Annotated in this window: 49 protein-coding genes, 1 tRNA gene and 1 pseudogene (2 of these 51 only partly in view); 18 read left to right on the forward strand and 33 right to left on the reverse strand. The window is 65.1% G+C overall.

The features are described from left to right. The 3 genes from QX126_RS00290 to QX126_RS00300 form a co-directional block, all read right to left on the reverse strand. Positions 1-24, reverse strand: the 5' end (the start) of a protein-coding gene (locus tag QX126_RS00290; protein WP_315736974.1) for an ABC transporter permease. The gene continues 858 nt to the left of window position 1, outside the view; 24 of the gene's 882 nt are visible here — the first part of the coding sequence; the start codon lies at positions 22-24; its stop codon lies beyond the left edge, outside the window. Beyond that, the gene (locus QX126_RS00295) at positions 21-1,064 is read right to left on the reverse strand and encodes an ABC transporter ATP-binding protein (RefSeq protein ID WP_315736973.1); all 1,044 of its coding nucleotides are present in this window, start codon (positions 1,062-1,064) and stop codon (positions 21-23) included. Before QX126_RS00295 ends, QX126_RS00290 begins: the two co-directional genes overlap by 4 nt. Before the next feature lie 192 nt (positions 1,065-1,256). Beyond that, entirely contained in the window at positions 1,257-2,288 is a 1,032-nt protein-coding gene (locus QX126_RS00300; RefSeq protein WP_315778612.1) for an ABC transporter substrate-binding protein, read from the reverse strand. Between the two features lie 220 nt (positions 2,289-2,508). Here QX126_RS00300 and QX126_RS00305 point away from each other — a divergent pair, with 220 nt between their 5' ends. After that, positions 2,509-3,474: a LysR substrate-binding domain-containing protein gene (locus QX126_RS00305; RefSeq protein WP_315778613.1), complete on the forward strand. Its 966-nt coding sequence runs from the start codon at positions 2,509-2,511 to the stop codon at positions 3,472-3,474. Positions 3,475-3,522: 48 nt separating this feature from the next. Here the strand turns inward: QX126_RS00305 and QX126_RS00310 are convergent, their stop codons facing one another. The 7 genes from QX126_RS00310 to QX126_RS00340 all read right to left on the reverse strand — a co-directional run bounded on the left by QX126_RS00310 (position 3,523) and on the right by QX126_RS00340 (position 12,956). Beyond that, a complete protein-coding gene (locus QX126_RS00310) occupies positions 3,523-5,145 on the reverse strand; it encodes a PEP/pyruvate-binding domain-containing protein (RefSeq protein ID WP_315778615.1) in 1,623 nt (540 codons plus the stop codon). A gap of 11 nt (positions 5,146-5,156) precedes the next feature. After that, positions 5,157-7,082 carry a hypothetical protein gene (locus QX126_RS00315; RefSeq protein ID WP_315778617.1) on the reverse strand — a complete coding sequence of 642 codons (1,926 nt, stop codon included), beginning with the start codon at positions 7,080-7,082 and terminating at the stop codon, positions 5,157-5,159. A 273-nt stretch (positions 7,083-7,355) separates the two neighbouring features. Beyond that, entirely contained in the window at positions 7,356-8,393 is a 1,038-nt protein-coding gene (locus tag QX126_RS00320) for a zinc-dependent alcohol dehydrogenase family protein (protein ID WP_315737083.1), read from the reverse strand. A 204-nt stretch (positions 8,394-8,597) separates the two neighbouring features. Further along, positions 8,598-9,602 (reverse strand): FAD:protein FMN transferase, encoded by a 1,005-nt coding sequence (locus QX126_RS00325; RefSeq protein ID WP_409999061.1) that lies wholly within the window; start codon positions 9,600-9,602, stop codon positions 8,598-8,600. Continuing rightward, the gene (locus QX126_RS00330; protein ID WP_315778620.1) at positions 9,583-11,787 is read right to left on the reverse strand and encodes a PepSY domain-containing protein; all 2,205 of its coding nucleotides are present in this window, start codon (positions 11,785-11,787) and stop codon (positions 9,583-9,585) included. Before QX126_RS00330 ends, QX126_RS00325 begins: the two co-directional genes overlap by 20 nt. A gap of 23 nt (positions 11,788-11,810) precedes the next feature. Beyond that, positions 11,811-12,281 carry a DUF2271 domain-containing protein gene (locus QX126_RS00335; protein WP_315736963.1) on the reverse strand — a complete coding sequence of 157 codons (471 nt, stop codon included), beginning with the start codon at positions 12,279-12,281 and terminating at the stop codon, positions 11,811-11,813. A 252-nt stretch (positions 12,282-12,533) separates the two neighbouring features. Continuing rightward, complete coding sequence (locus QX126_RS00340) at positions 12,534-12,956, reverse strand: PepSY domain-containing protein (RefSeq protein ID WP_315771633.1); 423 nt, start codon at positions 12,954-12,956, stop codon at positions 12,534-12,536. A gap of 159 nt (positions 12,957-13,115) precedes the next feature. Here QX126_RS00340 and QX126_RS00345 point away from each other — a divergent pair, with 159 nt between their 5' ends. The 3 genes and pseudogenes from QX126_RS00345 to QX126_RS00355 form a co-directional block, all read left to right on the forward strand. Beyond that, on the forward strand, positions 13,116-13,778 hold the full coding sequence (locus QX126_RS00345; protein WP_315778622.1) for a response regulator transcription factor: 663 nt from the start codon (positions 13,116-13,118) through the stop codon (positions 13,776-13,778). Then, positions 13,775-15,175 (forward strand): ATP-binding protein, encoded by a 1,401-nt coding sequence (locus tag QX126_RS00350; protein WP_315778623.1) that lies wholly within the window; start codon positions 13,775-13,777, stop codon positions 15,173-15,175. Before QX126_RS00345 ends, QX126_RS00350 begins: the two co-directional genes overlap by 4 nt. Positions 15,176-15,271: 96 nt before the next feature. Next, positions 15,272-15,453, forward strand: a pseudogene (locus QX126_RS00355) (transposase); the annotation flags it as partial. Between the two features lie 134 nt (positions 15,454-15,587). Here the strand turns inward: QX126_RS00355 and QX126_RS00360 are convergent. From QX126_RS00360 to QX126_RS00395, 8 genes are all read right to left on the reverse strand, one after another. After that, a tRNA-Lys gene (locus QX126_RS00360) sits at positions 15,588-15,663 on the reverse strand. Between the two features lie 165 nt (positions 15,664-15,828). Continuing rightward, entirely contained in the window at positions 15,829-16,434 is a 606-nt protein-coding gene (locus QX126_RS00365) for a Spy/CpxP family protein refolding chaperone (protein WP_315778625.1), read from the reverse strand. Positions 16,435-16,583: 149 nt separating this feature from the next. Beyond that, on the reverse strand, positions 16,584-17,909 hold the full coding sequence (locus tag QX126_RS00370; protein WP_315771638.1) for a TRAP transporter large permease subunit: 1,326 nt from the start codon (positions 17,907-17,909) through the stop codon (positions 16,584-16,586). Then, positions 17,906-18,472, reverse strand: a complete 567-nt coding sequence (locus QX126_RS00375) for a TRAP transporter small permease (RefSeq protein ID WP_315778627.1) — start codon at positions 18,470-18,472, stop codon at positions 17,906-17,908. Before QX126_RS00375 ends, QX126_RS00370 begins: the two co-directional genes overlap by 4 nt. Positions 18,473-18,594: 122 nt before the next feature. Beyond that, a complete protein-coding gene (locus QX126_RS00380) occupies positions 18,595-19,611 on the reverse strand; it encodes a TRAP transporter substrate-binding protein (RefSeq protein WP_315736952.1) in 1,017 nt (338 codons plus the stop codon). A gap of 299 nt (positions 19,612-19,910) precedes the next feature. After that, entirely contained in the window at positions 19,911-21,488 is a 1,578-nt protein-coding gene (locus QX126_RS00385) for a 2-isopropylmalate synthase (protein WP_315736950.1), read from the reverse strand. Positions 21,489-21,600: 112 nt separating this feature from the next. Continuing rightward, a complete protein-coding gene (locus QX126_RS00390) occupies positions 21,601-21,726 on the reverse strand; it encodes a hypothetical protein (RefSeq protein ID WP_284423887.1) in 126 nt (41 codons plus the stop codon). A gap of 297 nt (positions 21,727-22,023) precedes the next feature. Continuing rightward, a complete protein-coding gene (locus QX126_RS00395) occupies positions 22,024-22,269 on the reverse strand; it encodes a hypothetical protein (RefSeq protein ID WP_315778629.1) in 246 nt (81 codons plus the stop codon). A gap of 334 nt (positions 22,270-22,603) precedes the next feature. On the opposite strand from QX126_RS00395, the gene QX126_RS00400 reads away from it, so the two are divergent. From QX126_RS00400 to QX126_RS00420, 5 genes are all read left to right on the forward strand, one after another. Further along, positions 22,604-23,350, forward strand: coding sequence for an alpha/beta fold hydrolase (locus QX126_RS00400; protein ID WP_315778631.1), 747 nt, complete (start codon positions 22,604-22,606; stop codon positions 23,348-23,350). Between the two features lie 315 nt (positions 23,351-23,665). Beyond that, positions 23,666-25,225 (forward strand): serine hydrolase, encoded by a 1,560-nt coding sequence (locus tag QX126_RS00405; RefSeq protein ID WP_315778633.1) that lies wholly within the window; start codon positions 23,666-23,668, stop codon positions 25,223-25,225. 249 nt (positions 25,226-25,474) lie between these two features. Next, complete coding sequence (locus QX126_RS00410) at positions 25,475-26,926, forward strand: HAMP domain-containing sensor histidine kinase (RefSeq protein WP_315778634.1); 1,452 nt, start codon at positions 25,475-25,477, stop codon at positions 26,924-26,926. A gap of 385 nt (positions 26,927-27,311) precedes the next feature. Then, positions 27,312-29,603 carry a TonB-dependent siderophore receptor gene (locus QX126_RS00415; protein WP_409999062.1) on the forward strand — a complete coding sequence of 764 codons (2,292 nt, stop codon included), beginning with the start codon at positions 27,312-27,314 and terminating at the stop codon, positions 29,601-29,603. Positions 29,604-29,618: 15 nt separating this feature from the next. After that, positions 29,619-30,797 (forward strand): PepSY-associated TM helix domain-containing protein, encoded by a 1,179-nt coding sequence (locus QX126_RS00420; RefSeq protein WP_315778636.1) that lies wholly within the window; start codon positions 29,619-29,621, stop codon positions 30,795-30,797. Between the two features lie 279 nt (positions 30,798-31,076). Here the strand turns inward: QX126_RS00420 and QX126_RS00425 are convergent, their stop codons facing one another. Next, positions 31,077-31,367 carry a hypothetical protein gene (locus QX126_RS00425; RefSeq protein WP_315756329.1) on the reverse strand — a complete coding sequence of 97 codons (291 nt, stop codon included), beginning with the start codon at positions 31,365-31,367 and terminating at the stop codon, positions 31,077-31,079. A 181-nt stretch (positions 31,368-31,548) separates the two neighbouring features. Here QX126_RS00425 and QX126_RS00430 point away from each other — a divergent pair, with 181 nt between their 5' ends. Beyond that, positions 31,549-32,160 carry a TetR/AcrR family transcriptional regulator gene (locus QX126_RS00430; protein WP_315778638.1) on the forward strand — a complete coding sequence of 204 codons (612 nt, stop codon included), beginning with the start codon at positions 31,549-31,551 and terminating at the stop codon, positions 32,158-32,160. Positions 32,161-32,515: 355 nt separating this feature from the next. Continuing rightward, complete coding sequence (locus QX126_RS00435; protein WP_315778640.1) at positions 32,516-33,241, forward strand: Crp/Fnr family transcriptional regulator; 726 nt, start codon at positions 32,516-32,518, stop codon at positions 33,239-33,241. Positions 33,242-33,435: 194 nt separating this feature from the next. Here the strand turns inward: QX126_RS00435 and QX126_RS00440 are convergent, their stop codons facing one another. From QX126_RS00440 to QX126_RS00470, 7 genes are all read right to left on the reverse strand, one after another. Continuing rightward, positions 33,436-33,789 (reverse strand): hypothetical protein, encoded by a 354-nt coding sequence (locus QX126_RS00440; protein ID WP_315778641.1) that lies wholly within the window; start codon positions 33,787-33,789, stop codon positions 33,436-33,438. 169 nt (positions 33,790-33,958) lie between these two features. Beyond that, complete coding sequence (locus tag QX126_RS00445; RefSeq protein WP_315778643.1) at positions 33,959-34,591, reverse strand: CAP domain-containing protein; 633 nt, start codon at positions 34,589-34,591, stop codon at positions 33,959-33,961. Positions 34,592-34,742: 151 nt separating this feature from the next. Beyond that, positions 34,743-35,771, reverse strand: coding sequence for a transporter (locus QX126_RS00450; protein ID WP_315779365.1), 1,029 nt, complete (start codon positions 35,769-35,771; stop codon positions 34,743-34,745). A gap of 101 nt (positions 35,772-35,872) precedes the next feature. Next, positions 35,873-36,661, reverse strand: a complete 789-nt coding sequence (locus QX126_RS00455; protein ID WP_315736930.1) for a hypothetical protein — start codon at positions 36,659-36,661, stop codon at positions 35,873-35,875. A 53-nt stretch (positions 36,662-36,714) separates the two neighbouring features. Then, on the reverse strand, positions 36,715-39,273 hold the full coding sequence (locus QX126_RS00460) for an arylsulfatase (RefSeq protein WP_315778645.1): 2,559 nt from the start codon (positions 39,271-39,273) through the stop codon (positions 36,715-36,717). A gap of 15 nt (positions 39,274-39,288) precedes the next feature. Continuing rightward, positions 39,289-39,531 carry a hypothetical protein gene (locus tag QX126_RS00465; RefSeq protein WP_315736927.1) on the reverse strand — a complete coding sequence of 81 codons (243 nt, stop codon included), beginning with the start codon at positions 39,529-39,531 and terminating at the stop codon, positions 39,289-39,291. A gap of 63 nt (positions 39,532-39,594) precedes the next feature. Next, positions 39,595-39,861, reverse strand: a complete 267-nt coding sequence (locus QX126_RS00470; protein WP_315736926.1) for a hypothetical protein — start codon at positions 39,859-39,861, stop codon at positions 39,595-39,597. Between QX126_RS00470 and QX126_RS00475 the strand changes: the two genes are divergently transcribed. Continuing rightward, positions 39,860-42,154 carry a tetratricopeptide repeat protein gene (locus tag QX126_RS00475; protein ID WP_315778646.1) on the forward strand — a complete coding sequence of 765 codons (2,295 nt, stop codon included), beginning with the start codon at positions 39,860-39,862 and terminating at the stop codon, positions 42,152-42,154. The two genes, QX126_RS00470 and QX126_RS00475, sit on opposite strands and share 2 nt — an antisense overlap. 120 nt (positions 42,155-42,274) lie before the next feature. Here the strand turns inward: QX126_RS00475 and QX126_RS00480 are convergent, their stop codons facing one another. Next, entirely contained in the window at positions 42,275-42,616 is a 342-nt protein-coding gene (locus QX126_RS00480) for a YqfO family protein (protein WP_315778648.1), read from the reverse strand. 207 nt (positions 42,617-42,823) lie between these two features. Here QX126_RS00480 and QX126_RS00485 point away from each other — a divergent pair, with 207 nt between their 5' ends. Together QX126_RS00485 and QX126_RS00490 are read left to right on the forward strand one after the other, a co-directional pair. Next, positions 42,824-44,071, forward strand: a complete 1,248-nt coding sequence (locus QX126_RS00485) for a multidrug effflux MFS transporter (RefSeq protein ID WP_315778650.1) — start codon at positions 42,824-42,826, stop codon at positions 44,069-44,071. A gap of 271 nt (positions 44,072-44,342) precedes the next feature. Continuing rightward, positions 44,343-45,125: a sulfite exporter TauE/SafE family protein gene (locus QX126_RS00490; RefSeq protein ID WP_315778652.1), complete on the forward strand. Its 783-nt coding sequence runs from the start codon at positions 44,343-44,345 to the stop codon at positions 45,123-45,125. Positions 45,126-45,398: 273 nt separating this feature from the next. Here QX126_RS00490 and QX126_RS00495 read toward each other — a convergent pair whose 3' ends face one another. Then, a complete protein-coding gene (locus QX126_RS00495; protein WP_315778654.1) occupies positions 45,399-47,198 on the reverse strand; it encodes a ShlB/FhaC/HecB family hemolysin secretion/activation protein in 1,800 nt (599 codons plus the stop codon). Positions 47,199-47,325: 127 nt separating this feature from the next. On the opposite strand from QX126_RS00495, the gene QX126_RS00500 reads away from it, so the two are divergent. Both QX126_RS00500 and QX126_RS00505 read left to right on the forward strand, forming a co-directional pair. Then, complete coding sequence (locus tag QX126_RS00500) at positions 47,326-48,594, forward strand: FecR family protein (RefSeq protein ID WP_315778655.1); 1,269 nt, start codon at positions 47,326-47,328, stop codon at positions 48,592-48,594. Between the two features lie 148 nt (positions 48,595-48,742). Further along, the gene (locus QX126_RS00505) at positions 48,743-51,511 is read left to right on the forward strand and encodes an EAL domain-containing protein (protein ID WP_315778657.1); all 2,769 of its coding nucleotides are present in this window, start codon (positions 48,743-48,745) and stop codon (positions 51,509-51,511) included. A gap of 36 nt (positions 51,512-51,547) precedes the next feature. Here the strand turns inward: QX126_RS00505 and QX126_RS00510 are convergent, their stop codons facing one another. From QX126_RS00510 to QX126_RS00530, 5 genes are all read right to left on the reverse strand, one after another. Further along, a complete protein-coding gene (locus QX126_RS00510) occupies positions 51,548-52,474 on the reverse strand; it encodes a polyphosphate kinase 2 family protein (RefSeq protein ID WP_315736918.1) in 927 nt (308 codons plus the stop codon). Then, positions 52,471-53,187 carry an NUDIX hydrolase gene (locus tag QX126_RS00515; protein ID WP_315771662.1) on the reverse strand — a complete coding sequence of 239 codons (717 nt, stop codon included), beginning with the start codon at positions 53,185-53,187 and terminating at the stop codon, positions 52,471-52,473. The genes QX126_RS00510 and QX126_RS00515 overlap by 4 nt, the downstream gene beginning before the upstream one ends. A 4-nt stretch (positions 53,188-53,191) precedes the next feature. Continuing rightward, a complete protein-coding gene (locus tag QX126_RS00520; protein ID WP_315778658.1) occupies positions 53,192-54,205 on the reverse strand; it encodes an ABC transporter substrate-binding protein in 1,014 nt (337 codons plus the stop codon). 223 nt (positions 54,206-54,428) lie between these two features. Next, positions 54,429-55,214: an ABC transporter permease gene (locus tag QX126_RS00525; RefSeq protein ID WP_315756344.1), complete on the reverse strand. Its 786-nt coding sequence runs from the start codon at positions 55,212-55,214 to the stop codon at positions 54,429-54,431. A gap of 217 nt (positions 55,215-55,431) precedes the next feature. After that, on the reverse strand, positions 55,432-56,238 hold the full coding sequence (locus QX126_RS00530) for an ABC transporter ATP-binding protein (protein WP_315737078.1): 807 nt from the start codon (positions 56,236-56,238) through the stop codon (positions 55,432-55,434). Positions 56,239-56,367: 129 nt separating this feature from the next. Between QX126_RS00530 and QX126_RS00535 the strand changes: the two genes are divergently transcribed. Both QX126_RS00535 and QX126_RS00540 read left to right on the forward strand, forming a co-directional pair. Continuing rightward, positions 56,368-57,162, forward strand: coding sequence for an ATP-binding cassette domain-containing protein (locus QX126_RS00535; protein ID WP_315771665.1), 795 nt, complete (start codon positions 56,368-56,370; stop codon positions 57,160-57,162). Next, positions 57,159-57,671: the 5' portion of a glycine betaine ABC transporter substrate-binding protein gene (locus QX126_RS00540; RefSeq protein ID WP_315778660.1), read on the forward strand. The gene runs 1,044 nt beyond the window's last position; only the first 513 of its 1,557 coding nucleotides appear in the window; it begins with the start codon at positions 57,159-57,161; its stop codon lies beyond the right edge, outside the window. The genes QX126_RS00535 and QX126_RS00540 overlap by 4 nt, the downstream gene beginning before the upstream one ends.

Below are 57,671 nucleotides of genomic sequence, written 5' to 3' on the forward strand. Positions count from 1 at the left end.
GTTGGACGCGATGGTCGCGCTCATGCTGCAGCCTTCGCGGCGCGCAGGCTCATGTCCGAGACCTGCCAGACGAGATGCACCGCTGCGCCCTGCTCAGGCTGCGGTTGGCCGTCATTCTGCCGGATCACGATGGCGGGCCCGCATTCGGTGTCGCATTGGAACAGCCAGTGATTGCCCTGGAAGATGCGGCTTGTGATGCGCCCTGCAAGACCGGCGTCACCGAAGTTGATGCGCTCGGGCCGAACACTGACGGCGACGGAGCCGGCCACGCCGGCCGGCGCCGGCGCGCTCCAAGATCCCGCCACCAGTCTGGCCTGCCCCCCGGTGCGGTCCACGGTCGCAGCAAACTCGTTGGTCTTGCCGAGAAATTGCGCGACGAAGGCGGAGGCCGGCTGCTCGTACACCTGCTGCGGCGTGCCGATCTGCTCGATCCTCCCCTTGCTCATCACGACGATGCGGTCGGATAGCGACATCGCCTCGATCTGATCATGGGTGACGAGGATGGTCGTGGTGCCGAGATTGCGCTGGATCTGGCGCAGCTCGATCTGCATGTCCTCGCGCAGGCGCGCATCGAGATTGGACAGGGGCTCATCGAGCAGCAGCACGCTCGGGCGGATCACCAGCGCGCGCGCCAGCGCGACGCGCTGCTGCTGGCCGCCGGACATGCGGCGCGGATGACGGTCCTCATAGCCGGCGAGGCCGACCAGCGCGAGCGCCGCGCGCACGCGCTCCTCACGATCCTTGCGCGCGACCTTGCGCATCTCCAGGCCGAAGGCGACGTTCTCGGCCGCCGTCATGTGCGGAAACAGCGCGTAGCTCTGGAACACGATGCCGAGCCCGCGCTTCGCCGGCGGCATCGCGACCAGATCCCTGCCCTCGAGCCGGATCGCGCCGTGCGACGGGTCGAGGAAGCCCGCGATCATCTGCAAGGTTGTCGTCTTGCCGCAGCCGGACGGCCCCAGGAACGAGATGAACTCGCCCTTGGCGACGCCGAGACTAAACTCCTCGACCGCCGTGTTGGGGCCGAAGGACTTGCCGACGCGATCAAGCTCGAGGAAGGACATGCTTTGGATCCAGATGGGCGAGGAATGCTGGCGCCGCGCGCACGGTGCACTCCCCTCCCCCTTGCGGGGAGGGGCCGGGGGTGGGAGGCGGCCCGAAGACCATTGGTGTGGTCCCTCCCTCCCCGACCCTCCCCCACAAGGGGGGAGGGAGAAGACCGCCGTCGACGAGAGAGGCTCGCAACAAACGACTAGTCAGCGCTCGACTTCGCGATTCCAGCGCTTGGTCCATTCCTCGCGCTTCTCGTTGACCACGCTCCAATCGGGCGCATAGACCTTGGCGGCACGCTCGCCGATCGGCGCCATCGCGCCGACGCCCTCGGGCACGACCACGGACTTCACCACCGGGCCGTAGCCATATTCCTTCAGCATCGTGAGCTGGATCTTCGGATCGAGCAGCAGCTTGATAAAGCTCGAGGCCAGCGGCGAGACCCACGGCTTGGCGATCGGACACGCCGTCGTCAGCAGGCTCACGGCACCTTCCTTCGGATAGACGAAATCGACCGGGAAGCCGGTGTTGGCGAAGCTCTGCACACGGCCGCTGCCCCACACGGCGATGACGGCCTGGCCCGATTGGAAGAGCTCGGTCATCTTGCCCGGCGACGGCTCGTAGGCCAGCACGTTCGGATTGATGTCGGTCTTGAAGATCTTGAAGCCAGCATCGACGTTCGCTTCGCTGCCGCCGTTCATCTTGGCCAGCATCAGCAGGACGTTGAGGCCGTAGGTGTTGTTGATCGGCGGAATGACGAGCAGCTGCTTGTATTTCGGATCCTTGAGATCATTCCACGACGTCGGCGTGGCCCAGCCTTTCTCGGCGAACACCTTTTTGTTGTACATCAGGCCGGTGGCGACGAGACCGATCGCGACCGCCTTGTCGTCCTTGAAGCGCGCGACATCGAGGAGATCGCCAGGCAACCCGGTGACCTTGTCGCAGAAGCCGAGCTGGATCGCCTGGTACATCGGACCGTCATCGACGATGGCGACGTCGATCTGCTGATTGCCCTTCTGCGCCTGCAGCTTGGCGAGTGTGTCGGTGGAGTTGCCGGCGACGTATTCGACCTTGACGCCGTTGGCCTGCTCGAACGGCGGGATCACTTCCTCGCGGATGGTCTTCTCGAACGAGCCGCCGTAGCCGGCGACATAGAGCGTCTTCTGCTGAGCCCAGACCTGTGAGGCTGAAGCCAGGACGGCGACGCTGACCGCCATCAGGAGTTTAGGGTGCTTCATCGGACCGATCTCCATCATCTTGGATATGAGACGGTATTAAATAACCGCCCCAGGGAGATCGGGCTTGGCCGATGCATCCGCAGTCCAGAAAACCCGGAGCTGACGAGCCTAAAAAACGAGCCACCCCTCACCCTGCCAAAAAAGATCGCAGCAGAGGCTTTGATCGTCCAATGAATAATGGCACCCTGTTCATACGCAAATGTTATGGACTGGAGGACTGATGGCGCGGATCAACTCGCGGCAGGTCGAAGCCTTCCGGGCGATGATGCTGAGCGGCAGTGTGACCGAAGCCGCCAAGCTGATGGCGGTGACGCAGCCGGCGGTCAGCCGGCTGCTGCGCGACCTTCAGGCGCTGCTCAAGATGGAGCTGTTCGAACGGCGCGGCACCGGGCTGGTGCCGACCGCCGCGGCAACGGCGCTCTACATGGAGGTGGAACGCTCCTTCGTCGGGCTCGATCGCATCACTGCAGCAGCCGAGGAAATTCGCGGCCGGCGCACCGGCACGCTGCGCATCGCCGCCCTGCCCGCTCTTGCCAATGGCTATCTGCCGCGGCTGGCGGGCGGCTTCCTGCAGGAGCGGCCCAATCTCAATCTCGCTTTTTTCGGCGTGATCTCGCCGATCGTGATCGACTGGGTGCTGAACGCGCAATGCGACGTCGGCTTTGCCGAGGTGCCGATCGCCCATGCCGGCCTGCCGAGCATCAAGCTGCCGGCGCTGGCGCGCGTCGCCGTCCTCCCGGCAGGCCATCGGCTTTGTGCGAAGACAATCTTGGTGCCGCGCGACTTCGAGGGGGAGACCTTCATCTCGCTCTCGTCAGGCTCCACCAGTCGGCATCTGATCGATCAGATCTTCCATCGCGAGGATGTCAGGCGCGTGCTGCGGGTCGAGACGACGCTGTCGGAAATCATGTGCGGGATGGTGTCGTCGGGACTGGGCGTCTCGATTTGCGATCCGTTCACCGCGCGCGAATTCGACGGCCGCGGCGTGGTGATGCGGCCATTCACGCCGCGCATCGATTTCGAATTCGCCGCGGTGTTTCCGCCGCAGCGCAGCCCCTCGCCGGTGGCGCTGGACCTCGTCGAGTCGGTGCGACGGGCCCTGGAAGAGCTCGGCCGGGCATCAAGCGCTGGAGAAGCCGGGGAAGGCTTGGTGGGGGGCCTGGTGGGCGCACCTACGACCTGCTGATTGAGCGGCGTATGATCCGGTCCTTCGCCTAGACCAGGGTTCAACTGGTCAGGCCGCGGGCGCTTCAGCGATTGCGCCCCCAGGGCCGGTATCGCGCGGAAAGCGCCATGTCGACAGCTCCGCAAGCTCAGCTTCGGGCCGTTGCGCGACGATTTCGCCGCGTCCCAGGTAGAGACGGCCCGTATTGCCGTCGACGGTGATCCAGTCGCCGAGGGACACGACCGCTGCGCCGATACGTGCCTGCTGCGCTTCACCATCGACCCGGATCGCGGCGCAACCGACCACGCAGGGCTTGCCCATCTGACGGGCGACGAGAGAGGCATGCGCGGTGCGGGCGCCAACGGCCGTGACGATCCCGGAGGCCGCGGCGAAGCCGGCGATGTCCGCGGTGCTGGTGTCGTGACGGATCAGAATGACCGGATCACCTGCCGCCGCGAGGCGTTCCGCGGACGCGCTGTCGAAGGCCGCCCGACCCGTTGCGACACCGCCGGAAGCCGCAACTCCGACGGCTGCGGGCTGGCCGGCCGAAACGAGCGACGTCTCCGTGAGTGCCTCGACATCGATGCCTTCAAGTCTTCCCAGGGCCTCTTCCCGCGTGATCGATCCTTCGTGCACGAGGTCGACCGCGATGCGGAGCGCGGCGCGCGGGGTGCGCTTGGCGGCTCGTGTCTGCAGGATCCACAATCGGCCTTCCTCGATGGTGAATTCGATGTCCTGCACATCGCGAAATTCACTTTCCAGCCGCTTCAGAGTTGCACGCAGCCCTAGCGCCACATCCGGCAGCGCCCGTGACAGGGCCCTCTCGGTTTCCGGCGTCCTTCGGCCGGAGACGACGTCCTCGCCCTGCGAATCGAACATGACGTCGATGACCGGCTCGTCCGCTCCCGTCGAGGGATCGCGCGAGAATGCGACGCCCGCACCGGACGACATGCCGCCATTGCCAAACACCATGGCCTGCACCGTGACCGCCGTGCCCTTGAGCTGCTCGAGGCCCTCGAGCCGGCGATAGGTCCGCGCCCGTTCACTGGTCCAGGATCGATAGACGGCCCGCGCCGAGCGTTCCAGCTGCACCGCGGCATCTTCGAGCCATCCGTCATCATCGGCCTCTTCCAGGAGCTTGTGTTGGTCGCAAACCAGCCGCTCGAGCGCCTCGCTGTCCAGCTCACGCTCGCTGCTGACGCCTTCAGCGGCAATCATCTGGCTCAATCGCTCGGCGAGCGGGGCGGGATCGATCCCGATGACCGTTTCGGCGTAGCTCTCGAGCAGGCGCCGCCGGCAGTCCCAGGCCAGCCGCGGCCGCCCCGTTGCACGCACCAGACCGCGCACGGCGCGCGATGTGCAGCCGACATTGAGAACGGTATCCAGCATGCCCGGCATCGACCGCGCCGCACCGGACCTGACGGACACGAGCAGCGGATTGCGCGAGCAGCCGAACGACTTTCCGGTCGCCTGCTCGAGAAAGGCGATCCCTCCTTTCAGTCCGTCAACGAGCTGGCGCGTTGCCTGCCCCTTGCCGGCCACCACGTCGGCGCAGAGCTGCACCGGCAGCACGAACGCAGGCGGCACCGGCAGACCCAGCGCCGCCATCCGTGCGAGATTTGCCGCCTTCGCCCCGACCTCTTCGGCGCCAGGCAGCTCGCGCCGGCCATCCCCGATCCGCACCATCATCATCACTTCGTTCCCTAGGCCGAGAGGTCACTCATCGTGTAGCGCCGCAGCAAATGGCCGAAGCTCGCCAGGCAGTCGGTCGCGCGCTCGATCGCCCGCGCGAGCTCCAGAGCGCCAAGAGAGGCTGCCAGATCGAGCCCGCCGGAGAACACGCTCGCAGTGATTTCCCGTTCCTTGGCATCCGCCTGGTGCTCGGCATCCATCAGCCGGGCAACCGCCGCCAACGCATCTTCCGAATCTGCTCGGCGGCCTTCCTGGACCTCGGCAGCGGCGGCGAGACCCGACGCGGCGTGCTCGGTTGCCGACACCGCCACCAACGCGAGCGCCCCCAGTGCGGATCTGATCTCGGGCTTCAGCGCGCCCGGCGCCAGCGACGCAATGAACGCAGCCTGCTCCAACTCATCGATCGCCTGCTCGATCCGGTCGACCAGGTCGCCGATCACCGGCCGCGCAGCGAGCCGCGCGATTTCCGCACGCGCCTCGATGGCGATCCTGTCGGCCTTCCGCTCGATCCGGCCCGCCCGCTCCGCGAGCTGCCTGACCAACGTCGGCTCCGGCTCGATCATCGACACGGCCTGTTGGACCAGCGCCGCCACATCGCGCGCCAGGCCGATCTGTCGGAGCACCATCGCGAGCAATCCGCTATCGACGCGATCGAGATGCCTGACCAACTCGGCGCCGATCCGGTCCCGCGCCAGCCGTGACGACTGCCCCTCGCGCAAAGCCTCGGTCGAGACCTGCAGGCACGTCTTGAGGAAACCGATCGCGGCCTCGCGCCCCAGCACCTGGTCGAGCCGCTCGCCGAAGCCGATGCGCGTCGGTGCCGCGCTGCGCACGGCTGCGCCGAGCAGCTCGCTGCCGCCAAGCTCCAGAAAGCCGCGGTGACCGACACGCTGCCGCGCCGCCCATTCCAGGATACGAACCGCATCGGTCTTGGCGACCCAGCTGCGCAGCAGTTTGCGCGCTTTGTTCCAGTCGATCAGGAACACCAGCGAAGATCCGATGGCGGCGAGCAATTCGTCGCGATCGTCGGGCGCTCCATACTCACAAGATCCGGTGACGAGATAGAACGTCCCGTCGTCCTCGAGCCCCGCGGCGGCATGCTTGTCCAGGCCGCTCCATTTCAGCGAACACTCGTCGAACAGCGATACGAAGAACTTCGCGCGCGCCAGATGAACGTCGGTATAGGTGATGGTCACGGCTCTCGCCGTGACCACGATGACGATCACATGCGCATCGGTGGTGCCGATGTCGTTCTGGATGACCAGCCGGTCGCCCGCCCGGATTGCGGTCGTATCGAGCCCGGGATGATTGAACTTGAGCGGTCTCGTCTCGTTGAGCCCGCGCATGAAGCTCGCGATCGGTGCGCGATCGGCGTCCTGCACGCCGAAGACATGTGCGCCGGCGATGACCTCCTCCGAGTTGCTCGCGGCCAGACGGTTCAATGCCTTGTGCAGGTCCATCACCAGCCGATGCAGGCTGTCCGGTCCGTCATGCTCGACCCCGGTCAGCCGACCGACGCGGGCGATCTCGATCTCCGGCGTCGCTTCGAGGTGACCCGCGCTGCGGATCGAGGCCAGGCGTCTTTCGAACTGCTGACCTTCCGACGGATTGCCTGCGGCGGCGGCACCGATCATCGCGAGAATATCGCCCTCGATGCCCTTCAGCAGAGGAGCGAGTCCCGGTGCCACCACCTTGTCGTCGCCAGCAAGATGTGCGCCGCCGATCAGTGTGACGAGCGCCGCAGGCGCCAGCCCGGCAGCGCGGCTCTCCATCGCGAGATCAGGCACGTTCGCGCGCGGCTGTCTTGCATGTTGGACCGCGGCCTGCAGCGCGCTGAGGCGGAGCTTGATGCGATCGTTGGCGGCCAGTCCCTCTGCCACGAGCTGCGGCAGCAGGACGTCGGGTTGTCCGAGCTCTCTGACAATTTCAGTTTTCATCGGCGCACGTCGCTGTTTGATAACGGCCTCGTAGCAGCCGGCGAACGGTGCGGTGTTGCGCTGGATCATTCATCGAAATGTCACATGCGGCGATCAGCGCTGGAGCTCGGCAGTCCGCAGATTGCGCGCGTCTTTCCCAAAATGTCGCAGTCGTGCGATCGATGCCTTCGTCCAAGCCTGCGACGACCGAGCTGAACCCTTCGTCTGGATCGAGAAAAGGTTAGCCAGCGCCCCTTCAAAGGCTGACGTATCCCCCGGCTATGAGTCCGGGTACTAGAACTCGATCAGCACCTTCAGGGCGTGCGTACTGGCAGCTGCTCCGAAGGTCTCATAGGCGTCCAGGATCTTTTCGAACTTGAACCGATGGGTGATGAGCTTCTTCGCGTCGATCCTGCGAGATTGTACCGTTTTAAGCAGCATCGGCGTGGTGACAGTGTCGACGAGCCTTGTCGTGATCGCAATATTGCGGTCCCACAGTCGCTCCAGGTGCAAATCGACCTTGACGCCGTGAACACCGATATTGGCAATGACGCCGCCGGGCGCAACGATATCCTCGCAGACGATGAAGCTCGCCGGCACACCGACCGCTTCCATGGCGGTGTCGACGCCGCGACCGCCCGTCATCTCCATGATCTTTTCAACAGCCTTGCCATCCTTGTTGTTGATGACAGTTGTGGCGCCGAAGCGGGACGACATCTCCAGGCGATTGTCGTCGAGGTCGATCATGATGATTTCGGCCGGCGAGTAGAATTGGGCCGTCAGCAGGGCTGCCAAGCCGATCGGGCCGGCGCCGACGATCGCCACCGTCGAGCCGGGCTGGACCTTACCGTTGAGCACGCCGCACTCGAAGCCGGTCGGAAGAATGTCGCTCAGCATCACCAACGCGTCTTCTTCGGTTCCGGCCGGCACATGATAAAGGCTGGTGTCAGCAAACGGAGTACGCACGTATTCCGCCTGCGTTCCGTCGATTCGGTTGCCAAGGATCCAGCCGCCGTTCACACAATGGGAATACATTCCGCGCCGGCAATAGTCGCAGGTCCCGCAGGAGGAAATGCAGGAGATGATGACGTGATCGCCCGGCCTGAAGGCGGTAACGGCGCCGCCGATCTTGTCGACGATGCCGACGCCCTCATGGCCAAGAATTCGGCCGGGTACACAGGTCGGAACGTCGCCTTTCAATATGTGGAGGTCAGTCCCGCAGATTGTCGTCTTCACAAGCTTGACGATGGCGTCGGTCGGAGCCGAAATCTCGGGTTTCGGCCTTTCCTCAACGGCCTTCTTTCCCGGACCGTTATAGACGAGCGCCTTCATGACCATCTCCTCTGCGTCGCGGACGAAAAATTCGCAGAGGAAGCTAAATGGGCGACGATGCGCGAGCTTGATGTTGGTCAAACCTCTCCATCCGGCTGCATCACGATGATTTGTCGGAACCAAGATCCAGCATCGAGAGCCAATCCACCGCATGGCCGTTTGCCGCCGTACTAGGCAGCTAGGCGGAGCGCGTGCACATCGACCTCACCCATGTGATAGATATTGCCGCCTCATCTCCGCCGACGCTGCCCAAGGCACCTCGAACGCCGGACCGACGGGAATCTCGACCAACCTCTCGTTCCCTCGCTGGATAAGCAGGGCACTGAGGCCCTGCGCCTGCGCCAGCGCCTTGCTCTGCACCGGACCGAGGACCATGAATGCCGTCGCCCATGCGTCAGCATCCATGCAGCTTGCCGCGACGACGGAGACTGAGGCGATTGCGTTGTCGATGGGACCGCCGCGTGACCGGTCCATGGTGTGAGACAGACGTTTTCGCCCGAGATCGATCCAATGCCGGTAATCGCCTGAAGTAGCGACCGCCGCGTCCCATAATTCAATGACGCCAAGCGGACCGCGCCGTTCGTAGTCGGGCTTTTCCACCGCCACGCGCCACGGTGTTCCGTCCGCCTTGGCGCCTCGTGCTTTCAGCTCTCCATCCAGACTGACGAACGCATTGGAAATACCGAAGGCCTCGACCGTTCGCATCATCTCGTCCACGGCGAAACCCTTGGCGATTCCTGAAAGGTCCAACGTAGACTGCGCGTGTTTGCGCACCCTGCTTCCCGGCACATCCAGCTCTAGAACCGTATGGGTTGGCGGCAGTCGCTCACGAAGCGCCATCTGGATCGCGTCCTTGTCGGGAGCAGAGGCAGCAGGTCCGAAGCCCCAGGCATTGACCAGGTGCCCCAGGCCGATGTCAAAGGCTCCGCCCGATGCATGTCCGATCGTCACGCCCCGTTGCAGAACTTGCATGATCTCGGCAGGTAGGGATACCCAGACGCCCTGCGCGGCCGAGTTCAATCGCATCAGATCGCTGTCCGGCTTCCATGTGGACATCTGGCGGTCGACGCGATCGACGGCACGAGCCAGGGCGGCCTCCAGTGCGGCAATGTCGGTGTCAGGAAAAGCATAGACCAGCGCCGACCAGCGCGTTCCCATCGTGGCGCCGCTCAATGCGTGGCGAACAAGATCAGTAGACATCTTCAGCAAGCCTCCCCTGGGCCTTGAGCACCATGGGCGTCAGGCCGGTCGGCGCGAGCACATCAGCTATCGCCTCCGTCACGCCCGCCGCCATGTCGCGCCCACCACACACCATGACCTGCGCACCACCGGCGATCAGGGCACGAAATCGATCGGCGTCCTTGCGCAGCCGATCCTGCACATAGCCGCCGCCTTTCACGCGCGAGAAGGCGGTGGCCAGGCTCGTCAGCCGTCTGTCATTCAGCCAGCCGGCGATCTCGCGCTCATAGAGGAAGTCCGAGGCTGGATCGCGGCCGCCGAAATAGAGATGCATGGGCCTGCGCGAGAAATTGGCGCGGACCAATCCCGCCAGGGGACCAATGCCGGTGCCGGCGCCGATCAGGATGACCGGCTTTCGTCCGCGCGCCGGCCGGAAGGCTGGATTGGCCTTCACGAAGGCCTCGACGCTGTCGCCCGGCTCAAGCCCGTGAAGCAGGCCCGAGCAAAGCCCGCCGGGATGTTTGCGCACGCAGATCTCGACAAATCCATCGCTGGTCGAACTGGCCAACGAATAATAGCGCGGTGAGGTGCAGCCCGGCGGCACGATGCCTATGAGGTCGCCTGCCGTGAAGCGCGGCCAGCCGCCCCCTGCGACGCGCGCGAACATGCGGCTCATCGGCAGCGCGAAGCGCAGCACGCAGGTTGGCGCCTGCACCTCCGCGCCGTAGTCGACGCGGTCAACAAGCGTCAGGGTATGCGTGCGCGGCCGCTCAGGCACGTGCAGCAGCGCCAGCTCTTCGCCCATGACCTGCGACAGCGCCTCGCCCCATCGGGCGAATTCCTGCTCGGATTGGCGGTCGATCGTCTCGAGCGGCATCAGCGACGCCCAGCCCTTCCGCGCCAACGTCGCTTCGACGTCGTGAGCGAATTGGCAGAATTGCGGGAATTGCCGGTCACCGAAGCCGAGGACCGCGATTGGGAAAGGCGGCGGCTCTGTGATCCCGTCAAGGCGTTTGAGGAACACGCTGGCCGTCGCGGGAGCCGCGCCGTCGCCATAGGTCGCGGCCAGCAGGAACATGCGCCGCGCCGATGGATAGGATCGCAACAAGCTATCCATCGAGGCCGTATGAACCCTGTGTCCGCTAACCGTCAGGGCGGCGTGCAGCGTGCGGGCAAAGCCCCATGTGCTGCCACCCTCGCTCCCCACCAAGATCACGGTGTCGGCGTTCTTGGCGACAACGTTGTCAGCAATTGGAGCATATGCACGGCGCCGGCTCCACCACATCACAGCTCCGCTCAAGCCAAGTACCGGAACGTTGAGGGCACTGACGCCCAGCAGCAAGCCGAGCCACCACAGCCCTTGGCCGGTGTGCAGCATGTAGATGAATTCGTAGATCTGCCGGGCGATTGAATGGTCGTGCCAAGCCAGCAGGCCTCCGCCCGCGGGATCGACATATCCTTCGCCGGTCGCGGTGGTCAGGTGAAAGAGGTCGTCCGGGTTCGCCGGGTTGGGAAAAGTCAGCACTCGGAGCTGGGAAAGATCGATGCCGCGCAAGGCAGCGATTTGCTCGACGGGAAGAGCCGGGCCGCGGGTCGTCGCCGTCGGGAAAGCGGGCGCCTGCGACATGCCGTCCGAAATCAGTCCGAACGTGGTGAGCGACAGATAGAGCGCCGTCAGAGTTGACAGCAGAAGCCCACCAGCCGCCAGCCGGCCGAGGTCGGTATGTAGTCGCTGAATGCCATTGCCGCGCGCCCGGCTGAGAATCTGTCCCCATCCTCCCATGCGCCGGGCGGTCATCTGCAGGCCAGACAGCAGCAGGACCAGCATCGCCAGCGCGCCGGCGCCGGCGGCCACGCGCCCGCTATCGCCGAGAAAGAGCGAACGATGCAGGTTGGTCATCCAGCGTTCGAATGCCGAGCGCGTGTAGTCCGAAACAAATTCACCGCTCACAGGGTTCACCACGCTCGCGGCCGGGCCATCGTTCCCGGAATAGAAGGCGATGATCTTACCGGAGGGCAGGCGTTTGAGCTCCTCCACACCAGGATAGGTGCCGACGACTCGGCCAGCCAAAGCGGCGACGGTGACACTGCTTGGCGAAATTGCTTCAGCCCGATCCCAGGCCGGAATCGCCGACAGCACCGAACCGCTGATCGCGAGTGCCATCAGCGGAATGATGACGAAAAGGCCTAGAATCCGATGAATCCAGCGCAGCATGACATCCATCCCTGTCCATAGGCCTACATGGCGTAGGTGAAGGAGCGGACGTAGCTTCGGCCCGCCGCGGGCCGACTTGCTCCCGCGGATGTCAGCGGAACGACCACCTCGGACGGGCTGTCCCGCATGTCCTCGGCGGCGGCGTCGATGTGGAGCTTGTAGCCTGCATCAAAGAGCGCATCCGCGAGGTCCAGCGTGACTTTCAGCGTCCGGCCGGCACCGACGCTGGCACCCGTAATGCCGTTGATTTCGGCGGGGTTTCCGCGGGATCCTCGGTTCCAACCGCTGAGATGGCTGTAATATTTGGACTTTGAGCCCGCCACCCACAGCGTGCCTTTATAGGCGCCCGTGGAATCGGTCACGTAAAGCGCGAGATAGGCTCCGTTCCCGCCATAGTTGCTGAGCGTGGTGGTCAGCGTGACAGGACGCGCCATGGCGAGCCCGGGAGCGGTCAGCGCGGTGGTGACGGCAAGGACGGCGAGCAGCGATTTCATTGTTGGTCTCCAGCAGTGGCGTATTGATCGCACCAAGACTGAAGACCGCAGATGACGTGCTCCTGAAGGTCGATCGGAATCTGCTTCAGGCAGCCGTCAGGTTGGACCTTTTCAAAAACGGCAAACGCCCCGCAGCAGGCGGGGCGTCCTTGAACGCGATGTGTTCGTTCGCCTCAGGCAATGGAAGTCAATTGCGCCGACTCTCACCTTCTCTGATCACGGCTCCAACGAGATGGACTCCGTACCACGGCATCACTTGACTTCGGCCTTGGGGGCGGCACCGCCCTGAAAAAGCCCGTTGGAAGGCGGTACTCCCGCTGGCTCAGGGGCTCCCCCCGGCCCGGAGCGTCCACCACGCCGGGCACCGTCTTCCTCATCATCGCGGTTCCTGCCGTGCTCTCCACGCTTCTGTTTCACGCGGATCACGGCGAGCGATGCGGGATCCACCTTTGCCTCGATGTCACGACCGTTCTCGTCCTGCCCTCTAATCTCGAAGCATCCGTCGTCGATCTTGATCCTTCGCACGGTCCAGCCGCGCGCCTTTGCCATTTGCTCGACTGCTTCGCGCGGCTGCCATTGGGCCATGGGAACCTTGCAGTCGTCACTATCAGCCACCGCCAGACCCGGCGCCAGAGTGCCCATCAGAATGGCGACGATCACTGCTATCGCTTTCACGTTTCCTGCTCCCGTTCGAAGCCTCAACCTGTCGTCCTTGTGAGCCGGTTTCCTGACGGCGACCTGAAGACGCTGTGGCTTTTGCGCCAGGTCAACGTCAGATTCCCCTCTATGACTATCTATGATCCGAGATGGATGGGGGGTGGGCGGAATGAGGCGATGCGGATATTGCTGATTGAAGACGACACGATTCTGGGCGCTGCGGTGCGCGACCAGATCGTCTCCGATGGACACTCAGTTGACTGGGTTACCCGCCTTGATGCCGCGCAGGACCATCTGCGCAGCACGGCCTATGACCTGCTTCTGCTGGATCTGATGCTGCCCGACGGTCGCGGTATCAAGCTCCTGCGCGATCTCCGCACCGAGGGCACGGTGACGCCGGTCATCATCCTGACGGCACTCGATCAACTCTCCGATCGCATTGAAGGCCTCAACGCCGGCGCGGACGATTATATGATCAAGCCCTTCGATCTTTCGGAGCTTTCGGCGCGGTTGAACGCCGTCGCGCGTCGTTATTCCGGCAATCCGAATCCCCTTATCGGGATCGGCGATCTCCAGATCGATCTGGCCGCCCGCTCAATCACCCGTGCAGGAAAGAACATCAACTTGACAGCGCGGGAATGGGTGCTGTTCGAGACCTTCGTGCAGCGACCACGTCGGGTCCTGTCAAAGACCATTCTTGAGGAACGGCTCTATTCATTTGGAGAAGAGATCGAGAGCAACACCATCGAGGTGCACGTCAGTCGGCTTCGCAAGAAGCTCGGACACGACGTCATCGAGACGGTGCGTGGTCTCGGTTACCGACTGGGACACAGCGCATGATGCCGCCGCGCAGCTTGCAGTGGCGCATCTCGCTATGGCTAGGACTCGGCATCGCACTTCTCTGGATCGTCGCAGCCGTCGCGACAGCTCAAAGGCTGCGCCACGAAATGAACAGGGTTTTCGATAGTGCGCTCGAGGAAACAGCCCAGCGCATCCTGCCACTCGCAGTGCTCGACATCCTGGACCGCGAGGACGGCGACACCTCGCAGCGTATTGCGACCCTGAGGGAGCATGACGAGTACTTCACTTATATCGTGCGCGACGCGCGCGGGTCCGTGCTGCTGCGCTCGCACCGCGCTGACGACGCGATATTTCCGCCTTTCGCCAAGACGGGGTTCGTCGACACAGCGACCCACCGACTCTACTTCGACGCCGCGCTGCGAAACACGGTGACGATCGCCGTGGCAGAACCGCTTGCCCACCGTCGCGAGGTCGCAAACAAGGCTCTCCTCGGCCTGGCTCTGCCGCTCGGCCTCTTGGTGCCTCTCGGTCTTGTGGCGGTTTGGGGCGTCGTGCGCGTCTCGATGGCGCCGGTCAGGCGCCTGGGGAGGGGTATAGAGGCGCGTGGCAGCGGCGACCTGTCTCCGATTCCGGTCGCAGACCTGCCCTCCGAGATCGCACCGATTGCCGACGCTGTGAACCACCTCTTGGAAGGGCTTCGGCGTGCACTGGAAGCCGAGCGAAGCTTTACTGCCAACTCTGCGCACGAATTGCGTACACCGATCGCCGCCGCGTTGGCGCAGACACAGCGGCTGATCGCGGAGACGCAGGACGCTGCGGCGCAAAGTCGGGCACAGCAGATCGAGACGGCGCTGCGGCGACTTTGGCGACTGTCTGAAAAGTTGATGCAACTGGCAAAGGCCGAGGGCGGGCGCCTTCAAGCCAAGGAGACGATCGACATCGCCTCCGCGCTGAAATTAGTCTCAGACGAGATAATGCGCGATCCAGCCACGGCCGGCCGGCTTGTTCTCAATATTCCTGCCACGCCGGTTCTGTTGGATATTGATACCGATGCTTTTGCCATTCTGGCGCGCAACCTGATCGAGAATGGCCTCAAGCACGGAGCGTCGGACGCTCCGGTCACAGTGACACTTTCAAACATTGGCGTGCTCACGGTGACCAACGAAGGACCGCCGGTTCCGCCAGAGTTGCTGACGCGCCTGTCCCGCCCCTTCGAGCGCGGTCGTACTGATGCAGAAGGGTCCGGCCTGGGCCTGGCCATTGCAAGAGCCATCGCCTCCGGCGTTGGCGGCGAGCTTATTCTAACATCTCCGCTGCCTGGAGCGCAGAGTGGTTTCCAGGCCCGCTTTTCCCTCCAAGCCTTGGGCCCAGTTGAAGAAAGTGCGAGTAAAAAGGGAAAAAACCCCGGCGCGGTAGGCTCGACGCATTGCATGTGATGAGAATACGAAAAACCGGGCGCGTCCTCACCTGTCCACGACGGGAGGCCAGGCCGGCAGACCGACGGCCGCTAGGTCACTCCGGAAGGCGAGCAGCTGAACAGCGACGGCCGCCGCCGCGAGGTTCTCGGCATGGACATCGTCCCTCCGAGACATTCTGGACGGCGTTCCTGCACGTGCTCGCCCGCCGTGGGCTGTGCGGCGTCAAACTTGTGATCTCCGACGCGGATGAAGACATCAAGGCTTCAGTCAGCAAGGTCCTGTCCGCATCGCGCCAAGCTGCATTCGACCGATCCGATCGAGCGGCTCAATGGCGAGATCAAGCGCCGGCATCTTCCGAAATGACCGCTTGTCGGAATGGCTTCACGGGATCAGCCAATTCACGGGATCAGCCAAGAGTCCTTGAAAGGCTTGGTGGGCGCACTAGGGCTCGAACCTAGGACCCGCTGATTAAGAGTCAGCTGCTCTACCAACTGAGCTATGCGCCCGGATCTTGCATCCGGAGAAAGCCTTCCGCGAGAGCCGGTCGTTTAGCAAAGCGATTCCGAGATGTCCAGCGATCCCTGAGGATTTTTCGGCACTTTCGATGCAGAAAAACCGCCGGCGGGCGGCGGTTTTCCCCAAGTGAAATCAGACGGATCGTTAAACGGCTGTCAGAGCCGTCCGGACTCGCGGTCCTCCTCGGACCAGCCCATGCGGCCCATCGGTCCCGGGCCGAAACGATGCTCGCCGAAGCCCGGACCATCCTCCGTGCCGCCCTCGCCGCGCTCCATCCAGCGGTGATGGCGCGGACCGTCCGGTCCCATCATGCGCCCCATCGGCCGGGTCAGCATCGACAGCCGGCGCTTCTGGCCGTCGTCGAGCGTCTTGTAGAGCGGGTCGGCGGCGTCGGCGACCTTCTTCATCGCATCCGCCGTGACCGCCATGGTGTCGGCACGCTCGCGCAGTCGCGCCACCGGATCGACATCCTTGTCCTGCGCCTCGTCGGCGGCCTTCATCCGCGCGTTGGCACGATCGAACCGCAGCTTGACGAGATCGCGCACCGCGCTCTCGACCGGCGGCCACAACTTCTCCTGGTCCGCCGTCAGCTTCAGTCCGGCATGGACGGAAGCGATGCGCGCATCGAGCATGGCGGCGCGATCTTCCGGATTCATGCGCGCATGGTGCATGTGATCATGAAACCAGCCGCGCTGGGCGTAGACCGCGGTCGAGCCGGCGATGGCGAGCACGGCGACAGCGGCGATGGTGAACCTTCTCATGCCAACCTCCTTGGAAAGTCGGATCAGCATGAGCCTGCCGTTCCGCGCCTTCAACTTACAGTTTGGACAGAGTGTACGACCTTACGAAGATGTAATTGCTTCAAATACCTTTCTGTTTTTGCAAATCAGTTTCAGTTTGTTGCCGCGCCTCAAAGCATCCCCAGCATGCGCGGCAACCACAGCGAGATTTCCGGCACGTAGGTGACGAGCGCGAGGAAGCCCAGCATCGTCAGCAGCCAGGGCATGACGGCAATGGTCAGTTCGGTGATGCCCATCTTGGCGATGCCGGAGGCCACGTAGAGGTTGAGCCCGACGGGCGGGTGGCACATGCCGACCTCCATGTTGACCACCATCAGGATGCCCAGATGCACCGGATGGATGCCGAGCTTGACCGCGACCGGGAACAGGATCGGCGCCATGATCAAGACGATCGAGGTCGCCTCCATCACGTTGCCGGCGAGCAGCAGCAGGATGTTCACCACCAGCAGGAACACCGCCCAGTTGACGCCGGCGCCTGCCATCCAGTTGGCGATCTGCTGCGGGATGTTCTCGTTCGCCATCAGGAACGAGAACAGCACGGCATTGGTGATGATGTAGAGGATCATCGCGCTCATATTGGCCGAGCCGAGCAGCACCTTCGGCACGTCCTTCAGCGACATGTCGCGATAGACGAACACCGCGATGACGAAGGCATAGACGGCGCTGACGGCCGCGGCCTCGGTCGGCGTGAACTTGCCGGTGTAGATGCCGCCCAGCACGATCACGATCAGCAGCAGGCCCCAGATGCATTTGCGGAACGCGACGAGGCGCTCGGCCCAGCTCGCCCGCGGCATCCGCGGATAGTCGTTCTTCCAGGCGCGGTAGAAGGTGGTGAAGCCGAGCAGGCTCGCCAGCATCAGCCCAGGGATCACGCCGGCGATGAACAGCTGACCGACCGAGGCCGAGGAGACGCGATGGCCGGCCGGATCGAGCGCGATGCTGCCGCCAGTGGCGACCGCATAGACCACCATCACGATCGACGGCGGGATCAGGATGCCCAGCGCGCCCGAGGTCGTGATGACGCCGGCGCCGAAGCGCTTCGGAAAGCCCTGGCGAACCATTGCAGGCAGCATGATCGAGCCGATCGCGATCACCGTCGCCGGCGACGAGCCGGACACGGCGGCGAACAGCGCGCAGGCCATCACGCCGGCAAGGCCGAGGCCGCCATACCAGTGCCCGACCATCGAGGTGGCGAAATTGATCATCCGCCGGGCGACGCCGCCATGGGTCAGGAAGTTGCCGGCCAGGATGAAGAACGGGATCGCCATGATCTCGAAATTATCGATGCCGGTAAACAGCTTCAGCGCGACCGACTCGGTCGGCACGTTGGTCATGAAGAAGACGAAGGACAGCACGGTCAAGCCGAGCGCGATCGAGATCGGCATGCCCGTCAGCATCAGGAAGATGAGCAGGCTGAAGATGAGGAGGCTGCTCATCGCGCGGCCTCCACGCCCGTCGTCTCGATGCCCTCGACGGCCGCATGATCATGATGCGGTAGCTCGTCGTGGCGCAGATAGTGCCAGGCGACCTGCAGGAAGCGGAAGCACATCAGATAGGAGCCGAGCGGGATGCAGAGGTAGACGAGCCAGCTCGGCAGCTCCATGTCGGGCGTCACCTGGTCGGTCTGCGACAGGCCGTAGACGAACTTGGCGCCCATCGTGCCGATGATGGAGGTGAACAGCGCTCCGCAAAGCAGGCCGAACAGCACCGTCACCTTGCGCAGCGATGGCCGCATCATGTTGACGACGACGTCGACGCCGACATGGATGCCGGTGCGCACGCCGTAGGCGGCGCCGAACTTCGCCATCCACACGAACATGTAGATGCAGAGCTCCTGCGCCCAGGACATGTCGATCGGGAACAGCAGCGGATAGAACAGCGGCACGCCGACCAGATAGCGATGCAGCACCGCCAGGAAGATGATCGAGGTCGCCGCCGCGATCAGGAATGCGATCAGTATCTCCTCGAGCCGATCGAGGATGCGCAACAGAAAGCCCAAGTCCCCTACCCCCACAATCAAACGTCCGCGGCGCTTGGCTGCGCCGTCTGCCTTCTTGCGCGCCGAGTGCTTCACCCCCTCGATGCGCGGACCATGGCCCGCGCACCGCTCGCCTCACGCCATCAGTTGGTCGTGCCGCGCGTCTCCTTCAGGAACTCGTCGATCAGCGGCTGGCCGACGCGCCCCGCGACGTCCTTGTACACCGGCATCATCGCCTTGCGCATCGCCTCGTCCTGGGCCGGCGTCAGCTTGACCAGCTCGGTCTTGCCGGACTTGCGGATCTCCTCGAGCGCGTCGTCGTTCTCCTTCGCCGACTGGTTGTTGCCGTAGGCGGTCGCTTCCTTCATCGCCTTCTCGCAGGCGGCGCGGATATCCGGCGGCAGGCCGTCCCAGAACTTCTTGTTCACGACCACGACGTAGCCGATGTAGCCGTGATTGGTCAGCGTGATGTACTTCTGCACCTCGTGCATCTTCTGGGTATAGATGTTCGAGGGCGTGTTCTCCTGGCCGTCGACGACGCCGGTCTGCAGCGCCTGGTAGACTTCCGAGAACGCCATCACCTGCGGAATCGCGCCGAGCGTCCGGAACTGCGCGTCCAGCACCTTCGAGGACTGGATGCGGAACTTCAGGCCCTTGTAGTCGGCGGGATCGACGAGCTTCTTGTTGGCGCTCATCTGCTTGAAGCCGTTGTCCCAGTAGGCGAGCCCGATCATTCCCTTGGGCTCGAGCAGCTTCAGCAGCCTGGCGCCGAGCGGGCCGTCGGTCACCTTCCGCAGGGTGGCGAGGTCGGGCAGGATGTAGGGCAGATCGAACACCTCGAATTCCTTGATGCCGATCGGGCCGAACTTCGAGTTCGACGGCGCCAGCATCTGGACCGCGCCGAGCTGCAGCGCCTCGAGCTCTTCCTTGTCCTTGTAGAGCTGCGAGTTCGGATAGACTTCGACCTTGACCTTGCCGTCGGTGTATTTCTCGGCCAGCTCCTTGAACTTGTCGGCAGCGAGGCCCTTCGGGGTGTTCGAGGCCACCACGTGGCTGAACTTGATCACGATCGGATTGTCGGCAGCGAGGGCCGGGCCGGCCAGAGCGAGCACCGCGAGCGAGGCGGCGGTGGCGATCACATGGCGAAACTTGAAGTGCAAGGTGTCCTCCCGACGTTTCGGGGGACATTGCAATGACGCCCCCGCTTTGTATGCCAAGGACATTGTTAGCGGGTCGCCGGCCGGAATGCCATTGACCGTTAGCCGCAGAGGCGGGGATTCCCGTGCTGCAGCGCAAAAATGGTAGTGACTGTCATTCCGGGGCAGCCGCGCAAGCGGCTGAGCCCGGAATCCGGAGGTTATTGGCGCTGGCGCAAGCCAAGCTCGGGATTCCGGGTTCGACGCTGCGCGTCGCCCCGGAATGACGAAGCAAGGTTCGGCCCCAACCGACGATCGTGAGCTCAGCTCGCCGCTGCGGCCGCCGTACCCGCGCCCTGCGCCACGTCGCGCTGGCGCTTCATGACGAGCTTGTTGAGCGCACCCAGATAGGCCTTCGCAGATGCCACCAGCGTATCCGGATCCGCCGCGCGCGCGGTCATCGAGCGGCCATCCTGCGACAGGCGGACCGAGACCTCGGCCTGCGCGTCGGTGCCCTCGGTGACGGCATGGACCTGGTACAGCTCCAGCTTGGCCTCGTGCGGCACCAGCGACTTGATGCAGTTGAAGACGGCATCGACCGGCCCGTTGCCCTCGCTCTCCTCGATCTTCGTCACGCCGTCGACGTCGAGCTTCATGGTGGCGCGCTGCGGGCCACGGGTGCCGGCAATCACCGACAGCGACAGCAGCTTGATCCGGTCATGGGCACTGACCATGCCCTCGTCGATCAAGGCCTCGATGTCCTCGTCGTAGATGTGCTTCTTGCGATCGGCCAGCGCCTTGAAGCGGACGAAGGCGTCCTCGACCTGGTTGCCTGCCAGCTTGTGGCCCATCTCCTCCAGCTTGTGGACGAAGGCGTGACGGCCGGAATGCTTGCCCATCACCAGCGAGGTCTGCTTCACGCCGACCGTCTCCGGCAGCATGATCTCGTAGGTCTGCGCGTTCTTCAGCATGCCGTCCTGATGGATGCCGCTCTCATGCGCGAACGCATTACGGCCGACGATGGCCTTGTTGTACTGCACCGGGAACGAGGTCGCGGCCGAGACCACCTTCGAGGCGTGGGTGAGCTGCGTGGTGTCGATCTTGTTCCAGTACGGCAGCTTGTCGTTGCGCACGCGCATCGCCATCACGACCTCTTCCAGGGCCGCGTTGCCGGCGCGCTCGCCGATGCCATTGATGGTGCATTCGATCTGGCGGGCGCCTGCGCGGACGCCGGCCATCGAGTTGGCGACCGCCATGCCCAGGTCGTTGTGGCAGTGGACCGAGAACACCGCCTTGTCGGAGTTCGGCACGCTCTCGCGCACGCGCTTGAACAGGTCGTAATACTCTTCCGGCACGGCGTAGCCGACGGTGTCGGGGATGTTGATGGTGGTGGCGCCGGCCTTGATCGCAGCCTCGACGCAGCGGCACAGGAAGTCGAACTCGGTGCGGGTGCCGTCCTCGGACGACCACTCGACGTCGTCGGTGTGGTTGCGCGCGCGCGTCACCGAGGAGATCACCAGCTCGTAGACCTGCTGCGGGTCCATCTGCAGCTTGTACTTCATGTGCACCGGCGAGGTGGACAGGAAGGTGTGGATGCGGCCGCGCCTGGCCGGGCGGATCGCCTCCGCACAGCGGTCGATGTCCTTGGCGCCGGCGCGCGACAGGCCGCAGATCACCGCGTTCTGGGACCGCTTGGCGATCTCGTTGACAGCCTCGAAGTCACCGTCGGACGCGATCGGGAAGCCGGCCTCGATGATGTCGACGCCCATGCCGTCCAGCATGGCCGCGATGTTGAGCTTCTCCTCGAAGGTCATGGTGGCGCCGGGGCACTGCTCGCCGTCGCGCAGGGTGGTATCGAAAATGACGACGCGGTCCTTGTCGGACTGAACGGGATTGGACATCTGCTTTCCTCGAACTTTTCGGGTGGTGCGCGTGGCTTCCAGAGGCGCTGAAGGGTGTTTCGGTGTCGAAGCAGCCCCCTGAGTGCCCAGGCGCATCCCGCCCAGCCGGCCCTCAGGGGCAGCTAAGAAGCAGAAGCTCGATCGCGCCGATCAGGTCGGCGGGCTGCAGCGCGGCGAGCGCGATCGTCCGGGCGTCTGCCCCGGCGATGGCCTCGATCTCTGCGCTGCGAATCAGCATTGCCAAACCCTTTTGTGAGAACACGAAAACTGTGCGGCAAAACCGTTGACGGTTTGTTGCCGAGGTGCCCTCGACAGCGCTTTTACTGGGAATGGGAGGGTCTCGCAACGCCGAATAATGGTCAGGAGGGGTGACGTATTGGGGCGGGCCCGCGCCGCTCTCCCTATAAATAGTGTCATCCCGGGCAAGGCCGCCAACGCGCCAGCGTTGGTGGACGCCGACCCGGGATCCATACGCCGCGGCGGATTTGGCTGGGCGAGTTGGAGCGGCCGTCGTGCCTCGCAGATCTCCCTGGGGTTATGGATCCCGGATCGGCGCACGCGTGACCGCGCGCTTGTCCGGGATGACGGTGAGGGTGTGGTTGTCGGCATCTGCACCAGCACGCATTTCACGCTCCCGCGACACATCCGTGCCCGAGTTGTTCACCGGCATCGAACCCTCTTCCATCAGAGGGTGCAGGGAAGACCGGGCGTCTGCCGACACCCGCGGCCCCCGTGCGATAGAAAATGCACGGGGCAGGAACCACAGGATCGGCCAGGACATCCCGGCCTTCCCTGCGCAACGGCTTTACGGCTTACTTCGCGCTCTCCCTGGGGACCGGGCTTTCTTGCCCCCATCGTCCGCGCCGCGGCTTCACGCAACGGCACGAACTTGACCTCAGCATCGGGAGGCCAGGACCACACGACTTCGCCGTCCGCAAAACGCCGGTCGTCCACCGGCGCCTCACGGCCATCGCTCCCCGCACTCCACGTATCGTGACGACGCGTACGCCCCTCTTCGACGAGGCGGGATGGCGCATACAATCATGATTTCTGAAAAAAAGAAAGTAGAATTTTTGTGCATGATGCAGCGACACGGCCTGTGTTAGGCACGAGCCATGACCAACCGCCTCTTTCTCCACGGCGTCCCCGATACGCCCGCGATCTGGGGACCGCTGATCGCAGCGCTCGGCGCAACCGTCGCCGTGCCCTGCCTGCCGGGCTTCTGCGGCGAGCCGCCCGCGGGCTTCGCAGGCACCAAGGACGCCTACGCGGACTGGCTCCTGGCGCTGATCGAGGCGCAGCATGCGGCGTTCGGGCCGCTCGATCTGATCGGGCATGATTGGGGCGCGCTGCTGGTGCTGCGGGCGGCGTCGCTGCGGCCCGAACTGGTGCGCTCCTGGGCCATCGCGGGCGCGGCGCTCGATGCGGACTATCGGGGACATCTGATCGCGCGGATCTGGAACACGCCGATCCTGGGCGAGCTGTTCATGGCGCTGTCGTCACAACGCATGATGGCGCGTGCGTTCCGCCAGAGCGGCCTGCCAGCAGAGCTTGCTGCGCGCGAAGCCGCGGCATGGCAGGCACCGATGCGCCGGTCGATCCTCGCGCTGTATCGCTCCGCCAACACGCTTCGCTTCAGCGGTGACTGGATCGAACGGCTGGCGAATCTGCCACGCCGCGGCCTCGTGATCTCGGGCACGCGTGATCCTTACATGTCGCTCGACACCCTCAGCCGCTTCGCGCAGCGCCATGACGCCCAGCTCCATGTCGAGCAGGACGCCGGCCACTGGAGCATCGTCGAGCGGCCGCAGAGCATTGCCGCCTCGCTGCGGGCGCATTGGTCCGACCGAGAGGACCGATGAGGATGATTGCCGGCCACACATTCGCTGTCGTCCCGGGCAAGTCCGACAACGCGCAAGCGTTGGCGGACCTTACCCGGGACCCATACGCCGCGGCCGACGTGGCTGGGCGAGAACGGTCGGCCATCGTGCCTCGCACATCTCCCTGGGGCTATGGATCCCGGATCGGCGCGCGCGTTGCGCGCTTGTCCGGGACGACACCGGGTATGAGGCGAGCGCCGGTGGCAGTATGACGGCGCGCGGCGATCATCACGCAATCTTTGATTGATTGTCGCGCTCTGATAGCATGTCCTACACTCCGTTCGCCGGGGGAATGCCATGTTGCGTGTCAGGACCGGATTCTGGTTTGCCGTCGCCCTGCTGCTCGTCTGTCCGCTGACGCCCCACGCGGCCGCCGATGAGGCGAGCCGAGCCGGCTTTCCGCAATCCGACTGGCCAATCGCCACCCCCGAGGATGAAGGGATGGATTCGGCGGCCTTGGCGAAGCTCGTCGCCGCGGGCAAGACGTTCAGGTTCGACAGCCTGCTGATCACGCGCCATGGCCGCATCGTGCTCGATGCCAGCTACGCGCCCTACAAGGCCGACGAGCCGCACATCATCAATTCCGCGACCAAAGCCGTGGTCTCGACGCTGATTGCGATGCTGCTCAAGGACGGCGTGCTCGACAGTCTCGATCATCCGGTGCTCGACTTCTTCAAGGATCGCAAGATCGACAATGTCGACGCGCGCAAGCAGGCGCTCACGGTGCAGCACCTGCTCAACATGACTTCCGGGTTCGACTGGGACGAGGGTTATAGCGGCGGCGCCGAGACATCCCTCTACGAGATGGGCCGGAGCCCGGATTGGGTGCAGTACATCCTTGACCGGCCGATGGCGCAAGCGCCCGGCGAGATGTTCTACTACAACAGCGGCAACTCCCATCTGCTCTCCGCGATCGTCACGAAGCTCACCGGCAAGAGCGCGGAGGACTTCGCCAAGGAGAGGCTGTTTGGGCCGCTCGGGATCACCGAGCACGCCTGGTTCAAGGATGCCCAGGGAATTTCCGCCGGCGGTTTCGGGCTGGCGCTGAAGCCGCGCGACATGGCGAAGATCGGCTACCTCTATCTGCGGCGCGGCCGCTGGGGCGAGCAGCAATTGCTGCCGCCGGACTGGATCGAAGCCGTCAACCACGCCACCGTCAGCATGAATGCGAAGTTCGATCCGGGGCTCTCCTACGCCGATCAGTTCTGGGCCCTGCCGGACAAACACGTGTTCATGGCGGTCGGCTACCACTGCCAGGTCATCATGGTGCTGCCCGACCGCGACATCGTGGCGGTGATGACCGCGCGCGAGTTCTGTCCATTCCGCAAGCTCGCCAACACCATTTCGGCCACTGTGACATCTGACAGCGCCCTGCCTGCGGCGCCGGAAGCGGCAGCCGCGCTCGCCGCTGATGTCCGCGAGGTCGCGACGGAAACGCGAGGCCCGGTCGGAGCCGTGCCGGAGATGGCGGCTTCCATCTCGGGCAAGACCTACAGCTTCCCGCCCGGCCCGCTCGGCATCAACACGATCAAGCTGGACCTCACGGGACCGGAACCGCAGGTCACCTGGGACATCCCCTCGCGGGACCGCGCCGGAGGCACGGTGCATCTGCAGAGCCCGATCGGCCTCGATGGCCTCTATCGCAAGACCGCGCCGCCCCATCCCTGGCAGCCCTTCACCTACCGGGCCATGAAGGGCAGCTGGATCGACGCCACGACCTTCGTGATCGACGCCCAGTTCGTTGGCCAGGGCGAGGAGCGCAATTGGCGGCTCAGCTTCGACGGCGACAAGGTGACGTTCCGAACGAAGGGCCGCTACGGCAAGGACGTAGTGGTCGAGGGTCATGCGGCGCCATGAGTCCTCAGCTGCTCTGCGCAGCCTGACGAAAGTCGAGCGCAAATGCTGCAGCACTGATCGGCTCCGTTCGGCTGGGCGGAGACATGCCGCACGGCGAGAATCGGAACAGTTCTCATAGCGCTCTGCGTGCCGCGGACGGCGGATGCGATCTCCCGTCGTTTTCTCAAACAGATCATCTCGTGTATGTCTGCCCTCCCGCCGAGGCTCTCACTCCGCGGCGGGGGATCGTTTTTCGATTGCGGTGGCATAATGTTGAGATTGCTGGAGCGTCTGGGTCTCCGTTTCGAGGATGCCGTCGAGGAGCGGCGTTTCGTCGACCATTACGTCCGCGGCAGCACCGCCTGGACGCAGATCGCGATGCTGCTCGGCGCCCTCACCTTTGCCGGCTACACGCTGTGGGACTGGGTGCTCTATCCCGAGATCGTGCCGACCACGTTCGCGATCCGCGGCGGGACCGCCGCGCTGGTGCTGCTGCCGCTGACGGCTTTGCTGTCGACGCCGGCGCGCCGATGGGCCGAGCCGATTCATCTGGTCTATTGCGTGATCCCCGGCTGCGTGCTGCCGACGATCTACTGGGTGCTGCCGTCGGGCTTCACCTACTCCGCGGCCGGCATGATCATCGTCATCCTGTTCGTATCGACCATGCTGCCGTTGCGCACCGGCTCCTACGCGATCTTCTGTGCAACGAGCTGGAGCGCGCTGGCGGTGGCCGAGAGTCTTGCGACCGAGCCGCTGCCGCCCGGCCTGCGCTTCATCGATCATTCGCTGGTCGGCAATGCCTGCCTGCTCTCGCTCTATGCCGTCGGGGCGCGGGAGTACCAGGCACGCAAGCAGTTCCGCACCGCCGAGGCGCTGCAGCGCGAGAAGGAACGCTCCGAAGCCTCGTTGCGCGATCTGCATGCCACGCAGGCTCATCTGGTGCAGGCCGAGAAGCTGGCCTCGCTCGGCCAGCTCGTCGCCGGCGTCGGCCACGAGGTCAGCACGCCGCTGGGCCTCGCGCTGACCACGTCGACGGCGATGGAAGCCGATGTCGAGGCGATCGCCCGCATGCTCGGCGGCGGCCTGGTGCGGCGCTCGGATCTGGCGCGGGGGGTCGAGCGGCTGCAGCAGGGTCTGCACCTGACGACGCAGAGCCTGCACCGTGCCTCCGAGATGGTGCACAGCTTCAAGCAGGTCGCCGTCGACCAGGCCAACGAAACGCTGCAGACGTTCGAACTGCTGGGCTGGATGAGCGATCACGTCGCGAAGCTCCGCCCGCTGCTGGCGCGTCAGGGACTGACGGTCGTGCTCTCCTGCCCGGAGGGCATCGTGCTCACCAGCTACCCCGGCGCGCTCGGACAGGTCATCAGCACCCTCGCCTTCAATGCGGCGACGCATGCCTATCCTGGCGACATCAGCGGCGTCTTCACCGTGGAGGTCGCACGGACCAGCGATGACTCCGTGCGCATCGTTTGTGCCGACCAGGGCGTCGGCATGCGCGACCACGTGCGCGGCCGGGTGTTCGATCCGTTCTTCACCACGCGCCGCGAGAAGGGCAATGCCGGCCTCGGCCTGCACATCGCCTTCAACCTCGTCGCGTCCACGCTCGGGGGTCGCATCGAGCTCGACAGCCAGCCGCAGCAGGGCACGCGCGTGACGCTCGACATTCCGCTGATCGGGCCCGGCAAGCCGGCGGAGCTGGAGCTCGCCGCGGCACAATAGTCCCGGTCGATCGCGCGCATCGATGGGGCACGATGAGCGCGCATTCCGGCACGACGTATCCGATGCGCTGACAAGGGTCGGCGCCGAGTCCCGAAAAATGAGACCGACGGTGCTTCATTCGCCAAAGCGGGTGAAGAAGCGCCGCGCATGCGCAACGTCTGCACGTTCGTGCATCGGTCTGCGCACCCCATGATCAGTTCGCGCGCGAGGCCGCAAAGCTGCCGCGTGCGCGCGCAGGTCCGAACCAATTCAGAACATTTCGGCGCCGCGCTGCTTAGAGCAATTCAACTCAGCGCGGCGTGTTCATCGCTCGACCTCGTTGCTACACACCACGTCATGCAAGCCGTTCGCTTGAACGGCGCGACGTTGGAAGTGAAAGTAAACGATGACGAAGATGGAAGGCCGGCGCGATCCGCGCTCCGGCATGTGTCACACGATTGCGATCCTGAGTGCCCTGACCGCCGACCTGCTCTGCTCCTCCACAGTCCATGCTCAATCCGAGCTGCCGCCGGTGACGGTGGACTCGTCGACACCGAAGCGTAAACCTCAAGCCACCTCTGGCGCGCCACAGCGCCGCGCCCAGGCGCAGCCGGCACGGCGCGCCGCGCAACCACCGCCGATGCCGACGCGCGCCGAGCGCGCCGCAGCCGAGGCCGCGGTGCTCGATGCCGCCAAGCTCAACTATCGCGCCATGCCGAGCGCGACGACCCTGCGCAGCGGCGCCTCGCCGCTCGATGCGGCGCAGTCGGTCAATGTCGTGCCCGCGCAGGTGATCAAGGATCAGTTGCCGCGCAATCTCGACGACGCGCTCGCCAACATCTCTGGCGTCACCCAGACCAACACGCTCGCCGGCACCCAGGACGCGGTGATGCGGCGCGGCTTCGGCGACAACCGCGACGGCTCGATCATGCGCAACGGCATGCCGCTGGTGCAGGGACGCAGCCTCACCGCCGCGGTCGAGAGCGTCGAGGTGCTGAAGGGGCCGGCCTCGCTGCTCTACGGCATCATGGATCCCGGCGGCATCGTCACCACCATCAGCAAGCGGCCGGAGCTGTATCAGCACGGCTCGGTCACGCTGCTCGGCTCGGCCTATGCCAACGACAAGACCGGCGCGGACGGCACCGTGGACGTGACGGGCCCGATCGGCGATGGCGGGCTCGCCTATCGCTTCGTCGGCTACGGCGTCAGCGAGGACTATTGGCGCAATTTCGGCCGCCACCGCGAGATGCTGGTGGCGCCGTCGCTCGCCTGGTACGGCGACATGACGACCGTCCAGCTCACCTACGAGCATCGCGAGTTCATCAGCCCGTTCGATCGCGGCACCGCCTTCGTCAACGGCGCGCCGCTGGCGATCCCCGCGACGCGGCGGCTCGACGAGCCCTACAACAACATGTGGGGACAATCCGACCTCGTCCAGGCCTCGGTCGAGCAGAGGCTCAACGAGGACTGGAAGCTGACCGCGGCCTACAGCTACAACACCGAGACCTACAGCGCCAACCAGTTGCGCATCACCTCCATCGACGCGACCACCGGCGCGGAGACGCGCAGCAACGACGGCACCTGGGGCTCGCTAAGTCGGGTCAGCTACGGCACGTCTTACCTGCAGGGCGTCTTCTGGATCGGCGGCCTGCGCAACGAGGTGCTGTTCGGCGGCGACGCGCAATATCGCACGATCTATCGCCAGGACCTGATCCGTCAGAAAGTCTCGACGTTCAACATCTATAATCCGGTTTACGGACTGATCCAGCCGGGCACGACGATCTCGGCCACCGACAGCGACCAGACCGACAAGCTCGGCACCTACTCGCTGTTCCTGCAGGACACGCTGCATCTCACCGACAGGCTCGCGCTGGTCGGCGGCGTGCGCTACATGGACTACGAGCAGATCGCCGGACGCGGACGCCCGTTCAAGGCCAACACCGATGTCGCCGCCGACAAGGTGCTGCCGCTCGGCGGCGCCATCCTCAAGCTCAGCGACCAGCTCTCGCTCTATGCCAGCTACACGCAATCGCTGAAGCCGAACTCGACGATCGCCCCGCTCAGCGGCGGCGTCGTGCTCGGCTCCAGCATCGCGCCGGAAGAAGGCACGGCCTGGGAGGCCGGCTTCAAGTTCGACCTCGACAAGCGACTGTCCGGCACCGTCGCCGTCTACGACATCGCCAAGCGCAACGTGCTGGTGTCGCAGACCAATGCCAGCAACGTGGTCGAATACACCACCGCCGGCAAGGCGCGCTCGCGCGGCGCCGAGCTCGACGTCACCGGCAAGCTCTCCGATCACTGGAGCATGATCGGCAGCTACGGCTACACCGACGCAAGGGTCACGGAGGATCCGGTGTATGCCGGCAAGCGGCTGCAGAACGTCGCGCTCAACACCGCCTCGCTCTATCTCGTCTACGACTTCGGTACCGCCCTGCCCGGCCAGCTGCGGCTCGGCGGCGGCGCGCGCTATGTCGGCGACCGCGCCGGCGATGCCGCCAACAGCTTCGTGCTGCCGTCCTATGTGGTCGCCGACCTCTTCGCGACCTATGAGACCAGGCACCAGAACCTGCCGGTGATCTATCAGCTCAACGTCAAGAACCTGTTCGACAACGTCTACTACCCCTCGGCCGTGAGCGCGCTGAACGTCGCGGTCGGCGATGCCAGGCGGGTGTCGCTGTCGGCCACGGTGAAGTTCTGAGAAGGAGAAGCGTGCGTGACGTCCTTCCGCATCAAACCGGCGCTGCTGCAGATCCACTCTGTCCTGGGTCTTGCGGCCGCGCTGATCCTCTCCCTCTTGGGCATCACCGGCGCGATCATGGGTTTCGAGGACGAGATCCAGGCCGGTCTCAACGCCAAACTGTCCCACGTCGCGCCGCGTACGGAAGCGCCGCTTTCGCCCGCCGAACTGGTGGCGCGGCTGCAGGCTGATCCGGCGCTCGGCAAGGTCTCGGCGATCACGCTGTCGCGCGATCCCCTGGCGGCCGTGCGCGTCCGCTTCGCGCGCAATGAGGATGGCGGCCGGTCCTCCTCGCTGCTGGTCGATCCCTATTTCGGCCGCGTGCTCGGTGAGCCCCGCGGCGAGGCGTTCTTCACGACCGTGCGCCACCTGCATCGCTGGCTGCTGCTGCCGGGCGACGGCAATGGCGCCGGCCGCCAGATCACCGGCGCCGCGGTGCTCGGGCTCGTGGTGCTGCTGATCACGGGCCTCGTGCTGCGCTGGCCACGACGGGCCGGCAGCGCGACGCTGTGGCTCAAGCCGCAGCTCGGCCTGAACGGTCGCGGCCTGCATCGCTCGCTGCACAGCGTGATCGGCACGTGGGTGCTGCCAATCTACCTTGTGATGGCGCTGACCGGTCTTTCCTATTCCTACGCCTGGTACAAGGACGGCCTGACCTGGCTGCTCGCGCCGTCCTCGTCGCCCGCCCCGATGCCCGGCAAGGCCTCACGCGACGGCCGCGCAGATTCCACAGCGCAGGCCAAGCTCGTCGCGCTCGATCTGGTGTGGGCCACGTTGCGCGAACAGATCGGGGATCGCTTTGCCGTGATGCAGCTCACCTTGCCCACGGGCGTCGGCACGTCGGTGCGCGTGCGCACCTGGCCGAGCGAGGCGCACGACGGCAGGCGCGACGAATTCCGCATCGACGGCGCGACCGGCCGGCTGCTCGCGGCCGAGCGTTACGCCGACAAGACCGTGGGCGAGCGCGCCCTGGCGCGGATCCTGGATATCCACCGCGGCAGCATTCTCGGCTGGTCCGGCCAATTCGTCTTCATGCTCGCCGCCGCGCTGATGCCGCTGTTCGGGATCACCGGCGTGCTGCTCTACGTCTCGCGCAGACGGCTGCGCCGTCGGCCAGAGCCGGCACGGACGATCCAGCTCGCTCCGGGCGAATGAGGACGCGCGCTCAGGCCACCGCGCGGGCGTGCGACACGCGCCGGACGGCGTTGGCGGCGATGATCACGTGCGGCAGCAGCGACAGGCCGCCAGCAGCGCTGCAGCCATGAACGCGGCACCGGCAACCCAGTGACGGGTGAGAAGGTCCAGCATCACCTATGGATGTGCGAGTCGGCTGACTTGCCAAGCCGGGTTGTCCCGGAGCGACTCCGCCTGCCCTGGGAGGCTGCGGCCTCATGTCCCGTCGCAGCCTCCAAACCTTATGGGGCGCGGCGCGACCTACTTCAGCAGCACCAGGCATTCGCCGGCCGGCGTGGCGTTGGCGCGGGCGGTGTCGCGATCGAACTTGCCGGCCATCACCAGCGGCCTGACACGCTCGACGATCGCGTCCTTGACGACGCTGTCCGGGCCGATGGCCGGCGCGGTCACGTCGTAGATCTGCTTCGCCACCGGCGACAGCTTGGCGGCGCAGCTGTCGGCGGCGGCGCGGTTGCCGGCCAGCGCGGCCTGCGACAGAAGACATTGGGAGATGGCGATGATTGTGACAAACGGGAATGCGACGCGCAGCATGGCAATCAGTCCTTCGTTCAAATGAGGTTCAGCCCGGTGCAAGCAGGCTCGGCCCGGAGCCCATCCACTCATTGTCCGGCCGCCCGCATGCGGGCTCTGATCTAACCCGAGCCGGCGGCAACGCCTACTCGATTTCGCCCGTCCGCCAGCCAAGGTCCAGACCGTGCAGCAAGCTCCTGAAATGCTTCGAAAAACCCCGGTGCAGAAGCGCACGCGGCAGACCCTGGACGTGATCTTCGAGGCGACCGCTCAACTTCTGCAGAGCGGCGGCGGCAAGGGCCTGAGCACGAACGCCATCGCCGAGCGCGCGGGCTTCTCGATCGGCACGCTCTACAGCTACTTCAGGGACAAGACCTCGCTGTTGCGTGCGCTGGTGCTGCGCGAGTTCGCCCGCCAGGAGGCGCAGTTCGCGGAGGCGCTGGAGACGCATCGCGGGTTCGGCCGCGAGGCGATCGTGCGCGCGGCGGTGCGCCAGGGCTTTGCCCCGTTCGCCGGCCGTCACCGCGTGCGGCGCTATCTGCTCGGCCTGTTGGGCCATGACGCGGAGCTGCAGAAGGCGCTGCACGAGATGGTGGACCGCATGACCGAGCGGCTGATCGAGGCGGCGGGATTGCGGAGCGAGACGATGCCGGCCGCGCGCCGCTTCATCCTGGTGCGCGCTGCGCTGGGACCGATCCGGGCCGCCGTCATGCGCGAGCATCGCCTCGTCGGCACACGCGAGCTGGAGGACGAGCTGGTGCGGCTGATGCTGTTTCTGATGGAGCAGGACACGGCGCCGGCGCGATCGGTCTAGTCACGAGCGATCGCGCCGCGCAGCCGACGAACGCCGTGCGGGTCTGTTCGGCGCGGTCTCGGATGGCCGATGGCGGCGCAGATCGCGGATGGCGCGCGAGAGTTCCTGATCCGACATCGGATGCATTAACGGACCGGAGCGGCCGTCGTTCCCCACCGTGCTGCTCTCGCCATCGGCAGCTGAACCGCCGAACAAGCGCCGGACCAGGTCGAGGAACGCAATGTGGGGCATGACTGTTCTCCCGAGGCGGCGCCCGGTGACTTTTACCCGCATCTTCTGCGCTCAACTTTAGTTCGGAACTGCCGGCGGCATCATCTCATTTGATATGCGAGAGGACGACACGGGCACGATTGCGATGGAAGCGAACCGGACCGTCATCACCAAGCTCAAGGAGCATTCGCAGCTCTCGAACGACGACGTCGCCGAGATCAAGACGCTCAGCTTCGCCCCGCGCGAGCTGGTCGATCATGAGGACCTGATCCGCCAGGGCGACGAGCCGGACCGCTCCGTCGTCGTGCTGTCCGGATGGGTGGCGCGCTATCACCTGCTGCCGAGCGGCGCGCGGCAATATCTCTCCTTCCACATGCTAGGCGACTGGCCTGACGCCCAGGCGCTGTTCCTCGACCGCATGGATCATGCGGTCTGCGCGATTGGACCGGCCGCCGTGGCCAGCGTGCTGCACAAGGAGCTGATCCGGGCGATGAGCCGGCGCCCGGCACTCGGCTTTGCGATCTGGCGCGAGACCCTGATGGACGCAGCCATCTTCCGCGAGGCGATCACCAACAACAGCGCACGGAGCAAGCCGGCGCGCCTGGCGCACCTGTTCTGCGAGCTGTTCTATCGCGCCCGCGTGCCGGGCCTCGTGCGCAACGGCCAGCTGCGGCTGCCGGTCAGCCTGATCCAGCTCGGCGAGGCCTTGGGCATGGCGATTGCCACCGTCAACCGCACCCTGTTGGAGCTGCGCGCCAGCCGCGCCGTCGATTTCCGCAGCGGCACGCTGACGGTGCATGACTGGCCGCGCCTGAGCGAGATCGGCGAATTCGATCCGGCCTACCTGCACCTGACGAAGCAGCAACGCTGAGACGGCGGCCTTCAGCGCTGCGGCAAGGCTGGGCTAGCAATCGCCGCTCGCCAAAGTCTGTCGCGATGAGGTGCGGGCGATGGTCGTCTCCCGCACCTCTTCGATTGCGGCTCAGCGTCGGATCACGGGCCTCTGCGAGGCCGGCCGGGTCCGGCTCGGCCCGCCAGGCGCCGTGGTTGTGACGGGCTCTTGGTTCAGATGCCCTTGGTGATGAGCTTGACCGCGTAGGCGTAGGGCCCGTTCGGGCTCTTCTCAGCGATCCAGGCGCAGTGCCAGTCGGAGCCGTAGCGCTGGCCCGTGTCCCATCCCGAACCGCCGCCGTGCTCGTTGTCCCACGACCAGGCCTTGCGGTCCTTCTGCGGATCGGCGGGGAAGCTGCTGCCGTTGTAGACGCAAATCTGCCCCTGCTGCGCGCGGAAGGGTGCGTTCGTGCTCCACTTGAGCCACAGATTGCCCTGCTCCTCGTAGGACGTGAGCGACCACTGGAAGGACGCCGAGACGGTCTGCGGATTGGTGCTGGTGGCCGAGGCCTGCTCAATGACTGCCATGATAGTCTCCGTTCAAAATGTGATGAAAAATCTTCACAATACCGGCTGCCAAAAAGACAACCAAAACTTGCATATCTGATTAAACTCGCCTCGGCAACGAGCCTGCTCGCACAACGCCGTGATCGCGCGGAAGGCATGGCGTCCCAGCCACGGCTGCGAGTCCTGGCGCTCAGATGCAGAGACCGATGACCTTGATGCTGAGGTGGCAGTCCTTGGAGGCGGATGTCGGCGGCTTGGCGCCCCAGCGCGTCGCCGGCGTAGCGTTGCCTTTCTCGGATCGGGTCGCGGTCTGCGCGACGATGGCCTTGGCCTTGCTCTTCGGAGCGCCCTTCGGCTTGGCGGCGTCGTAGTCGCCGGCGATCACCATCGCCCAATAGGTGCGCTTGCCGCTGGCATTCTTTGCGCTGGCGATGCCGACCTTGGTCGCCTTGGGCAGCAGCAGATTCTTGCGATGACCCGCCGAGTTGATCCACTGTCCCAGCGTCTTGTCGAAATTGTCATAGCCGTAGGCGATGTTCTCGGCCGCGCGGCCGGCCTTCGACGGCGCGACGCGGCGCGTGAACGGGCCGAGCACCTCGTGGCTGAGATCGTCCTTGTCGGCCATCGCACGCGCCTGCTCCATCGCGATGCGGTCAAGCGTCGCGTCGCGCGTCACGCGGCCTTCGCCATGCGCGAGCCGGAACGCCGAGATCTGATCGGCCGGTGCGGCGTCGCCGGCAAATGCCGCATGGGCCGACAGCGCCAGCAGCGCTGCAACCAAAACCGCGCCAAAGCCGCGCAACGTGAAACGAAGCTCCCGCATGCTAGGACACGTACTCATCAATCCGGAGTGGGTAAGCGCAGCTCGACCGCCGTTTCGGTCCGAAGCGACGGACGTGCTGCACCGCCGCGGAACCACCCGATATGACAATGCCGGAATTCAGTCCAATGCGGGAGGTCGATACTTCTCTATTCTATTTCGACACTTTGTGCCAAGTCGGCGCCACCGTGCTGGCGGGCGCGGCCTCCGAGATCGAGAACGTCAGCCACGTGTTCCAGCCCGACGGCCGGTTGGCGGCGTCGAACTCGCCATATCCCTTCAGCCCCAGGAACGCCTGATTGCTGCCGATCTGGAAAATATATCCGATCTGCGGGCCAACGCCGAGGACGCGCGAGCGGAAGCCGCCGAGAACGGCGGGTTGACCGAAGTCGTCGGTAATCTGCTGATAGGCGTAGCCGACGAAACCGACGAAGACCTGCTTCGACAGGAACTGCGACACGCCCCAGTCCAGATGGAAATCGATGCCGCTCTGGTATTGGGTATCGGGATTCTTGAAATTGTAGGTCAAGCCGCCGACGGCCGAGAATTCCGTGCCGGTCGTCGGATTCAAATAAGTGTAGCCGCCGCCAAAGTCGATGGCGCCGTGACCGATGCCGATGTTGGCCAACCGGTTCCGACTGTAGTCGCCGACGGGAATATCGCCGGCGCCATATACCATGGTATTGTGGACGCCGTTATTCCACTTGAGCTTCACGGTCGGATAGAGATCTCCGTAAGAGACGAGTGCGTCTTCGAGGAATCCGGTGCGCGTGCTGACGATCGGACCGGCAACCGTCGTCAACGTACCGGCGATGCTCGCGGAATTTCTGCCGTAGACGCTGGCCAGCGTCGCCGACAACTGGCCGCCGAGTACGGGCGTCGCAAACGTGTAGGTCGGCGCGATGAACATCAGATCGGCCTGGCCGCGCAAAGCCAGATTGAGATCGATGTTGACGGTCGGAGAAAATCGTCCGACCTGGAACTCGCGCGACGCCGCGGCCGCGCCTGAGGCACCCACGCTCGTATGGTAGTAGATGGCAGCCACCGACCAGCCCGGCGTGGCAGGCGTTGCGGCGAGGCTGCCGTACAATCCCGGCAGCCAGAACGAAATGCCGCTCTCATCGGCATGGGCGACCAAAGGCGAAAACGAAGCGAACGCGGCGGACGCGAAAACGCCGCTCAGCCACAATCGCAGGAAGCCGGACCTGCGTCCCGATCTATCGCGCTGCAATCGTACCCCCCACGCTCCCATTTCAGGCGGCATGCCTGAGTTGTCGTCGACGACTACGGCTTGTAGTCGCTCATCCCAGGTCCGGTCTTGTCGTAGACATTGAAAAACTCGTCCGACATGATCGTAGCGATACCACTTTTGGGTACCTCGGTCAGATCTTTCTCAAGCGTCTTGATCCGGAACTTCCACCCGGGCGGGAGCTGCTTGAAGTTGCTTGCTCCTGCGGCAACGAATTGTTCGAAGGTATGCTGCGGCTTGAGGCCTAGCTGGAATCCCTTCATGATCCAGGTATTGCCCTCGGCATCGTCGAGAAGAAGCGCCAGGGCGCCCTTTTTCCAACCGAGCCCGCTCTCCCGCGCGATGGTGATCGGCTTGTACGGAGTGGTTTCCGAGACGCTCACGTTGCTGCCAAGGTTCAACTGGGCGACCCATGCGGTGGCGATTCCGTTGAACTCTCTTTGCTTTCCGACGGTGACCTCGACCCAATCCGGCAGCCAGATTTTCGGACCATTCAACGATGCGCCGAGCACGCCGAAGTCCTTCTTCATGGCCTCGAAATCAAGGCCTTCGACCAACATTTGCGGGGCAGTGTCTCTCGACGCGGGGATTCCCTTCGAGGTGAATATGCTGTTGTGGCAGGCGGCAACCACCTTCCCCGTCTTCGCATCGCGACCTGCGAGAAAGATCTCGATGAAACGAACCTTGCTGGTGTTATCGAAGCGCCTGCTGACAGCGCCGTTGCCGTCAGCGAGAACCTCGGGCTCCGCGGTGCTTGCATTTTGCGCGACCGCTCCCCCTAGGCTCGAGGCCAGAAGGATCGTCGCCAGAATGGCTGTTTTCATTGCCGCTCCTTCTCAAGGGACCGATCACTGACCTGGCGAGCGCGAAGAGCGCATCAATCGGACAGTCCCTTCTTCAACGCCGCTGCCTTGCGGGCTTGGACGGCTTCTTCAGTGTCGGCCTTCTTCATATCCACTAGATCAATCGTCACCTTGCCGATCTTGCCTGTGAACTTGAACGGCATTTTGTAGGCCTCGGTAACAGGCGTGCCTTCATCGGCGCCGACGTCAGCGCCTTCATCCGCGGAGTAGAAGCAGCATTGGGTTCGTTCGATCCGGCCGGTCGCGACGGTCTTTCCGTTCACGAGGATCGTGCCCACGCCACCCTTGCCCAGGCCGCCACCGTCATAAGCGAACTCAAAGCGCAGTGCGGCTTTGCCTGCCGGAAGAGCCTGCTTGGCGGTTACGGTGTATCGCTGCAGACCGAGAAAATTATACGTGTAGGTCGGCTTGCCGTCCTTCAGGTAGAAGCTCCAGCCACCGAACCGTCCGGCCTGGGCGATGATGACGCCATTGGCCCCGCCCTTCGGGATATCCAGATCGGCAGTAATGGCGTGCGATCGGTTCTTCAGGTTGATGAAGACATTCTCCGTCATCCCGATCATGCCTTCGTAGACCGTCAGGCTGGTGCGGCCGGCCATCAGGTCGGGACGTCCGACCAGCGCCGCGTTGGCGCGCTCCAGGGTGCGGTCGTCGAGCGGCAGCACGTTGTATTTCACGGCTTCCCTCAGGAACAGCTCCTGCATCTCCTTCAGCTTGTCCGGATTTTTGGCCGCCAGATCGTTGCTCAGGCTGAAGTCCGATCGCGCATCGTAAAGCTCCCAGATATCCTGCTGGAGCGGCCGCCGCGGCTTGGTTTCCCAGGCCGCCCGGTGCACCGTGCCGGCCAGCCAGCCGTCGCTGTAGATCGCGCGGTTGCCGAAGATTTCGAAATACTGCGTCGCATGCCTGCTCGGCGCCTTGGCGTCGGCAAAGCTGTAGGCCATGCTCACGCCCTCGATGGGAGTCTGGACCGTTCCATTTACGCTCTTGGGCTCGGGCAGTTTCGCTGCTTCGAGAATGGTCGGTACGATGTCGATGACGTGATGCCACTGCGGGCGAAGCTCGCCTTTCGCCGCGATCCCCTTCGGCCAATGGACGACCATGCCGTTGCGGGTGCCGCCATAGCTCGAGGCCACTTGCTTGGTCCAGGTAAACGGAGTGTCGCCAGCGACCGCCCAGCCGGCGGCGTAATGGCCGTAGGTGTTGGGACCGCCGAGTTCGTCATAGTGCTTCAAGACGTCCTGGACGGTTTCCTGCACTCCATTGAAATAGGTCATCTCGTTGTACAGGCCATTCGCGCCGCCTTCGGCGCTCGCGCCGTTGTCGCCGACGATGTAGAAGATCAACGTATTGTCGAGTTGGCCCGTTGTCTTGATGGCGTCGATCAGGCGGCCGATCTCTGTGTCGGTGTATTCGCCAAATCCAGCGAATACTTCCATCTGGCGCACGAACAGCTTCTTCTCGTCAGCGCTCAGCTTGTCCCAGTCCTGGATGGCGTCCGGCTTCGGGGCGAGCTTGGTATCGGGTGGCACCACGCCGAGCTTGATCTGCCGCGCCAACGTCTCCTCGCGCAGCTTGTCCCAGCCCTGATCGAACTTGCCCTTGTACTTGGCGATCCATTCTTTGGGCACCTGATGCGGGGCATGGGTGGCGCCGGGTGCAAAATACATGAAGAACGGCTTGTCCGGCGTCAGCGATTTCTCCGACCGCATCCAGTCGATCGCCTTGTCGGTCATGTCGGTCATGAAATGATAGTTCGGGTCCTTCGACGGCTCCACCTGGGTCATGCCATCGTAAATCAGCGGCGCCCATTGATTGGTTTCGCCGCCCATGAAGCCATAGAACTTGTCGAAGCCCTGGCGCGTCGGCCAGCGGTCGGTCGGGCCGGAGGGACTGACCTCCCATGCCGCGGTCTCGTGATTTTTGCCGAAATGCGCCGTGCTGTAGCCGTTCAACCGCAGCATCTCCGCGACGGACGCGACATTGTTGGGACGCTGGCCCGTCTGTCCCGGAAAGGTCGTCGCGGTTTCCGCGATCGATCCGAAATTGTTCATGTGATGGTTGCGACCGCTGAGCAGCGCCGCGCGGGTCGGCGAACAAAGCGCCGTGGTGTGAAACTCGTTGTAGCGGAGACCCTCGTTGGCGAGGCGGTCGACCGTCGGCATCCTGATTGGGCCGCCAAACGCGCTCGACTGGCCGAAGCCCATGTCGTCGATGAGCACGATCAGTACATTGGGTGCACCGGCCGGCGCCTTGACTTCAAACCGCGGCGGCGGCGTCGCATCGCGCGCATCGAATACGGTGCTGTGTGGAGGGTGCGGTTCAGGAATCGGCAGAACCGATCGCTCGGTCGGCAACACAGCACTCGGCGGAGCCGACTGTTGGGCCAATGCTGGAAGCACGAGTAGCGTCGTCAACGACAGCGCCGACACAGCCAACTTCACTATTTGCTTCATGATCACTGCCTTCAAATGAGACAATTTGACACGGCTTCTCGCTGCCGGAACAATTCCTGCCCGCAAATCGCGATCATCGGCGCGGGCAATGACGTTCGGCCAGCCCAACCGGCTCAAGGAGAAGCGAAAATTCTAGCGTCTGCCGACGCGATTGACCGGCCCGCCTCGATTCATCGGCGTTCCCCGCACGCGCACGCCTGGGGTCACCACGGCGCGCGCCACCGGGCGGGGCCGCAGCACGACGCCGGGCCTCACGACGCAGCCGACGGGATACTCGACATACTGACAATACACCACGGCACTAGCCCTTTCAGTGCTCGCGGCTACGAACCCCGTCACCAGCAACAGCCCTGTTAGGGCAATTGATAATTTCATCTTGGCATCCTCCCATCGGACAGCTCATCATCGGGGCCTCCGGGAGGCACGCCTTGATGCAGGTCAAGCGACCTTGGCAAACATTCCTGCATTTGCGGAAATGACCGACGGAGCAGCTTGATCGCAAGCTGACCAATTGGGCCGTGAGGTAAAAGCGTTGACACGCAGGCGGCCAAAAGCCGGCACGAAGGGATCGCGGAAGGGATCCGCCGCGGCCCCATCACCGGCTGCGCCGCAGGATCGGCTTGCTTCCGGCGAAACGGCCTTCTCCAGGCGCGCGACCTGGATTGCAGTAGCGGTCACGATCGCGCTCGTGCTGGTGGTCGGCATGGTTTTTCATCTCCTCAAGGCCGGCGGACCGGCCTCCGCGGCGCAGGCCTCATTCGTCGCCACCTATGTGGGCAGCGAAAGCTGCGCCGGCTGCCATCAGGCAGAAGCCAAATTATGGGATATTTCGCAGCACAAGGCCGCGATGGCGCACGCGACCGACAAGACCGTGCTCGGCGATTTCAACAAGAGCTTCGACTATTTCGGTGTGCAGTCCCGCCTCTTCCGCGATGGCGGAAAATTCATGATCGAAACCGACGGGCCCGACGGCAAGCTTGCCGTGTTTGAGGTGAAGTACACGTTCGGTGTCGATCCGCTGCAACAATATCTCGTTGAATTTCCAGATGGGCGCATCCAGGCGCTGCCGATCGCATGGGACGGCCGGCCCAAGGACAAAGGCGGCCAGCGCTGGTTCCATCTCCATCCCGAGGAAGAGATCAAGCACGACGACGTCCTGCACTGGACCAAGCTGAACCAGAACTGGAATTTCATGTGCGCGGAATGCCACTCGACCGGCCTGCGCAAGCATTACGACGCCGCGACGGATCGCTTCGCGACGACATGGGCGGAAATCAGCGTCGGTTGCGAGACCTGTCACGGTCAGGGCTCCGCCCACGCCGCCTGGGCGCGTGACAAGCAACGCTGGTGGCCGTTCGGCAAGCACGAGGACCCGAGCAAGGGATTGCTGGTCCGTTTCGACGAACGGCGTGGCGTCACCTGGCCGATCGATCCGCAGAGCGGAAATGCGATGCGTTCAGCCGCGCCGGCCGCGCTGCGAAAGGAGATCGAGACGTGCGGGCGATGCCACGCGCGCCGTGCCGGCTTCAGCGAGGACTGGACACCCGGCCAGTCGCTGTCCCAGACCCATGTTGTCGAGGCGCTGGCGCGGACCACTTATCATGCCGATGGCCAGATCCGCGATGTGGAGGAGCCCTATAACTATACGCCGTTCAAGCAGAGCAAGATGTTTGCGGCCGGCGTTACCTGCAGCGATTGTCACGAGCCGCACGGCGCAAAGCTCCGAGTCTCCGGCGAAGGTGTTTGCCTGCAATGCCATGCGTCCGAAAAATACGCCGATGCGAAGCATCGCCATCACGCGGGCGCCGATCCGGCGCCGACCTGCATGTCGTGCCACATGCCGGCGCGCACCTATATGCAGATCGACCCGCGTCACGATCACGCCTTCCGCGTTCCGCGACCGGATCTTTCGGTCACGTTGGGGACCCCGAACGCCTGCAACGACTGCCACAGCGACAAGCCGGCGCAATGGGCCGCCGCCGCGATCGAGCAATGGTTCGGGCCCGACCGAAAGGGCTTCCAGACCTATGGGCCCGCATTCCACGCAGCACGCAGCGACCAGGCCGACGCCGCCGCGCTGCTTGGCCTTCTGGCCGCGGACAGGAACGCGCCGGCCGTGGCGCGTGCGAGCGCGCTCGGCGAACTCGCCTCGCGCATCGCTCCGGCGAACATTGCGACCGCACGGGCAGGCCTGGCCGATCCCGATCCCATGGTGCGGATCGGCGCGCTGGACATGCTGGAAAACGTGCCTGCCGGCCAGATTTGGCCGCTGGTCTCGCCGCTGCTCACCGATCCCGTGCGTGGCGTGCGGATCAGGGTCGCCTCCCTGCTCGCTTCCGTTCCGACTGCAAGCCAGCCGCTGCCCGATCGCGCACACTTCGATCAGGCGGCAGGCGAATTCATCACGGCGCAGCGCGCCAATGCCGAACGGCCCGAGGCCCGCACCGCATTGGCAAACTTCCTGGCCTTGCGCGGACGGACCGGGGACGCGGAGACCGAGTACAAGGCAGCCCTCAGGCTCAGCCCGCACTATGCGGCGGCCGCCATCAATCTGGCCGACCTCTATCGCCAAATTGGCCGCGACGGCGACGGAGAAACTGTTCTGCGCGGAGCAATTGCGGCATCACCCACCGACGCGGCCGCGCATCACGCACTCGGCCTGACCTTGACCCGGCTGAAGCGGCACGACGAGGCGCTCGCCGAGTTGCGCAGAGCAACCGAACTCGAACCGGGTCGCGCACGCTATATCTATGTCTACGCGGTGGCGCTGCATTCCGGCGGGCGAGCCGACGAAGCAATGACGGTCCTAAAGGAAGCTCTGGAAAGCCATCCCAATGATAGGGATGTGCTGTCCGCTCTGGTTTCGCTCAGCCGCGCGACAGGCGATGCAAAGGCGGCGCTGGGCTACGCCGAAAGGCTCGCAATCATGACGCCGGAGGACCGGAATCTGGCGGCGTTCATCGGCGAGATCAGGCGGCAGATTGACAAGCCAAACTAAGATAGCTGGCTCTCCTGCCTTAGCTCACAAAGGGCGCCCGAGAACCTCAAATGGAGCGAGCGCGAAATCGACGCCGAAATGACTGGGGACGCAACAAAGTCGAACGGGTCTTCAATGAGATCAAGCACTGTCGGCGGATCGCAACGCAACCACCTCGATCGGGTAGACGTCGATCGCCGGCTCCTCATAGGGATGCGCAGCACGGATTGCCTGTAGCACGGCCTTCAGCCGGTCCTCGGCGCAGACGGTCTCGATGCGCTCCTCCTCGACCGTCTCGAGCTGGCCGACTGCGCCGATGGCCGGGTTGGCGCCTGCCAGCGGACGAAACCGGCCCACGCCCTTCGCGGTAAACGAACAGTGGTCGTAGTTGCCGATGCGGCCGGCGCCGGCCTCGCCCATCGCGTGGCGCACGGCGTCACCCGCCGCTTCCGGGACATAGACGACGATCTTGTAGGTCTTCATGCTGGCCTGGATCCGGACGTCGATCACACGGCCGTTACCATCGCGTCGCCGCCGGCGCAATTTTCAGCGGGTCACGGCGGGTCACAATCGCGCCAACGGCCGGCGCCGGTGACCAGCCATTCCGAAACACGCCTTGTGCGACGCAGCAAAGCCGATACGTATGGGTGCCCATTTCCGCATTTCCCTACACCATGGAAGGCCCGCGCCTTGGCTGATACCAGTGCCGACACCATCGAGATCGTCCGTCACCGGCCGATGGGCTTCACCGAATTCGTCATCGTGGTCGCGGCGATCATGGCGCTCAATCCGCTGGCGATGGACATGATGCTGCCGGCGCTGCCGAACATCGGCGCCTCATTCCACATCGACGTCGCCAACCGGCTGCAGACCGTGCTGTCGGCGTTCGTCATCGGCTTCGGCCTCGGTCAGTTCGTCATCGGCCCACTGTCCGACAGCTTCGGTCGGCGCCCGGTGCTGATCGGCGGCATGGTGCTGTATGCGGTCGCCAGCCTGTTCGCGATCGCCGCCCCGTCGTTCGAGCTGCTGCTGCTGGCGCGCGCGCTCGAAGGCCTCGGCACCGCGGCGACGCGGGTGATCGCGACCTCGATCGTGCGCGACTGCTATGCCGGCCGCCGCATGGCGAGCGTGGTCTCGCTGGCGATGATGGTGTTCATCGCCATCCCCGTGATCGCACCGTCGTTCGGGCAGGCGGTGATGCTGCTGACGCAGTGGCGTGGCATCTTCGTGGTGCTGACCTTGTACGGCATCGTCGCGCTGCTGTGGACCGCGGTGCGGCTGCCCGAGACGCTGCCGGAGAGCGAGCGCAAGCCATTCTCGATCGCCGCGATCACCGCCGCCTTCCGCAACACCCTCACCAACCGCCAGACGCTGGGCTATGCGCTCGCGGCCAGCGGCATCTTCGGCGCCATCCTCGGCTATGTCCTGTCCTCGCAGCAGCTATTCACCGGCGTCTATCATCTCGGCCACTACTTCCCGCTCGCCTTCGCCGCGATCGCGGTGACCATTGCGGTGGCCGGCTTCCTCAATGCCCGCCTCGTCGGACGGCTCGGCATGCGCATGATCTCGCACGGCGCGCTGGTCGGCAGCGTCGTCATCGCACTGGCATGCTTCAGCGCGGCCGTTCTCGGCATGCTGCCGCTGTGGCTGTTCATGCTGCTGTCGGCCGGCATGATGTTTACGTTCGGCCTGATGTTCGCGAACTTCACCGCCCTGGCGATGGAGCCGCAGCGGGCGAATGCCGGCACCGCGTCCTCGCTCTACGGCTCGATCACGACCCTGCTCGGCATGGCCGCCGGCGCCGTCGTCGGCCATGCCTTCGACGGCACCGCGCTGCCCTTCGCCGCGGGCTTCCTGGCCTGCACGTCGAGCGCGCTCGTCATCGTGCTGATCACCGAGAAGGGCCGGCTGTTCCACGGCTCCGGCAAGCCGGTCTAGATCTGATGCGGCCACCGCAGTCGCGATGCCAACTTTTTCGGCGCGGCGGCTGTGCACGCAAGGGCGGCTGCCGGGCCTCGACCGGAAGCAGGCAGCAGCGGGACCTTTAGGCCGCTTTTCAACCGAAGCTGACATTTACAAATGACCGAGTTCTGGACTAGAGTTTCTGAGCCCCACGCCCTGCCGTAAGCAGGCGTGAAGCCAGCCGCCGCGACGGATCACGGGCAAATATCGTTCAGACCGCCCTGCGCGCCCTTCCCCACGTGTTCCAATGCGAAACAAACCAGTCGCTTTCGGCGCTGGCGCTGCAATCGGCGCGCTAGGCGGTCTAATCGGCCTCGGCGGCGCGGAGTTCAGGCTGCCGCTGCTGATCAGCCTATTTCGTTTCCGAGGCCTCGAAGCCGTCATCTTGAACAAGGCCACTAGCCTGATTGTGGTGGCGGCCGCGCTAGCGTTCCGTGCCCGTACAGTGCCCTTTGCCGAGATCGGCGAACATTGGTCAATCATCGCGAACCTTCTCGCCGGCAGCCTTGTCGGGGCGTATGTCGGTGCTTCATGGGCTACGCGCCTGAAATCGGAAACACTCTACAAAATCATTGCAACGCTGCTGGTTGTTATAGCTGGCGTGCTGTTGTTCGTTCATGACGCTTCTGCCGGGGCTACCGCGCCGTTCGCCGGCTGGCGCCTGGTTGCCGCTGGCGTAGTGGCAGGTTTCATTATCGGCGTGATCGCTTCGCTGCTAGGCGTAGCCGGAGGTGAGTTTCTTATTCCCACGCTGATCCTGCTGTTCGGCCTTGACGTAAAGCTGGCGGGAAGCCTTTCGCTGGCAGTCAGCCTTCCGACGATGCTTGTCGGATTTGCGCGTTACAGCCGAGATCAGAGCTTCGTCGTGGTCCGAGACAATGCGTCATTCATGCTGGCAATGGCTGCCGGTTCTATCGTTGGCGCCTTTGTTGGCGGCCTGCTACTTGGCGTCGTCCCGAGTGCCATCCTCCTGCCGACGCTCGCCGCAATACTGTTGATTTCGGCGGTGAAGGTATGGCGACATGAGTAGGAATGGCACGTCTGCTGTCAGCCCGAAGCAGAAGAATTCAGCGTTCTTGAGACTTCGCCGCCCGAGCATACCAATGTGCTCCCAGCGCCTCGACGAAGCTGTCATCGACGATATGGACGAGGTCTCGCCGATCTCGCAGTACGCGCCATCCAAGGCAATGAACCATCGCGACAGCCAGCGCGTGAGTTGGTCGGCTGCAGCGGTTGCCATAGCATTCGGTCCTCTCTCAATGGGAGAAGTGGACCTCTGCTGCCGCACCAAGCGCGCAAGTTCTCAGATGCAGGGGCCCTGCCCGCGCTGCGGGCACAGCTTCAGCACGCTCGACAGCGTCAACAGCAGACGCGCGCTGCGCGTCGAATTGTCGGGTGCGCGGTAGCCGAGCGGCACGGCGACGCCGAGATCGGCGCGCCAGTCGTTCGGGAAGGTGAAGCGCACCCCGGCGCCCGCCGAGGTCAGCGCCACGCCGTCGGACGGCCGGAAGCCATCGTTCCAGGCGAGCCCGGCATCGAAGAAGCCGTAGAGCTGATAGCTCGTGAGATATTGCCAGTTCGGCTTCTGCTCGAAGCGGACCTCGAACGTGCCGGCAACGCCATTGTCGCCGCTGATCTCGGCGCTGCCATAGCCGCGGCCATAGGCGAGGCCGCCAAGATAGAACTGCTGCGAATTGTACAGCGGACCCGACGCAAGCTGGCCGGCGGCCGCGAGCTTCAGCGACCACGCCTCGGACAAGGTCTGATAGCGCGCGAACCAGCCGCTGAAGACCGAGAAGCTCGGCGAGGCGCCCGCGCGCGAGGCGAGTGGATCGTCGAGCCGCGTCGCGCCGAACGCGTTCAGTCCCTGCCGATAGGCCAGCGTGAGATAGCTGTCGCCGCCGACATCATCCTTCCAGCGGTAGTCGGCGGTGAAGGTCAGCGTCCGGATGCGATCGCGATACCAGATGCCGAACAGGTCACGCTCGGTCACGTCGCTGAAGGCGGCCGCGAGATTGAGCTTCAGCGAGGCACGCTGCGACTGGATCGGCGCGAGGCCGCCGCGCAGCTCGAGCGTCTCGGTCACGGTGTTGTCGTTGAACAGCCGTCTCCAGTCGCCCGGTCGCACCTCGCTATACAGCGCGGAAGCGCCGATATGCGCCCCGTCGGTGCCGACCGGCACGTCGTAGGACAGTCGCCCGAACGCGAGTTGGCGCGGATCGCCGGGAGTTGTCGACATGTTGGCCGTGAGCGTGTCGCCCGGCAGCAGATAGGAGTTGAAGGCGGCGGTGGCATAGCTCTGCCACGGGCCCACCGTCGACGATCCCAGATTGTCGATACCGGCATAGCCATAGACGTGCCAGGTCTGCAGCTCGATCACCAAGCGGAACCGGCCGGTGGTGCCGCCGATCTCCTCCAGGGATGAATCGACCAGACGAACGCCGCCGCGACCGTTGATCAGCAGCAACTGCCGCTCCAGGGTCTCGAGGCGGGACGGCTGCTCCGCCAGCACGGGGCCAAGCATCGGCCTGATACCGAACTCTTCCGCGCCGGCGCCCTTCAAGGCCACTTCGGTGATGCTGCCTTCGACGATCTGGATCCGCACCCGGCCATCGCGGATGTCCTGCGGCGGGATGATCGCACGGCTGAGATGATAGCCGGCGGTGCGGTACTGATCGCTGATCGCGGTCGCGATGGCAGCGAGGTCGGCCTGCGACACCGGCTTGCCGAGATAGGGCTGATAGCTCGCGGCGAGCTGCTCGGCAGGCAGCGCGGACGAGCCCGTCAGGGTGACGGCGCGCATGGTAAACAAGGGCTTGCGATCGCCGCCGCCCTGGGTCGCGAATTGCGGCGCCCGCGGCCGCGGCGGCGCCGGCTGCGTTGAGCGCGACTGCTGCTCGTCGAAATATCGCTCGGTCTGTCGCGGATCGAAGCTCGGTTGGCTGACCTGCTGCGCGTGGGCCGTCGCTGCAAACAGCGCCGCCGACAGGGAAATGCCGGCGGCAAGCGCGGCTCCATGCAGCCGTCGCGAGGCGTGCGGTATGATGGCCCTGTCGCGCCAACCCGCAGCCCTCCCAGTTCGCTCAACACAACCAGCGCGCATGGCTCGTTTTTAGTTTGTTAAGGTCAATGAAGCGTAAATGCGGGAAGCAAACACGGCTGCAACTCCTAAGGGTCTCTTGAAACATTTCGATTAGTTTCAAAAGCCGCCAACGACGCGAGTTCGTGCCATGTCCTTCAAGCGCTTCCTGATACCGGCGTTAGTCGCCGCGTGCCTTTTCGGTGCAACACCGGCCGCATTCGCGGCCGACGGTGAGCCGTGGCTGGTGAGCAAATCGTCCGGTGAGGTCTGGGTCACCACCCAGGGCGCAGCGCAGGTGTCGCTCGATCGCGAGGACCCGCTGAAGCCAGGCGATACGATCCGCACCGGGCCGACCGGCCGCGTCCGGCTGACACGCGGCGCCGAGACGATCGTCATCGCGCCGAACTCCGAAGTCGGCCTGCCCGCCGCGCCCAAGGACGGCATGGCGACGACCATCCTGCAGCGCGCCGGCTCGATCCTGCTCGACGTCGAGAAGCGCAATGTCCAGCATTTCGAGGTCGAGACGCCCTATCTCGCCGCCGTCGTGAAGGGCACGCAGTTCAGCGTCACGATCTCAGGCCGCAGCACCAAGGTCGAGGTCAGCCGCGGCCAGGTGCAGGTGTCGGATTTCAAGACCGGCCAGATCGCCCAGGTGATGCCCGGCCAGGCCGCCACCGCCTTTGCGACCGGCCGCTCCGGCCTCAGCCTGTCCGGCGCCGGCACCTTCAGCCCGATCGAGCACGGCCGCCCGCGCGCCTCCACGATCGATCGCGTTCCGGTGCCGCGCGACGGCCTGCATCCGCCGCGCGAAGCGAAGGGGAGCGTGATCCACGCACTGAACGCCAACGGCTCGGGCGCAACGGTCGTCGCACAGCAGCATTCTGCAACGGGCTTCGGCGGCACGAAGCCGGGTGTCGTGCGGATCTCGTCATCGATCGGCGAGGTCAACCTGAACATCCAGAAGGCGACGCGCGGCCTCGCCCATGGCGCCCACACGCCGACCGCCGGTGCAGGACGAAGCACCGCCTGGAATGACGCGCGCGGCAACAGCGGCAATGCGACGAGCAACTCGGCCACCGCAAGCGGCACGTCGGGAGACTCCTCGATCGCAGCCGCCGTCACCGCAGCGATCGGCTCACCGAGCGGCTCCGCCAGCGCCAATGCCGCCAGCAATGGCAACGGCGGCAACGGCAACAACAATGGCGGCAGTGGCAACGGCAACAACGGCCACAGCAACAACGGTAACGGAAACAGCGGCAACGGAAACAGCGGCAACGGTAACAGCGGCAACGGTAACAGCGGCAACGGTAACGGCGGCAACGGAAACAGCGGTAGCGGCAACGGCAATAGCGGCGACCATGGCAATGGCAGCCACGGCAACGGCAATGCCCACGCCTACGGTCACAACAAGAACTGAGGATCCGCCATCGAGCTTCACGCCGGCATGCGTGGTCATGGGGGAGCGCAGGCCAGCACGATTCCTGATGGCTCTGCGGTCGGAGTGGGATGAGATTGGGATCGCGAAAGCGGGCGTCGACGTGGCACGCAGTCATTGGGGAGAGGGCATGTTCAGGCGGTTCATGCCGCATATTCTGGTGGTCGTTGCGCTGCTGACGGTCGGCCTGTCAGGCGGCCACGAGCTGTTGAGCCAAGCTCTCGTCGATCTGCGCTTCCGCCTCGACAACCGCCCTGCCAGCGGCGAGATCGCGGTGGTCGCGATCGACCCGCGCTCGATCGAAGCCATCGGCGTTTGGCCGTGGCCGCGGACCCAGTATGCGCACCTGCTGGAGCAGTTGCAGCGCGCCGGTGTCCGCGACGTCGCCTTCGACGTCGATTTCAGCACGCCGTCCGACGCGGCCGGCGATCAGGCCTTCCTGAACGCGCTGCAGAATGCCAAGAGCTCGGTCGTGCTGCCGGTCTTCAGGCAGCTCGATGCGGCGGGGAAGGAAACCGCCATTCACCTCAACCGACCGCTGCCACAGTTCGAGCAGCTCGCATGGTCGGCCTTCGTGAACATCGAGGTGGCACGCGACGGTCGCGTCAGAAGCTACGCTTTCGGCGAAAATGATGAGACCGGCGGCGCGAAGACCTACCTGCAGTCCATGGGAGCGTTCCTCGCCGGAAGCGATGCGGTCAAGCACAGCTCGTTCCTGGTCGACTACGGCATCGATCCATCGTCCCTGCCGAGGGTGTCGTATGTCGACGTCGTCCGCGGCGACGCGGCGGCGCTGGCCAGGCTCAAGGACAAGCGGGTGATCGTCGGCGCGACCGCCATCGAGCTCGGTGATTATTACAGCGTGCCGAACGGTCGCGTTCTGCCCGGCGTCATGCTGCAGGCGCTGGCGGCCGAGTCCATCATTCAGCATCGCACCCTGCTCTCGACATCGACGACGGCCACAATGGCCGGCCTGCTGCTGATCGTCATCCTCATGCTGGCGAGCTGGCGGCAGCTCTCGGCGGCGCGGCGCGCGCTGCTGATCGCCATGATCAGCGTCCTGATCGAGGCCGCGGCGCTGCTGCTGCACGACCGCTATGCCCTGGTGCTCGACACCTCGCTGCTGCAGATCGCGCTGGTCGCCTATCTCGCGGCAACGGCCCTCGACGAGATCGGCTTCCGCGGCCTGCTGCGGCACGTTGCCGAGAGCCGCTTCGAGCGAATCGCGATGTCGATCGGCGACGGGCTTGTCTGCACCGACCGGGACCGGCGGATCACGGTGTGGAATCCGGGCGCCGTCGCGATCTTCGGTTACGGTGCCGACGAGATCATCGGCCAGCCCTTCGCGCGCCTGCGCGCCGACGGCAGCGACACGCATGACCTGTTTCCGCAGCAGGAGGCGGCGCTGCCGGCGACGTTGCTGCCCGGCGGATCCACGATCGAGTTCGACGGCCGCCGCAAGGACGGCGAGGTGTTTCCGGTCGAGGCGAGCTTCTCCGCCTGGCAGGGCGCCGACGGCCTGCAATACGGCGTGATCCTGCGCGACATCTCGGTGCGCAAGCGCGAGGCCGAGCGCATCCGCTACCTCGCCGAGCACGACACGCTGACCGCGCTGATCAACCGCAACACGCTGCAGAGCGAGCTCGCCGCCATGATCGAGACCGCGGATGCCGCGTCCGACCGCGTGGCGCTGCTGGTGATCGGGCTCGATGCGTTCCAGCGCATCAACGACATGCTCGGCCACGCCTTCGGCGACAGCGTCTTGCGCGCGGCGGCCGAGCGGCTCCGCACCGAGATCGGCAACATGGGCCGCGTCGCCCGGCTCAGCGGCGACGAGTTCGCCGTCGCCATTCCCTGCTCCGCCATCGGCGGCACCGTGGCCGAGCTCGCCGACCATCTGTCGCAGCTGTTCGAGGCGCCGCTGGACGCGGGCACGCGTCAGCAGCGCGTCAAGGTCACCCTCGGCGTCGCCGTGCATCCCGAGGGCGGGCACTCGGCAGACGAGTTGCTCAGCAACGCGCACCTCGCCCTCTGTCGCGCCAAGATGGACCGGCCGGGCAGCCATGTGCTCTTCGAGAGCGCCATCCGCCGCGAGCTCGAGCAGCGATTGACGCTGGAGGCCGAGCTTGCGCTCGCCGTCGAGCGGAACGAATTCGAGCTGTTCTACCAGCCGCAAGTGGAGCTGTTGAACGGCCGCGTGATCGGCGCCGAGGCGCTGATCCGCTGGCGTCATCCGACGCGCGGCCTCGTGCCTCCTGGTGATTTCATTCCGGTCGTCAACACCTCGCATCTGTCCGAGGCGGTTGCGACCTGGGTCATGGCCACCGCCTGCCGGCAGGCGCGGGAATGGCAGCTCGCCGGCCACGACATCCGCGTCGGCGTCAACCTGTCGCCGTCCCAGTTCCAGTCCGGCGACCTCGCCGCCTTCGTCAGCAAGCTGCTCACGTCGACCGGCCTGTCGCCGCGCCTGCTCGAGCTCGAAGTCACCGAGGACATCCTGCTGCACGACGAACCCGGCGTGCTGCAGACGTTCAACCGGCTGCAGGCGCTCGGCGTCAGCCTGGTGTTCGACGATTTCGGCACCGGCTATGCGAGCCTGAGCTACCTGAAGAAATTCCCGCTCGATGGCCTGAAGATCGACCGCTCCTTCGTGCGTGACGTGCTGACCCAGGCCGACGACGCGGCCATCGTCGGCTCGACGGTCAGCCTCAGCAAGCAGCTCGGCCTGTCCGTGATCGCCGAGGGCATCGAGAACGAGGCGACGGCGGAGTTCCTGCTGCGGCTCGGCTGCGAGCAGGGACAGGGCTATCACTTCGGCAAGCCGATGCCGGCCACCGATTTCGAGCGTCGATTCCTGGTGGCGGGCGACGCCGACCGGCGGCAGGCCGGCGCGGCGTGAGGCAATGCCGGGTGATTGCGGCTTTGGCTTCGCGTCTCAGCCGCCGCCCTTCTTGCCGCCCTTGCCTTCGCTCTCCAGCGCCTTCCGCACCGCCTTGAACTCCTCGCGCGAGGCGGCATCGACGCGCGGAAAATGCAGATCCAGGCTTTCCAGCGCGGCGACGATGGTCGAGCCGATGACGACACGGGCGAACCATTTGTGGTCGGCCGGAACGACGTGCCACGGCGCATAGGGCGTCGAGGTGTGGCGCACGATGTCCTGATAGACCGCCTGGTAGCGGGGCCACTTGGCGCGCTCGGTGATGTCCCCCATCGAGAACTTCCAGTTCTTCGCCGGCTCCTCCAGCCGGTCGAGAAAGCGCGCGCGCTGCTCCTCCTTGGAGATGTTGAAGAAGAACTTCAGGATCACGGTGCCGTTGCGCGACAAGTAACGCTCGAAAGCGGAGATGTCCTCGAAGCGCTCGCGCCAGATGTTCTTGGTGACGAGCCTCGGCGGCAGCTTCTCGGCCTTGAGGATCTCCGGATGCACGCGCGTGACCAGGCATTCCTCGTAGTAGGAACGGTTGAAGATGCCGATGCGGCCGCGCTCGGGGAGCGCGATGGCGCTGCGCCACATGAAATCGTGATCGAGCTCCTTCGAGGTCGGCTGCTTGAACGAGGTGACCTCGCAGCCCTGCGGATTGACGCCCTCGAAGATGCTCTTGATGGCGCTGTCCTTGCCCGAGGCATCCATGCCCTGCAGCAGCACCAGCACCGACCAGCGGTCCTGCGCGTACAGCTTCTCCTGGAAATCGGAGAGGCGCTGGCGGTTCTGCTCGATGATCGCCTCGCCCTGCTCCTTGTCGAGACCGCCCTTGACCTTGGTCTTGTGCGATTTGAGGTGAAATCTGTGCCCGCCATCGATCCGGAACGGCGAGATGAAACCATCGAGCTCATCGGCCAGCGTGCGCGGTTTCTTGCTCATGAGGACGGCTCTCCGGGGCTGAATTGCGTTTCGAGGAAGGCGGTCACGAAGCGCGGCATCGCCGCAGTCAGATCGCTCCTGCTTCGAACCAGCCGGATCGAGCAGAGTTCCGGCTCGTCCTGGGCCGCGAGATTGGCCTCGATGCGGCGCTGCAGAGCCTCGCCCATGTCGGAGGCGTCGAGCACGCGCATCAGCGCGATCGACGCGCCGGTCACGACACAGTCCCAATGCGCCGCGGCCTGATAGTCCGATGGCGCGAGCCCGGTCTCCTCCTCGACCTCCCGCGCGACGTTGGCGGCGAGATCGAGCACGCCGTTGTTGACGTCGGCGAGATCCGGCGTGCCGGCGGGAAAATACAGCCGGCCGGCATTGGCGGTATGCACGCCCATCTCGCCGAGCACGAAGGCGCCGTCGGCGGCACGCAGCGCGCCCATGCCGAAGCCGTTGAAGGCGGAGCGATCCGGAAAGCCCCAGTCGCGCCACGCCAGCAGGCTGGCGAAATCGGTCTCGAAATAGCTCGCTTCGAACAGGCCGTCCGCGAAGCGCGGGTTGCGCCCTAGCAGCACGCGACCGTTCCATAGGCCCGGCTTGGCGCGCCGGCATTCGGCGAAATGCGCCGCGATGTCGTCGCGGCGCTGTTTCGCGAACGGCCACTCCCACGGCTCGACCTTGAGGTCGAGCGCGGTGACGCGGTGGATGACGACCTCGGTCATCCCCCTACTTCGTGCCCTTCGCCTGTTCGACGAACTTGTTGGTGAAGGTCTTGCTGACGTCGACATTGGCCTTGGCGACGTCGGGCGAGCCGGTGCTGAACACCGCGAGCACGGCGTCGGCGCCCTTCGGGTCCATCTTGCCGGTCTGCGAGTACATCGGGATGGTGTTCTTCAGCGCCGCGAGATAGAGCGCCTTGTCCTTGCCGACCAGCTCCTCCGGCATCTTCGCCATGATCTCCTCCGGCGTATGCGAATGGATCCAGCCCAGCGTCGCCACGATGGCGTTGGTCAGCGCCTGCGTCTCCTTGTCATGGCCGGCAATCCAGGCCGCCGTCGAGTACAGCGCGCCGCCGGGATATTCACCGCCGAACACCTCCAGCGTATCGTGCTGGGTACGGGTATCGCTGAGGATCTTGAGATCCGGATGCTTGCCCTGCAGCACGGTGACCGAGGGATCGAGCATCACGGCCGCATCGATCTGGCCCTGCTCCATCGCGGCCACGGCGGTCGCGCCGAGACCGACGCCGATCACGGCCGTGCCCGACGGATCGAGGCCGTTCTTCTTCAGCATGTATTTCAGGAAGAAGTCGGTCGAGGAGCCCGGCGCGCTGACGCCGACCTTCTTGCCGGCGAGATCCTTGACCGAGCTGATCTCCTTGTTGTGCGACGGCGCCACGACGAGCACGAGCCCGGGATAGCGGTCATAGACCACGAAGGACTGCATCTCCTGCTTCTTGGCGGCGAGATTGACGCAATGGTCGAAATAGCCGGAGACGACGTCGGCGCTGCCGCCAAGCACCGCCTTCAGCGCATCCGAGCCGCCCTTGAGGTCGACCAGCTCGACCTCGAGCCCGGCCTTCTCATATTCGCCGAGCTGCTTGGCCAGCACGGTCGGCAGATAGCACAGGCAGGCGCCGCCCCCGATTGCGATCGTGACCTTGGTGGCGGCGCTGGCGAGACCGGTGCTTAGCGTCAGCGCCAGCAGCGCGCCGGTGACCTGGCCCAACATCTTGTTCATGTGTTTCCTCCGTTCATGTTGTTGGTCAGATTAGGCTTGTGTGCTGTGAATGAGAAGGCCGCCCCGAATTGCCGCTATCGTCCCGGCGAACGCCGGGACCCATACCGCGTGATGTCGCGGTTGGAGAAGACTGGTCATCGCGCATGCCACAAACGACGTCCTGTGGTTATGGGTCCCCGCATTCGCGGGGACGACAGCGGTGGGCGTGGAAGCACCGCGGCACTCACCGTCCATCCGCCGCATCCGGGCGCCACACCAGGAGCCGACGCTCCACCAGCGTGACACAGATGTCGATCAGGATGACGAACGCCGACAGCACGAACATGCCGGCAAATACGCCGGCGACGTCGAAGATGCCTTCGGCCTGCTGGATCAGATAGCCGAGGCCGGCCGCGGAGCCGAGATATTCGCCGACCACCGCGCCGACGACGGCGAAGCCCACCGACGTGTGCAGCGAGGAGAACATCCAGGACAGCGCCGACGGCCAATAGACATGGCGCATCAGCTGCCGCTCGCTCATGCCGAGCATGCGGGCATTGTCGCGCACGACGGTCGAGACCTCCTTGACGCCCTGATAGACGTTGAAGAACACGATGAAGAACACCAGCGTCACGCCGAGCGCGACCTTGGACCAGATGCCGAGGCCGAGCCACAGCGTGAAGATCGGCGCCAACACGACACGCGGCAGCGCGTTGGCCATCTTGACGTAGGGGTCGAACACCGCGGCCACCAGCGGCTTGCGCGCGAACCAGAAGCCGACCAGCACGCCGCCGAGCGAGCCGATCGCGAACGCCAGGATCGACTCCCACAGCGTGATCGCGAGGTGCTTCCAGATCGCGCCGGTGGCGAACCATTTGACGACCTGCGCGAACACGTCGACCGGGTTGGAGAAGAAGAATGGCGGAAGCCAGATGCGTCCAAACACGGGCACGGTGGCGAGCAGTTGCCACAGCGCAATCGCGATGATCGCGACGAGCAATTGCAGCGCGAGCAGACCGAGACGCGACATCACGCTGCTCCATGCGGTGTGGTGGGTACGAAGGTGAAGCCTCTCACGCCGCTCTGCTCCCCTCCCCCTTGCGGGGAGGGGTTGGGGGTGGGGGTGCCACGAGCACCAATCTTTGCTGGGTACCCCCCACCCCAACCCTCCCCCGCAAGGGGGGAGGGAGCGCACCGCCGTGGCCGAGAAGGAAGCGCGCGACAACTCAAGCCCTGCAAACGCCCCGTCACACTGCCTCCGCCTGCTTGTAGGTCTTCTCGACCTCGGCCTTCAGCGTCTGCCAGATCTCGCGGTGCAGCTCGTGGAACTCGTGCTTCATGCGCACCTCGAAGATGTCGCGCGGGCGCGGCAGCGTGACGCGCCAGTCGCCGATGATGCGCGAGGCGGGGCCGGCCGACATGATGACGACGCGGTCGGCGAGCGCGATCGCCTCCTCCAGGTCATGGGTCACGAACAGCACCGCCTTGCGGTCGGCATTCCAGAGATCGAGCAGCAAATTGCCCATGATCTGCCGCGTCTGCGCGTCCAGCGGCCCGAACGGCTCATCCATCAGGATGATGCGCGGATTGCGGATCAGCACCTGGGCAAGGCCGACGCGCTTGCGCTGGCCGCCCGACAGCATGTGCGGATAGCGGTTGCCGAATGCGCCAAGGCCGACCGAGGTCAGCCATTGCTGCGCCTTGGCGGCCGCATCCTTCGATGCTGTGCCCGCGACCTCCAGCCCGATCGCGACGTTCTCCAGCGCGGTCTTCCATGGGAACAGCGCATCGGCCTGGAACAGGTAGCCGGCGTCGCGATTGAGGCCGGCCAGCGGCTGGCCGAAGATCCGCACGCTGCCGGCCGCCGGCTTCAGCAGGCCCGCCGCCACGTTGAGAAGGGTGGATTTGCCGCAGCCGGTCGGCCCGACGATGGCGACGAACTCGCCGTCGGCGACGCTGAGATCCGCCGTCTCGACGGCGGTGTAGGTGCGTCCGCCGGCGAGACGGAATGCCACCGTCGTTCGCTCCAGCGCGACCGCGGCGGCCGTGGGCATCGTCACGTCCAAGTTCCTCCCCCGAGAATGGCCGGGACGGCTTAGCCGCTTGCGGGGCGAAGTTCAACGCGGCGGCCGGACGTGCTAGGTGTTCGGCCTGAGCCAAGGCCAACCGCTCCACAAGGCCGCATGCAGCGCACGCCGTTCATCGTCTATGCCAATGTCCGCAAGAGTTTCCCCGGCGCGGCAGGCGCCGTGACCGCGGTCGACGGCGTATCGCTGGAGATCGCCGAGGGTGAGTTCCTGGCAATCGTGGGCGGCTCCGGCTCGGGCAAGACCACGCTGCTGCGGCTGACCAACCGCCTGATCGAGCTGGACGGCGGCACGATCCGGATTGCCGGCGAGGATATCGCCGGCCTCGATCCTGTCAGCCTGCGTCGCCGGGTTGGCAATGTGTTCCAGAACGGGGCGCTGTTTCCGCACATGACGGTTGCCGCCAATATCGGCATCACCCCCAGGCTGCTGGGGACCCCGCCGGCCGAGATCGCCACGCGCGTCGACGAGCTGCTCGACCTCGTCCAGCTCGACCGCAAGGCGCATCGCGACCGGCTGCCGCACGCGCTATCCGGCGGCCAGCGCCAGCGTGTCGGCGTCGCCCGCGCGCTCGCGGCGCGGCCGCGCATCGTGCTGATGGACGAGCCGTTCGGCGCGCTCGATCCGCTGACGCGCGATGCGCTCGGCGGCGACTATCGCGCGCTGCACGACAAGCTCGCGCTGACCACGATCATGATCACGCATGACATCACCGAGGCGCTGCTGCTCGCCGACCGCATCGCGGTGATGCGCGGCGGACGCCTCGTCGAGGTCGGCACGCCGGCCGAGCTCGCGGCCAGCCGCGAACCCTACGTGACGGAGCTGATGACGACGCCGCGCCGGCAGGCGGCGCGGCTGGTGGCGCTGCTGCCCGACAGCGGGGCGGCATGAGCATCCTGTCGGATCCACGCTTCGCCGAGGCGCTGTCGCATCTCGCCGACTATCTCGGCAGCCATCTGCGCGTCAGCATCGCGGCGCTCGCGCTCGGCCTCGCCATCAGCTTCCCGCTCGCGCTCGTCGCGCGCAATCGCCCTGCCCTGCGCAATCTGCTGCTCGGCGTCGCCAGCGTGGTGCAGACGGTGCCGGGACTGGCGCTGCTGGCGCTGTTCTATCCGCTGCTGCTGGCGCTGGCGGCACTGAGCTTGCGCTGGTTCGGCCTGTCGTTCTCGGCCTTCGGCTTCCTGCCGGCCATGCTGGCGCTGGCGCTGTATTCGATGCTGCCCGTGCTGCGCAACACCATCACCGGGCTGAACGGCGTCGACGCCAGCCTGATCGAGGCCGCCAAGGGCGTCGGCATGACCGAGCGCCAGGCGCTGACGATGGTGGAGCTGCCGCTGGCGCTGCCGGTCATCATGGCCGGCATCCGCACCGCGGCGGTGTGGGTGATCGGCACCGCGACC

It is taken from the genome of Bradyrhizobium sp. SZCCHNPS1003 (genome assembly GCF_032381555.1).
GTDB lineage: Bacteria > Pseudomonadota > Alphaproteobacteria > Rhizobiales > Xanthobacteraceae > Bradyrhizobium.

Bases quoted from the DNA above. Each gene is read 5' to 3' on its own strand.
- QX126_RS00295 (WP_315736973.1), bottom strand. From the start codon at position 1,064: ATGTCCTTCCTCGAGCTTGATCGCGTCGGCAAGTCCTTCGGCCCCAAC.
- QX126_RS00300 (WP_315778612.1), bottom strand. From the start codon at position 2,288: ATGAAGCACCCTAAACTCCTGATGGCGGTCAGCGTCGCCGTCCTGGCT.
- QX126_RS00305 (WP_315778613.1), top strand. From the start codon at position 2,509: ATGGCGCGGATCAACTCGCGGCAGGTCGAAGCCTTCCGGGCGATGATG.
- QX126_RS00310 (WP_315778615.1), bottom strand. From the start codon at position 5,145: ATGATGATGGTGCGGATCGGGGATGGCCGGCGCGAGCTGCCTGGCGCC.
- QX126_RS00315 (WP_315778617.1), bottom strand. From the start codon at position 7,082: ATGAAAACTGAAATTGTCAGAGAGCTCGGACAACCCGACGTCCTGCTG.
- QX126_RS00320 (WP_315737083.1), bottom strand. From the start codon at position 8,393: ATGAAGGCGCTCGTCTATAACGGTCCGGGAAAGAAGGCCGTTGAGGAA.
- QX126_RS00330 (WP_315778620.1), bottom strand. From the start codon at position 11,787: ATGCTGCGCTGGATTCATCGGATTCTAGGCCTTTTCGTCATCATTCCG.
- QX126_RS00335 (WP_315736963.1), bottom strand. From the start codon at position 12,281: ATGAAATCGCTGCTCGCCGTCCTTGCCGTCACCACCGCGCTGACCGCT.
- QX126_RS00345 (WP_315778622.1), top strand. From the start codon at position 13,116: ATGCGGATATTGCTGATTGAAGACGACACGATTCTGGGCGCTGCGGTG.
- QX126_RS00350 (WP_315778623.1), top strand. From the start codon at position 13,775: ATGATGCCGCCGCGCAGCTTGCAGTGGCGCATCTCGCTATGGCTAGGA.
- QX126_RS00365 (WP_315778625.1), bottom strand. From the start codon at position 16,434: ATGAGAAGGTTCACCATCGCCGCTGTCGCCGTGCTCGCCATCGCCGGC.
- QX126_RS00370 (WP_315771638.1), bottom strand. From the start codon at position 17,909: ATGAGCAGCCTCCTCATCTTCAGCCTGCTCATCTTCCTGATGCTGACG.
- QX126_RS00385 (WP_315736950.1), bottom strand. From the start codon at position 21,488: ATGTCCAATCCCGTTCAGTCCGACAAGGACCGCGTCGTCATTTTCGAT.
- QX126_RS00390 (WP_284423887.1), bottom strand. From the start codon at position 21,726: ATGCTGATTCGCAGCGCAGAGATCGAGGCCATCGCCGGGGCAGACGCC.
- QX126_RS00395 (WP_315778629.1), bottom strand. From the start codon at position 22,269: ATGTCCTGGCCGATCCTGTGGTTCCTGCCCCGTGCATTTTCTATCGCA.
- QX126_RS00400 (WP_315778631.1), top strand. From the start codon at position 22,604: ATGACCAACCGCCTCTTTCTCCACGGCGTCCCCGATACGCCCGCGATC.
- QX126_RS00405 (WP_315778633.1), top strand. From the start codon at position 23,666: ATGTTGCGTGTCAGGACCGGATTCTGGTTTGCCGTCGCCCTGCTGCTC.
- QX126_RS00410 (WP_315778634.1), top strand. From the start codon at position 25,475: ATGTTGAGATTGCTGGAGCGTCTGGGTCTCCGTTTCGAGGATGCCGTC.
- QX126_RS00415 (WP_409999062.1), top strand. From the start codon at position 27,312: ATGACGAAGATGGAAGGCCGGCGCGATCCGCGCTCCGGCATGTGTCAC.
- QX126_RS00425 (WP_315756329.1), bottom strand. From the start codon at position 31,367: ATGCTGCGCGTCGCATTCCCGTTTGTCACAATCATCGCCATCTCCCAA.
- QX126_RS00430 (WP_315778638.1), top strand. From the start codon at position 31,549: ATGCTTCGAAAAACCCCGGTGCAGAAGCGCACGCGGCAGACCCTGGAC.
- QX126_RS00435 (WP_315778640.1), top strand. From the start codon at position 32,516: ATGGAAGCGAACCGGACCGTCATCACCAAGCTCAAGGAGCATTCGCAG.
- QX126_RS00440 (WP_315778641.1), bottom strand. From the start codon at position 33,789: ATGGCAGTCATTGAGCAGGCCTCGGCCACCAGCACCAATCCGCAGACC.
- QX126_RS00445 (WP_315778643.1), bottom strand. From the start codon at position 34,591: ATGCGGGAGCTTCGTTTCACGTTGCGCGGCTTTGGCGCGGTTTTGGTT.
- QX126_RS00455 (WP_315736930.1), bottom strand. From the start codon at position 36,661: ATGAAAACAGCCATTCTGGCGACGATCCTTCTGGCCTCGAGCCTAGGG.
- QX126_RS00465 (WP_315736927.1), bottom strand. From the start codon at position 39,531: ATGAAATTATCAATTGCCCTAACAGGGCTGTTGCTGGTGACGGGGTTC.
- QX126_RS00475 (WP_315778646.1), top strand. From the start codon at position 39,860: ATGGTTTTTCATCTCCTCAAGGCCGGCGGACCGGCCTCCGCGGCGCAG.
- QX126_RS00470 (WP_315736926.1), bottom strand. From the start codon at position 39,861: ATGCCGACCACCAGCACGAGCGCGATCGTGACCGCTACTGCAATCCAG.
- QX126_RS00480 (WP_315778648.1), bottom strand. From the start codon at position 42,616: ATGAAGACCTACAAGATCGTCGTCTATGTCCCGGAAGCGGCGGGTGAC.
- QX126_RS00490 (WP_315778652.1), top strand. From the start codon at position 44,343: ATGCGAAACAAACCAGTCGCTTTCGGCGCTGGCGCTGCAATCGGCGCG.
- QX126_RS00495 (WP_315778654.1), bottom strand. From the start codon at position 47,198: ATGCGCGCTGGTTGTGTTGAGCGAACTGGGAGGGCTGCGGGTTGGCGC.
- QX126_RS00500 (WP_315778655.1), top strand. From the start codon at position 47,326: ATGTCCTTCAAGCGCTTCCTGATACCGGCGTTAGTCGCCGCGTGCCTT.
- QX126_RS00505 (WP_315778657.1), top strand. From the start codon at position 48,743: ATGTTCAGGCGGTTCATGCCGCATATTCTGGTGGTCGTTGCGCTGCTG.
- QX126_RS00510 (WP_315736918.1), bottom strand. From the start codon at position 52,474: ATGAGCAAGAAACCGCGCACGCTGGCCGATGAGCTCGATGGTTTCATC.
- QX126_RS00515 (WP_315771662.1), bottom strand. From the start codon at position 53,187: ATGACCGAGGTCGTCATCCACCGCGTCACCGCGCTCGACCTCAAGGTC.
- QX126_RS00520 (WP_315778658.1), bottom strand. From the start codon at position 54,205: ATGAACAAGATGTTGGGCCAGGTCACCGGCGCGCTGCTGGCGCTGACG.
- QX126_RS00525 (WP_315756344.1), bottom strand. From the start codon at position 55,214: ATGTCGCGTCTCGGTCTGCTCGCGCTGCAATTGCTCGTCGCGATCATC.
- QX126_RS00530 (WP_315737078.1), bottom strand. From the start codon at position 56,238: ATGCCCACGGCCGCCGCGGTCGCGCTGGAGCGAACGACGGTGGCATTC.
- QX126_RS00535 (WP_315771665.1), top strand. From the start codon at position 56,368: ATGCAGCGCACGCCGTTCATCGTCTATGCCAATGTCCGCAAGAGTTTC.